This window comes from Burkholderia aenigmatica, from assembly GCF_902499175.1.
GTDB classification, from domain to species: Bacteria; Pseudomonadota; Gammaproteobacteria; order Burkholderiales; family Burkholderiaceae; genus Burkholderia; species Burkholderia aenigmatica.
The window spans coordinates 1-56,274 of record NZ_CABVQC010000026.1 but is presented as its reverse complement, the minus strand read 5'-3'; the positions used below and the strand labels follow the sequence as shown (position 1 = coordinate 56,274).

Genomic DNA, 56,274 nt, shown 5'->3' with positions numbered 1-56,274 from the left:
GAACTCTCCAAGCGCGCGAAGGACCTCGGCAGCGCCGCCGTGACGGTCGCGCTGTTCGCGTGCGTGACGACGTGGGGCTTCGTGCTCGGCCCGGTCGTCGCACGCTGGCTCGGCTTCTAGACGGCTGCCCTGCGGGCACCCGGCGCACCGCCCGCGTGCGGCGCTGCACCATGCGCCGCGCGGGGGCGATGAATACGAAATGCCCCGATGTGGCGAAACCCCGGTTTATAATCGTCCGCTAGACATAGAACAGCAACCCGCGCCGGACGAATCACGCAGCATCGATTGCAGCGCCCGCCAGTCCGGCACACACAGGGCCGGACGACATGGAAGCGAAACCTCCCCGCCGCACCCGCGAACGGATTCTCGAGTTGTCGTTGAAACTCTTCAACGAGATCGGCGAGCCGAACGTCACGACCACGACGATCGCCGAGGAAATGGAAATCAGTCCAGGCAACCTGTACTACCATTTCCGCAACAAGGACGACATCATCAACAGCATCTTCGCGCAGTTCGAGCAGCAGATCGAACGGCGGCTGCGCTTTCCCGAAGATCATCGTCCGACCATCGACGAAACCTGGTCGTACCTGCAGTACATGGCCGATTTCATGTGGACCTACCGGTTCCTGTATCGCGACCTCAACGACCTGCTCGCCCGCAACCGCACGCTCGAGACACATTTCAAGCAGATCATCAGCCACAAGGTGCGCTTCGCGCACGACATGTGCGAGCTGCTCGTGTCCGACGCCGAGATGGTCGCGACGCCCACCGAGATCGAGGTCATCGCCACCAACATGGCCGTCATTTCGACGTACTGGCTGTCGTATCAGTACGTGATGCATCCGCGCAAGTACAACGACCAGGACGCGATCCGCGAGGAACTGCACCAGGTCAGCATGCACGTGATCTCCGTGATGGCGCCGTACCTGCGCGGCCGGTCGCGCCAGCTGTTCGACGACCTGGTCTCCGGCAAGCTGCCGAAGCGCCAGTTCACCGACTACCTGCCGCCGCGCGATGGTTCGCCTCGCGCCGCCGGCGGGCACACCCCCGCCAAGGATTCCAAGCAATGAAGGCAGTCTGCGTTTACTGCGGCTCGTCGTCCGGCGTGCGGCCCGTCTATGCCGACGCCGCGCGTGCCTTCGGTCGCGCGCTCGTCGACGCGGGCCTCACGCTCGTCTACGGCGGCGGCCGGGTCGGCCTGATGGGCGTGATCGCGGACGAAGTGATGGCGGCCGGCGGCCGTGCGGTCGGCGTGATCCCCGAACTGCTCGTCGACAAGGAAGTCGGCCATACGGGGCTGTCGGAACTGCACGTCGTGCCCGACATGCATCACCGCAAGAAAATGATGGCCGACCTTTCCGACGCGTTCGTCGCGATGCCCGGCGGCGCCGGCACGCTCGAGGAGCTCTTCGAGGTCTACACGTGGGCGCAGCTCGGCTATCACCGCAAGCCCGTCGCGCTCTACAACATCGATTCGTTCTACGATCCGCTGATCGCGCTGCTGCGCCATACGGTCGACGAGGGCTTCATGCGTCCGGCCTACTTCGACGCACTGTGCGTCGAGTCGGAACCCGTCGAGCTGATCGAGCGACTGCGTCGCTACCAGCCGCCCGCCCGCGACAAGTGGGCACCCGACGCAGCCAAGTAACCGTCACCGGAACCCGCAAACGATGACCGCACCGTCCGACCGCAAGGCCGTCCTCATCACCGGCGCAAGCCGTGGCATCGGCCGCGCGACCGCCGTGCTCGCAGCCGAGCGCGGCTGGGACGTCGGCATCAACTACGCGCGCGACGCCGCGGCGGCCGAGCTCACCGCGCAGGCCGTCCGCGACGCGGGCGGCCGTGCGTGCGTCGTCGCGGGCGACGTCGCGAACGAAGCCGACGTCGTTGCGATGTTCGACACCGTCACGTCCGCATTCGGACGCTTCGACGCGCTCGTCAACAACGCGGGCATCGTCGCGCCGTCGATGCCGCTCGCCGACATGCCGGCCGACCGGCTGCGGCGGATGTTCGACACCAACGTGCTCGGCGCGTACCTGTGCGCACGCGAAGCCGCGCGCCGGCTGTCCACCGACCGTGGCGGCCGCGGGGGCGCGATCGTCAACGTATCGTCGATCGCCTCCCGGCTCGGATCGCCGAACGAATACGTCGACTATGCGGGGTCGAAAGGCGCGGTCGACTCGCTAACGATCGGTCTGGCGAAGGAACTCGGCCCGCACGGCGTGCGCGTCAACGCGGTACGCCCCGGCCTGATCGAGACCGAAATCCACGCGAGCGGCGGCCAGCCGGGCCGAGCGGCCCGCCTCGGGGCAAGCACGCCGCTCGGCCGCGCGGGCGAAGCACAGGAGATCGCCGAAGCGATCGTCTGGCTGCTTGGCGACGCGGCGTCTTACACGACGGGCGCCCTGCTCGACGTCGGCGGCGGCCGGTAATTCCGCACGGCGGGGCATCAAAAGCCGCCACCCGAAACGATCCGTCGTCACGACACCACAAATCTCCACAATTCCGTGACACGATCGGTAAACCACCGTAACAATTCCGTGGTCTACTAGCGGACATTCAGACCGGTGTCATCAACACCTGTCCGTTACCCCTTGATGTGGCCCTAATCGGTCCAGCCCATGTCGCCGGACCGGCTCGACTCGACCCGAGATTCCTTCCATGCCTGGAACCGCAGCGCCCAGCCGGCGACGCACGTCCGTGCCCGCTCCGGCCCCGCACACCCGCTCGCCCGCCGACGCCGATCACACTGCAACGCTCGACGCCGCCGGCACGCCGATCGCCGCCTCGACCGCTGCAACCAGCGCCACGCGCGAACGCTCGCTCCTGCTCGGCTGGCGCGCGTGGCTGCTCGTCGCCGCCCTGATCTGCGCGTATACGCTGCCGGGCGTGCTCGGTCACGATCCGTGGAAGCAGGACGAAACCTACACGTTCGGCATCATCCAGCACATGCTCGAGACCGGCGACTTCGTCGTGCCGACCAATGCCGGCCTGCCGTTCATGGAAAAGCCGCCGATTTACGCGTGGGTCGCGACCAGCCTCGCCTGGCTGCTGCAGCGCGTGATGCCGCTGCACGACGCGGCGCGACTCGCGAGCGCACTGTTCGCCGCCCTCGCATTCGGCTTCATCGCGCGCGCGGCGCGCGTCGCCAGCCGCGCGGACTCCTGGTTCGACCCGCGCGTGATCGGCCCCGCCGTGTTGAGCGCGGGCACGCTCGTCGTCATCAAGCACGTGCACGACATGATGACCGACACCGCGCTGTTCGCCGGTACCGCAATCGGCTTCTGCGGGCTGCTCGAACTCGTGATGCAGCATGTCGCGCGCGCGCAGCAGATGCGGCACGGGCTGCCGGCGCGGCCGTCGGGCCGCTGGGCCGCGCCGCTCTTCGGCGCGGGCGTCGGCATCGCCTTCATGGCGAAGGGTCTGTTCGTGCCGCTCGTATTCGCAGCCACGCTCACGGCCGCACTCGTGATCTACCCGGCCTGCCGCACCCGCTCGTTCGCACGCGCGCTCGGCGTTGCCGCGCTCGTATTCGCGCCGTTCGCGCTGGTCTGGCCGACCGCACTGTTCCTGCGCTCCGAGACGCTGTTCATGACGTGGTTCTGGGACAACAACGTCGGTCGGTTCTTCGGCTTCTCGGTGCCCGAGCTCGGCGCGGAAAACGACAAGCCGCTCTTCATCGTCCGCTCGTTCCTGACCGTCGGCTTCCCGGTCGCGCCGCTCGCGATCGTCGCGCTCGCACGCGGTGCCTGGCGCGACTGGCGCACGCCGGCGATCGCGCTGCCGGTGCTGTTCGCCAGCGTCGGGCTCGCGGTGCTGCAAGTGTCCGCGACGTCGCGCCAGCTCTACATCCTGCCGTTCTTCGCGCCGCTCGCGCTGGTCGCCGCGCAGGCGATCGAACGCCTGCCGAGCCGGCTGCATTTCGCATGGGATTACCTGAGCCGCGCCCTGTTCGGCACGGTCACCGTGCTCGCCTGGGCGATCTGGGCGGTGATGGCCGATCCGGCTGCATCGCACGCCTATCTCGCGCCGCTCGGCCGCTGGCTGCCGCTCGACTGGACGATGCCGATCGAACCCCCGCTCGTGATCGGTGCGCTCGTGCTGACGGTCGGCTGGTTGACGCTGTTGCCGAAGCTGCGCACGACCGGCCTGTGGCGCGGCGCGCTGTCGTGGGGGGCCGGCGCACTCGTCGCGTGGGGGCTCATCTATACGCTGCTGCTGCCGTGGCTTGACGTCGCGAAGAGCTACCGCTCGGTGTTCGACGACCTGAACGCGCATCTCGCGCTCGAATGGAACGACGGCGACTGCATGGCAAGCGTCGGTCTCGGCGAGTCGGAAGCGCCGATGCTGTACTACTTCTCCGGGATCCAGCACACGCCGATCGACGATGCGCAGGCTGCCCGCTGCACGTGGATGATCGTCCAGGGCAAGCAGACCATCGGTCCGGCGCCCGGCAGCGAGTGGAAACCGTTCTGGTCCGGCGCCCGCCCGGGCGACTCCGCGGAACTGCTGCGCGTCTACGTGCGCACGCCCGAACTGCACCTGCAGTGAAGCACGACGGCGCAACGCGCCGTCTCGTGCTGGCCTGGATACCTGGCGAAGGTTGAGCACAGCTGCCTGAACCCGGTGCGCGCCCTCCGCCAGCCGGTTTCCAAGGCACCCGTGAATCCGCGGGTTCGCGCCCTCCCCCGCGTCACGCCGCCAGCCCGGATCGTCAGAACGAGGAACCGGGCTCGCGAAGAAACGCCGTCTCCTCGTCGCTCGACGCACGACCGAGAATCACGTTCCGGTGCGGAAAGCGGCCGAAGCGCTCGACGACGGCCGCGTGCAGCAACGCGAAGCGGTGATAGCTCTCGCACCCTGCCTCGTCGCGGATGCCCGCGCACAGGCGCACGGCCTCGCGCTGGCTGTCGACCGACTCGTCGTGCTCGAACGGCAGATACGCAAACGCGCGGTGATGTCCGCTCGGCAATTGTGCGTCCCAGCCGGCCGCAACCATGCGGCGCGCGAGCGCGAGCGCCTTCGGATCGGCGGCAAACGCGCGAGGCGTGCCGCGATGAATATTGCGCGAGAACTGGTCGAGCACGACGATCAACGCAAGCGCCCCCGACGGCGAGCTTGCCCAGCGATCGCATGCGCCGTCGCACGCGGCGTCGAGCAAGGCGCCGTAGCGCGTGCGCAGCACGTCGTCGAACGCCGCGCCGCCGTTGAACCAGACCTTGCGGGCCTGCCCGAATTCGGCCGAGCCTGGCTCGCCGAACCAGAAATCCAGAATCTCCCGCGCTTGCGGATCAAGCGCCGCCGCGCCCGCTTGGGTGGTGTCAATCGTCATGCAAACTCCAGTACGAGGCGCCGGGTGCGCGCGCTCTTCTTTTCCAGTTTCGCGACCCGCAGCGCGCCGATTTCGGACGTGTTGCGCACATGCGTGCCACCGCACGGCTGCAGGTCGACCTGCTCGATGCGCAGCAGCCGCACGCGGCCGAGGCCCATCGGCGGCTTCACGCTCATCGTGCGCACGAGTTCCGGCCGCTCGGCCATCTCGTCGTCGGTGATCCATTCGGTCGTGACCGGGTGCGCGCCGACCACCAAGCCGGCAAGGCGTCGCTCGACGTCGTCGCGGTCGATCGCGTCGGATGTCGCGAAATCGAGCCGCACGTAGTCGGCCGTCACGCTGCAGCCGTCCACCGCGTACGGCAGCACCGCGCACATCAGGTGCGCGGCCGTATGCAGGCGCATGTGGCGGTAGCGGCGCAGCCAGTCGATCTCCGCGACCACGCGGGTGCCGGGCACGAGCGCCGCGACGCGCGCCTCCTGCCCCGATGCGGGCACGTGCATGGCGTCGTCGGGCGTCGCGCCGTCGAACTTCGCCTTGCGCGTATCGGCAATCGCGATCGTGCCGCCGTCGGGCAGCGTCAGCGTGCCGGTGTCGCCGGCCTGGCCACCGCCGAGCGGATAGAACACGGTGCGGTCGAGCCGGATGCCGTCGTCGCCGACGGCCAGAACGACCGCGTCGCATTGCGTGAGGTACGCGTCTTCGCGAAACAGCGCTTGTGTCGTCATCGGGCGAGCCTCGTATCGATTGGGGGAAGCGGCCAGTGTCGCGCCGCGCGGCGCGCGCGCCCAGACGCAGATCGTCCCGCGCGCAGACGGCGGCGTACCGGTCGATCAACCGGGCCGGTTGCGCATCCAGTCGGCCGTGTCGTAGAACGAGTGCATGAGCCGCTCGCGCAGCGGCTCGGGCAGTCCGATGTCGTCCATCGCCCACGCCATGCAGCGCAGCCACTGGTCGCGCTCGACCGACGCGATCGGGAACGGCAGGTGCCGCGCGCGCAGCCGCGGGTGGCCGAACTGGCTGATGTAGTGGTCGGGGCCACCCATCCAGCCGCACAGGAACCAGAACAGCTTGTCGCGCGAACCGTCGAGCGACGCCGGGTGCAGCGCGCGAATCTGCGCGAACTCGGGCTCGAGGTCCATCAGGTCGTAAAAGCGGTCCACCATTTCGCGCACGCGGGCTTCGCCGCCCACGAGCTCGAATGCCGTCGGCTGCGACGGCGCATCGTCATTCACATCGGTCATACGGATAGTCGGAAAACGGGATATTCAAGGCCGCCGGCAATGCTCAGGCATCGCGCAGCGACTGCAGCGCGGGGCGCCGCAACACATTATGCAGGCTCAGCCAGCCGGCCGCACCGGCGCACGCGACGCCGGCCGCGATGCCGGCCGGCACGAGCCACGGATCGACGGCAAGCTGGAAGTCGAACACGCGCGACGCGAGCACCCAGCCGACCGCGATCGCGCCCGCCGATGCCAGCGCGCCGGCCAGCGCGCCGACCACGACGAATTCCGCGCGCTGCACCGCGTTGACCTGCGCGCGCGACGCGCCGAGCGCACGCAGCAGCGCCGCCTCGCGCACGCGCTCGTCGCGCGTGCCGGCAAGCGCGGTGTACAGCACGAGCACGCCGGCCGCGAGCGTGAACACGAACAGGAACTGCACCGCACCGACCACCTGCAGCATCATCCGCTGCAACTGCGCGAGGATCGGCGCGACGTCGATCGCGGTCAGGTTCGGGTAGCGCGCGATCAGCGGATCGAGCAGCGCGGCGTCCGAGGCCGGCAAATGGAAGCTCGTCAGGTACACGGCCGGGAAATCCTTCAGCGCCGGCGGCGGCATCAGCACGAAGAAATTGACGCGGAACGAGCCCCAGTCGAGCTTGCGCACGCTCGTGATCGGCGCGTCGACCGTGAGCCCCGTCACGTCGAAGCGCAGCACGTCGCCCGGCTTCACGTTCAAGGTCTTCGCGAGGCCGGCCTCGATCGAGATCTGCGGCGTGGCCGCGGTGCCGAACCAGTCGCCTTCGACGATCCGGTTGTCGGACGGCAGCTCGGTCGTATAAGACAGGTTGAACTCGCGGTCGACGAGCCGGCGCGCCTCGTCGGACGGGTACGCGTCCGGATTCACCGGCTTGCCGTTGATCGCGACGAGGCGGCCGCGCACCATCGGCGCGGGCACCGCGTCACGCACGCCGTGCGCGGCCAGATAGGCCGCGACGTCGGCGCGCTGGTCGGGCTGGATGTCGATCAGGAACTGGTTCGGCGCATCGGGCGGCGTCGACTGCCGCCAGCCCGCGACGAGATCGTTGCGCGTGATCGCGATCAGCAGCAGGCACATCAGGCCGAGCGCAAGCGCGGTGATCTGCAGTGCGCTGGCCGTGCCGCGCCGGTGCAGCGACGCGAGCGCGTAGCGCCAGCCGACGCCCGCGGCCACGCGCGCGTTGCGCACCGCACGCGCGGCGGCGAACAGCACGAGCCGCGCGATCAGCGCGAAGCCGACCAGCGCGCCGGCGAAACCGCCCGCGACGATCAGCCCGAGCTTCAGGTTGCCGGCGGCCACGATCAGCAGCCCCGCGAACAGCACGACGCCGATCGCATACGCGGCCCACGCGGTGCGCGACGCGTCGCCCCACTCGCGTCGCAGCACGCGCACCGGCGGCACGCGCGTGAGCGGCACGAGCGGCGGCAGCGCAAAGCCGAGCAGCAGCACGAGCGCGGCGCCCATGCCGATCAGCGCCGGCCACAGCGTGGGCGGCGGCAACGCGACATCGATCAGGCTGCCGAGCGCGGCCAGCAACGCCCAGTGGCCGCCGTAGCCGAGCACCGCGCCGGCGGCGCCGGACACGATTCCGATACCGGCGAATTCGAGCGCGAACAGCGCACCGAGCGTGCGGCGGCTCACACCGAGGCAGCGCATCGTCGCGCAGCCGTCGAGGTGGCGCCGCATGTAGCGCTGCGCGGCCATCGCGATCGCGACCGCCGCGAGCAGCGCGGTGAGCAGCGCGACGAGCGTCAGGAAGTGGCGTGCGCGATCCAGCGTCTGCCGCACCTGCGGCTGGCCTTCCTGCAACGATTCGAGACCGGCGCCGCGCAGCTTCCCGCCGTCGACGCGCGCGTGCGCATACGCTTCGAAGCGCGCGACGGCCGGCCGCTCGCCGGCGACCAGCAGCCGGTACGTGACGCGGCTGCCGTAACCCGTGAGTCCCGTCGCGGCGAGCTCGTCCGCGCGCATCATCAGCCGCGGCGAAAAATTGACGAACGAAAAACCGCGATCGAGTTCGCGGGAGATCGATGCGGCGACCTTGAACGTGCGCAGCCCGACGCGCACCGTATCGCCGGCCTTCAGGTGCAGCGCGTCGAGCAACGCCGGATCGGCCCACACGGTGCCGGGCGCGGGAATCTCGGCGGCCTTCTGCGCGGTGGCGGCACCGGCCGGCAGGATCTCGACGGCGCCGCGCAGCGGATAACCGGGAGACACCGCCTTCACGGCCGCGAGGCGCGATGGCGCCGCGTCGGTCGCCTGTCCGCCCGTGGCGGACGCGATCATGCTCGGGAAGATGGCAGTCGTCGCGGTACGCAGGCCGAGCGCGCGGGCCTGCCGGTCGAACGACGGATCGACGGGGCGATCCGCCCGCACGACGAAATCGGCACCGAGCATCTGGCGCGCGTCGCGCTCGAGCCCCTGGCGCAGCCGATCAGCGAGGAAGCCGACGCTCGTCAGCGCCGCGACCGCGAGCACCAAGGCGAGGACGAGCAGCGTCAGCTCGCCCGCGCGCCAGTCGCGCGCGGTCATGCGCGCGGCCTGGCGAATCAGGTCGCGCAGGCCGAAGCGGCCGGCATGCGCGGACACGTCATGGCCGGGTTGCCCGGCGGGCGGCTGCGCCGCGTGTTGCCGCCCCTTCAATCGTGTTTTCCCCCGATCGAGTTGAGCCGCGACACCATGTGGTTCGCCATGCCGCGAAAGCCGCCCGAGACGCCGCGCCACAGGCGCGGGAGCGCCCATGCCGACGCCGCGATGAACGCAGCGAGCAGCACGAGGAACGCGAGCGGAACGAAGAACGCGAGCGCGAGCCCGCCGACCACGAGACCGTCCTCGGTCGACGATGCGATCCAGTTAGAAATCGGTTCGGGAGACAGGTTGATCATCGCGCGCGTGCCGGCCTTCGCCACGTGCGCGGCGCCAGCCAGCGAGCCGCCGGCGAGCCCCGCGACCGCGAGCACGGTCGGATCGGCATGGCCGAGCGCGCCGGCTGCGAGCACGGCACCGGCCGGGATGCGGATGAAGGTATGCACGGCATCCCACAGCGAGTCGAACGCGGGGATCTTGTCGGCAAGGAATTCGGTGACGGTGAGTACGGCCGCGGCGCCGATGACCCACGGCGACATCAGGACGGCCAGCGTGTCGGGCAAGTGAAGCCAGCCGAACCGCGCCAGCACGCCGGCGATCAGCACCGTCAGGTACAGGCGCAGGCCGCTCGCCCACGCGAGCCCCGCGCCGAGCGAAATGGCTTCGATCATGGCCCTCTCCTTGCACTTTCCGTGCGCTTTGCCGATTGATCGGATCGGGTCGGACAGACTGGCCGCGCGGCGCGTGGCGACCGGCTCCGCGTGCCGCGAGAAGCACGACGGAATTCAGGCCCGAATGCGTTCCATTATAGACAGGCTATCCGGGTGACCGGCGCAATTCCGCGGTGCGGCACGCGGGGCGTGTGCGCACCCGGATGCCGTCGTCAGGCGGCCGACGACAGCTTGAGGCCGATCAACCCCGCGACGATCAGCGCCGCGCTCGCGACGCGCGCGATGGTCAGCGCCTCGCCCATCATCACGATGCCGAACACGAACGCACCGACCGCGCCGATGCCCGTCCACACCGCGTACGCGGTGCCGAGCGGCAACTGGCGCATCGCGACCGCGAGCAGCCCGAAGCTGGCCAGCGCCGTCACGATCGTAAACGCCGACGGACCGAGCTTCGTGAAGCCGTCCGACGATTTCATGCCGGCCGCCCAGGCCACTTCCAGCAATCCGGCAATGAACAACAATCCCCACGCCATCTCGACGCACTCCGTATCGGATGGGGCCGTCCCCGTTGAATCGAATGACCCGGGGTCGTCCCCGGGCGGCGCCGAGTATAACAAGATGCTTACGGACGCGGCGCGTCGCCGGCGGACGATCGGGGGCCCGGTCGGCCGGGCCCGGTCAGTTCGATACGCGCTTCGGCGTCACGCCGCCGACGCAGCGATCATCGCGGTACAGCGCCCACTCCTCGCACACGCGGCCATCCTTGAACACGCACATGCCGACCTGCCCGCTCGACAGGTTGCGGATCGTGTGGCGGCCGCCGAGCTTGGCGCAATTGACCGACGCAGGATTGGCCATCGCCTGCTGGGACGACGACGGTTGCTGCCCGGGCGGCAGCGGTTGGGCGAACGCGCCAGACGCAGCAAGCGCCAGCGCACAGATGACGACCAGACGGACGGACATTGCACGCTCCTCGTTTTCGTTCGCGGAACGGTCAGGATAACGGGGAATGAGCGCCGGGTGTGCAACGCGCGCGTCGGCCGCGAGACTGTCGCGCTGGCGCAACCGTGCCGGTGCGCGACGTCACGCGCACGGGCGCCGCTGCGGCCCGGCGAGACCCGTCATGCGGCCCCGACGAGCCGGTAGCCGACGCCCGTCTCGGTGACGATGTACTCGGGCTGCGCCGGGTCGCGCTCGAGCTTCTGGCGCAGGTGCGCCATGTAGATGCGCAGGTAGTGGTGGCTTTCGACGTGCGACGGCCCCCACACGTCACGCAGCAGCTGCCGGTGCGTGAGCACGCGTCCCGCGTGCCGCACGAGCGTGGCGAGCAGCCGGTACTCGAGCGGCGTCAGGTGCACGATCTCGTTGTCGCGCCACACCTGGCGCAGCGCGAGATCGACGGTCACGGTGCCGAAGTTCACCTTCGGCGACTCGTTCGCGCCGCCCTGGTTGCGCCGGCGCAGTTGCGCGCGGATCCGCGCACGCAGCTCGGACACACCGAACGGCTTGGTCAGGTAATCGTCGGCGCCCGCGTCGAGCGCCGCGACCTTCTCCTCTTCCTGCGTGCGCGCGGACAGCACGATCACCGGCACCTCGGACCAGCCGCGCAGTTCGCGGATCACGTCGAGGCCGTCGGTATCGGGCAGGCCGAGGTCGACGATCACGAGATCGGGCTTGCGCGTCGCCGCGTCGATCAGCCCCTGCTTGCCCGTCTCGGCCTCGAACACCGCGATGTCCTCCTCCTCGAGCGCGGCGCGCACGAAACGGCGGATCTGCTTTTCGTCCTCGATCAGGACGACGGTCAGGCTGGGTTCACTCATGGTCTGGCAATGATTCGGATGGGGACGACGCGCCCGGCACATCGGGTTCGTCGTCGAGTACGGCAGGCGCGGCCGGCGGTGTCTCGACCGGCAGCGTGAACCAGAAGCGCGCGCCCGTCACGTGGCCGTCGGGCGCCGTGCGGTTGAGTGCGCCGATTTTACCGCCGTGCGCTTCGACGATCGCGCGGCAGATCGCGAGGCCGAGCCCGATGCCGGGCGTCGCCGATTCCTTCTCGCCGCGCGTGAACTTGTCGAAGATCCGCGTTTCCATCCCGGCCGGCAGGCCGGGACCATAATCGTCGACGAGCACGCGCACGAATGGCAGCCCGTCGTCGGTCATGCGCTCCGCGCCAATCTCGATCGGCGTATCGGCCGGCGTGTACTTGGCCGCGTTCTCGAACAGGTTGGTGAACAGGCGCTCCATCAGCACCGCGTCCATCTGCAGGAGCGGCAAATCGGCCGGCAGCACGACGCGCGCGGGATGGCGCGCAAGCACGCGCCTGCATGCGGCGAGTGCGGCGCCGACGGTTTCCTCGAGCAGCGACCACTGGCGCTTCAACTGCAGGCTGCCGGCCTGCAGCCGCGCCATGTCGAGCAGGTTCGTGACGATGCCCGTCATCCGCAGCGCCTCGTCGTGGATCGCGTCGACGAGTTCGCCCTCGCGCTGCGCGAAACGCTCAGCCGCCGCCACGTCGCCGCCCTGCGCGGCCGCCCGCCCGTTTGCGAGCATCGACGAGAAGCCGACGATCGTCGTGAGCGGCGTGCGCAGGTCGTGCGAGATCGCCGACAGCAGCGAGTTGCGCAGCCGCTCGGATTCCATGCTCACCAGCGCGTCGCGCGCGATCTCGACGTAGTGCACGCGTTCGAGCGCGAGCGCGATCTGCGCGGCGAATGCGTCGAGCATCCGCTGCTGTTCCGGCACCTCGAGTTCGCGCGGCTCGCGCGACGCGACCGCAAGCACGCCGCGCGTGCGCATCGGCGCCTTCAGCGGCAGGTACAGTGCAACTGTCGCCGGTAACGTGTCGGTGCCGCGGCCAGCCGGCTTCTGCTGGTCATAGACCCACTGGCCGACGTCGCTGTCCAGATCGGCACCCGTCAGCGTGACGGCTGCATCGGGCTCCTCGATCTTCTGCCGCACCTTGTCCGCGCTGTCGGGCAGCAGGAACGCGACGCGCGCGCGGAACACCTCGCCCACATGGCGGCTGCCGATCTCGACGATCTGCTCGGTCGTCAGCGCCGCGCCCAGCTCGCGCGCCATCGCGTAGATGGCGCCGGTGCGCCGCTCGCGGCGCTGCGCGACGCTCGCCTGGCGCGTCAGCGTCGACGTCAGGTGGCTGATCACGAGCGACGTCAGCAGCATCCCGAAGAAGGTCAGCAGGTATTGCGTGTCGCTGACCGAGAACGACATGCGCGGCGGCACGAAGAAGTAATCGAACGCGGCCACCGACAGGAACGACTGCAGCACGCCCGGGCCGCGCCCGAGCCGGACGGCCGAGAACACGACGCCAAGCAGGTACAGCATCACGAGGTTCGTGAGGTCGAGCCGCTCGGACACGAGGCTCGCGACGACCGTGATCGCCGCGCAGATCGCGGCCGCGTACGCGTAATGTCGCGGCGGCGAGCGATGCGTGCCGAACTGCGCGAACGCATCGCGCCAGTCGCGCGCACGCGCGTCGAGCGGCGCGGCACGCGCCTCGTCGCTCGCGGACGCACGGATCAGCATCAGGTCGACGTCGCCCGCGCGTTCGGCGAGCTGTTCGCCGAACGGGCGCGCGAGGCGGCGCACGAGCCCGACCTTCGGCGAGCCGCCCGCGACGACCTTCGACACGTTGCGCACCTTCGCATAGCCGATCAGCGCGGCAACCGCGTCGGCGCCGGCGAGCGTGGCCGTTTCCGCGCCAAGCTCGGCCGCGAGCTTCAGCGCGTCGAGCGTGCGCTGCCGCTGCGCATCGGGCAGCCGCTGCAGGCGCGGCGTCTCCACATAGACGGCGATCCAGTCGGCCTTCAGGCTCGCGGCGAGCCGCGCGGCCGCGCGCACCAGCGTCGGCGCCTCGGGGCCGGGCCCGACGCACACGAGCAGCCGCTCGCGCGCCTGCCAGATGCGCTGGATCGAGCGGTCGGCACGGTATTCGCGCATCTGCGCGTCGACGCGATCGGCCGTGCGCCGCAGCGCCAGTTCGCGCAGCGCGATCAGGTTGCCCTTGCGGAAGAAGTTGCGCACCGCACGCTCGGCCTGCTGCGCGAGATAAACCTTGCCGTCGCGCATCCGCTCGAGCAGTTCCTCGGCCGGCAGGTCGACGAGCGTGACTTCATCGGCTGCGTCGAACACGCGGTCGGGCACCGTCTCCCACACGCGGATGCCGGTGATCGCGCCGACCACGTCGTTCAGGCTTTCGAGATGCTGGACGTTGACGGTCGTATACACGTCGATGCCCGCGTCGAGCAGCTCGTACACGTCCTGCCAACGCTTCAGGTGCCGTGCGCCCTGCACGTTCGAGTGCGCAAGCTCGTCGACGAGGATCAGTTGCGGCTGGCGCGCGAGCGCGCCGTCGAGATCGAATTCGGCCAGCGTGCGGCCGCGATAGTCGATGCGCGCGAGCGGCAGCACGTCGAGGCCGTCGAGCAGCGCGGCGGTTTCGCTGCGCCCGTGGGTCTCGACGATGCCGACGACGACGTCGACGCCTTCCTGCAGGCGCTGACGCGCGGCCTGCAGCATCGCGTAGGTCTTGCCGACACCGGCCGATGCGCCGAAGAAGATCTTGAGCTGGCCGCGCCGCTGCTTTTCTTCGTCACGCTGCAGCTTGTCGAGGAGTTGGTCTGGGTCGGGACGATTCATGCGTCAGATAGGCGGAGCGCCCGGATGCGCGCGAGTACGAGCATTGTTGTTCCAAATCGCCGCAAAAGGCAAAGACGGCGCATGCGCCGTCGGGAATAGTCGCATCCGGCGCGGATCGGGCCGCGCCGGACGCCGGTTGCCTTACGTTCGCTCAGTGCGCGGCCTGCGCCGCGTCGAGCGCGAGGTTCAGCTTCAGCACGTTCACGCGCGGTTCGCCGAGCACGCCGAACTGGCGGCCCTTCGTGTTCGCGGCGACGAGCTGCGCGACCGCGTCGGGTGCCAGGTTGCGCGCCTTCGCGACGCGCTCGACCTGGTACGCGGCGGCGGCCGGCGTGATCTCCGGATCGAGGCCGCTGGCCGACGCCGTCACGAGGTCGACCGGCACGGGCTTCGACATGTCGGTGCCCGCGTCGCGCAGCGCGGCGATGCGCCCCTTCACCTGGTCGGCGAGCGACGGGTTCAGCGGGCCGAGGTTCGAGCCGCCGGAGCCGGTCGCGTTGTACGGCATCGGCATCGTGGCCGACAGCCGGCCCCAGAAGTACTTCGGCGCATCGAACTGCTGGCCGATCAGCGCGGAGCCGACCGCCTTGCCGTCCTTCTCGATCAGGCTGCCGTTCGCCTGCGACGGGAACACGGCCTGGCCGAACACGGTCATCACGGCCGGGTAGGCGAGCCCCGTCACCGCGGTCAGCACGGTAAAGATCACGACGAGCGGACGAATCAACGTTTTCATGATGTTTCCTTCAAGTACGGCCGGCTCAGGCCCAGCCGAGTGCAGCGAGCGTCATGTCGATCAGCTTGATGAACGGGAACGGCAGCAGCACGCCGCCGAGGCCGTACACCAGCAGGTTGCGGCGCAGGAGCGACGCGGCGCCGAGCGGCCGGTACGTGACGCCCTTCAGCGCCAGCGGGATCAGCGCGACGATGATCAGCGCGTTGAAGATCACCGCCGACAGGATCGCGGACGCCGGCGATGTCAGATGCATGATGTCGAGCACGCGCAGCTGCGGGTACGTCGTCACGAACGCGGCCGGGATGATCGCGAAATACTTCGCGATGTCGTTCGCGATCGAGAACGTCGTCAGCGAACCGCGCGTCATCAGCATCTGCTTGCCGATCTCGACGATCTCGATCAGCTTCGTCGGGTTCGAGTCGAGGTCGACCATGTTGCCGGCTTCCTTCGCCGCCTGCGTACCGGTGTTCATCGCCACGGCGACGTCGGCCTGCGCGAGCGCCGGCGCGTCGTTGGTGCCGTCGCCCGTCATCGCGACGAGGCGCCCTGCCGCCTGGTGCTCGCGGATCGTCGCGAGCTTGGTTTCCGGCGTCGCTTCCGCGAGGAAATCGTCGACCCCCGCTTCCGCCGCGATCGCCGCGGCCGTCAGCCGGTTGTCGCCCGTCACCATCACGGTCTTGATGCCCATCTTGCGCAGTTCCGCGAAGCGCTCCTTGATGCCGCCCTTCACGATGTCCTTCAGCTCGATCACGCCGAGCACGCGCGCCGCGCCTTCATGCAGGTCGGCCACGACGAGCGGCGTGCTGCCGCGGCGCGCGACTTCATCGACCGCGCGGCGCACTTCTTCCGGGAAGCGGCTGCCGTGCGTCTCGACGTAGTTGCGGATCGCGTCGGCCGCGCCCTTGCGGATCTCGCGGCCCGGCGCCCCGGAGGAAGTCCCCTTGGGGGACAGGTCGACGCCGCTCATCCGCGTCTGTGCGGAGAACCCAATGAACGTCGCATGCAGTTGCCCCATGTCGCGCTGGCGAATGTTGAAGCGCTCCTTCGCGAGCACGACGATACTGCGGCCTTCCGGCGTTTCGTCGGCGAGCGACGACAGTTGCGCGGCATCGGCCAGCGCTTCCTCGGTCACGCCCGGCGCCGGCACGAACGTCGATGCCTGACGGTTGCCCAGCGTGATCGTGCCGGTCTTGTCGAGCAGCAGCACATCGACGTCGCCAGCGGCTTCCACCGCACGGCCCGACGTCGCGATCACGTTCGCCTGCATCATCCGGCTCATCCCGGCCACGCCGATCGCGGACAGCAACCCGCCGATCGTCGTCGGAATCAGGCACACGAGCAGCGCGACGAGCGCGGTGATCGTCACCACGTGGCCGGCCTTCATCGCCTCGACCGAGAACATCGAGAACGGCAGCAGCGTTGCGGTGGCCAGCAGCATCACGATCGTCAGCGCGACGAGCAGGATCGTCAGCGCGATCTCGTTCGGCGTCTTCTTGCGCTTTGCGCCTTCGACCATCGCGATCATCCGGTCGAGGAACGCCTCGCCGGGGTTCGCGGTGACCTTGACGACGATCCAGTCGGACAGCACGCGCGTGCCGCCCGTCACCGACGAGAAGTCGCCGCCCGATTCGCGGATCACCGGCGCGGATTCGCCGGTGATCGCCGATTCGTCGACCGACGCGACGCCATCGACCACCTCGCCGTCGGCCGGGATCACGTCACCCGCTTCGACGAGCACGACGTCGCCCTTGCGCAGTTCGGTCGCGGTGGTGATGCGGATCGGCGACTTCGGATGCGGCTCGTTGAGCTTCTTCGCCATCACGTCTTTCTTCGCGCTGCGCAGCGACGCGGCCTGCGCCTTCGAGCGCCCTTCGGCGAGCGCTTCGGCGAAGTTCGCGAACAGCACGGTGAACCAGAGCCACAGCGCGATCGCGAGGATGAAGCCCGCGGGCGCCTCGGCCTGGCCGGCAAGCGCCGCGATCCACAGGATCGTGGTCAGGATGCTGCCGACGTACACGCAGAACATCACCGGATTGCGGAACTGCGTGCGCGGCGTAAGTTTCTTGAACGAGTCCACGATCGCCGGGCGCAGCAGCGCCGGATCGAACATGGACCGTGTTGCGGAATGTTGAGTCATTGCGATCTCTTCAATCTCTTCAGTCTTTTCAATGTGTCGCCATACGGGCGCGCGTTACGCGCCCAGCCACATCATCAGGTGCTCGACGCCCGGGCCGAGCGCAAGCGCCGGCACGTAGGTCAGCGCGCCCACCAGCAGCACGGTGCCGAGCAGCAGCACGACGAACAGCGGACCGTGCGTCGGCAGCGTGCCGCTCGTCACCGCGATGCGCTTCTTCGCGGCCAGCGAGCCGGCGATCGCCAGCACCGGCACGATCGTGCCGAAGCGGCCGAACCACATCGCGATCGCGGTCATCCAGTTGTAGAACGGCGTGCCGACCGTCAGGCCCGCGAACGCGCTGCCGTTGTTGTTGGCGGCCGAGCTGAACGCGTACAGGATTTCCGAGAAGCCATGCGGGCCCGGGTTCGCGATGCCGGCCTTGCCCGCATCGGCGAGCACGGCGATCGACGTGCCGACCAGCACCAGCAGCGGCGTGAGCAGCACGACGATCGACACCATCTTCATCTCGTACGACTCGATCTTCTTGCCGACGTATTCCGGCGTGCGGCCGATCATCAGGCCGGCGACGAACACCGCGAGCAGCGCGAACACGAGCATCCCGTAGAGACCCGAGCCGACCCCGCCGTAGATCACTTCGCCGAGCTGCATCAGCAGCATCGGCACGAGACCGCCGAGCGGCGTCAGCGAATCGTGCATCGTGTCGACCGCGCCGCACGACGCGGCCGTCGTCGCGACCGTGAAGATGCCGGTCTGCGCGATGCCGAAGCGCGTTTCCTTGCCTTCCATGTTGCCGCCCGGCTGCAGCGCGCTCGTCGACTGGTCGACGTGCAGCGCGGCGAGCGTCGGGTTGCCGCCCTGCTCGGCGCTCACCTCGACGCCGATCGCGATCACGAACGCGACCGTCATCGCCGCGAGCACCGCGATGCCCTGCCGGCGGTCGCCGATCACGCGGCCGAACACGAGACACAGCGCGGCCGGGATGATCAGGATCGGGAAGATCTGGATGAAGTTCGCGAACGGCGTCGGGTTCTCGTACGGGTGCGCGGAGTTCGCGTTGAAGAAGCCGCCACCGTTGGTGCCGAGCATCTTGATCGCTTCCTGCGACGCGACCGGGCCCATCGCGAGCGTCTGCTTCGTCAGCTGGGTCGGCACCGTCACCGGGTTGCCCTTGTCGTCCTTCACCGGATTGCCCTGCGCGTCGAGCTTCGGCGCCGCGTAGGTGCTCGTCTGCAGCACCGGCACGTCCTCGTACGCCTTCATGTTCTGGATCACGCCCTGGCTCATCAGCAGCGCGGCGATGACCACCGACATCGGCACGAGCACGTACATCGTCACGCGCGTGAGGTCGACCCAGAAGTTGCCGATCGTCTGCGCGGTATGACGTGCGAAGCCGCGGATCAACGCGATCACGACGACGATGCCGGTTGCGGCCGACAGGAAGTTCTGCACGGTCAGGCCGAGCATCTGCGTCAGGTAGCTGACGGTCTGCTCGGGCGTGTAGTCCTGCCAGTTCGTGTTGGTGACGAAGCTGACGGCCGTGTTGAACGCGCCGTCGACCGTCATCGCGCCGAACTGCTGCGGGTTGCCGGGCAGGAAGCCCTGCAGGCGCAGCAGGCCGTAGAGGAACAGCGCGCCGAGCGCGTTGAACGCGATCGTGGCAACCGCGTACTGCTTCCAGTTCATCTCGCTGCCGGCGTCGACGCCGGCGACACGGTACAGCGCGCGCTCGAGTGGCCCGAACACGCGCACGACACGCGAGCTGCCGTCCATCACCGCGGACAGGTAGCGTGCGACCGGAACGGCCGCCGCCAGCAGCACGACGATGAAGAGCACCGTTTGAAAGAGATTGTTCGCGTTCATTCAATGTCCTCCGCGCGCAGCAGCGCAAAGACGAGATACGCGAACAGCAGGGCCGTCGAGGCGCCCGCCAGCCAAAGCATCCAGGTCATGCCCGCCCCCCGCGACCGTATTGCACGAGCTTGTCGCAACCGGCAATCAAACCGAGGATCAGCGCGGTGAAGAGCACCAGTGCGCCGATGAAAACCCCATCCATTTTTCTGTTCTCCATCGTCGAAATCAGACGACTAGAACCTTATGGGAACGCACGTAAAGGACGGGTCAAAGGTATCGGGGCGGGTATAAAAAACGCGTAAACGTGGAATTCGGGGAAGGACGGCGGGAACCGGAAGGCAGGACGGACGGCGCGGCGGCGCCGCCCGGAAAGGCGCGTGCCGGCGTGGCGCCGGCACGAGGGGACGGGTCAGGGAACGAGGATCGTCGAGCCGGTGGTCTTGCGCGCTTCGAGATCTTCATGCGCGCGGGCAACTTCCGCGAGCGGATAGCGCTGGTTGATGCTCGTCTTCACCTTGCCCGACAGCAGCACGTCGAACAGCTCGGCGGCAGCGGATTCGAGATCGGCGCGCTTCGCGATGTACGAGAACAGCGTCGGGCGCGTAAAGAACAGCGAGCCGCGCGACGAGAATTCCTTCGAGTCGATCGGCGGCAGCGGGCCCGACGCATTGCCGAAGCTGACGAACAGCCCGAGCGGCGCGAGGCTGTCGAGCGAGCCGATGTAGGTGTCCTTGCCGATCGAGTCGTAGACGACCGGCACGCCCGCGCCGTTCGTGATCTCCTTCACGCGCTGCGTGAAGTTCTCGCGCGTGTAGACGATCGGATGGTCGCAACCGTGCGCCTTCGCGAGCGCGGCTTTCTCGTCGGAGCCGACCGTCCCGATCACGGTCGCGCCGAGCGCCTTCGCCCACTGGCATACGAGCAGGCCGACGCCGCCGGCTGCCGCGTGGATCAGGATCGTGTCGCCGGCCTTCACCGGATACGTGCGGCGCAGCAGGTAGTGCGCGGTCAGGCCCTGCAGCATCACCGACGCCGCGTCGTCGTAGCTGATGCCGTCCGGCAGCTTCACGAGCCGCTCGGCCGGCATCACGCGCTCCTGCGCGTACGCGCCCGGCGGCTGCCCGACGTACGCGACGCGGTCGCCCGCCTTGAGCGCCGTCACGCCTTCGCCGACGGCCGTCACCTCGCCCGCCGCCTCCATCCCGAGACCGCCGGGCAGCGATTGCGGGTAAAGGCCGGTGCGGAAATAGACGTCGATGTAGTTGAGGCCGACCGCATGCTGCCGGATGCGGACTTCACCCGCCTTCGGTTCGCCGACCTCGACATCGACCCACTTCATCACGTCCGGGCCGCCCGGCTGGTCGTATCGGATTGCTTTCGGCATCGTTTCGCTCCTCGTTTCTGATTCGGTCAGGGAAAAATCCGGGTCGCCGATACGCGAACCGGCCGATTCAGGCGGGAACCGGGCGGCAGGCGCGCGTCGCGACGCACGATTCTCGCCCGACGCCGCCAACCGTGCATGGCCCTGCCGCCAGCAGGGGCAATCGGGCGCGAACCGCGCCTAGCACACGTCCTGCATGTTGCGCGCCAGATCGTCGAGCAGCATCCGCGCGGTGGCGACGTTCGTCGCGACCGGCACGTCGTGCACGTCGCACGCGCGCACGAGCGCGGTGATGTCGGGGTCGTGCGGCTGCGCGGTCATCGGGTCGCGCAGGAACACGACAATGTCGATGCGGCCGTCGGCCAGTTCCGCACCGATCTGCAGATCGCCGCCGAGCGGCCCCGACAGCTTGCGCTCGACCTCGAGCCCGTGCGCGTCCGCGATGCGGCCGCCCGTCGTGCCGGTCGCCACCAGCCGGCATTGCGCGAGCGTCGTGCGGAATTCGCCCGCGAGCGCGACGATCTCGTCTTTCTTCGCGTCGTGCGCAATCAATGCGATGCGGGGTTTGCTCATCTCCAGATCCTTCGTTTGAGGTTGTCGTCGTGAAAGGCGGTGCGCTCGTCAGAACGTGCCCGGATACGCGCCGCCGTCGAGCAGCCAGTTCTGCCCGGTGATGTAGCCGGCATGCACGCTGCACAGGAACGCGCACGCCGCGCCGAATTCCGCACGTGTGCCGAGACGGCCGGCCGGAATGTCCTTCGTGCGCCGCGCGCGCAGCTCGTCGACCGTCACCCCCTGCGCCTTCGCCGACGCGGCGAGCGTGGTCGCGATCCGGTCGGTGTCGAACAGGCCCGGCAGCAGGTTGTTGATCGTCACGCCCTGCCCCGCGACCTTGCGCGACAGCCCCGCGACGAAGCCGGTCAGCCCCGAGCGTGCGCCGTTCGACAGCGCGAGCACGTCGATCGGTGCCTTCACGGCCGAGCTCGTGATGTTGACGATCCGGCCGAAGCCGCGCGCGATCATCCCGTCGAGGGTCGCGCGGATCAGCTCGATCGGCGTCAGCATGTTCGATTCGAGCGCGCGGATCCAGTCGTCGTGCGAGAAGTCGCGGAAGTCGCCGGGCGGCGGCCCGCCGGCATTCGTCACGAGAATGTCCGGCTGCGGGCAGGCGGCGAGCGCGGCCGCGCGCCCGTCCGGCGTCGTGATGTCGCAGGCGACCGAAGTCACCGACACGTTCGCGCCGGCGCGGATCTCCTCCGCGGTTTCCTCCAGCGTGTCGCGCGTGCGCGCGACGATCACGAGGTTCACGCCCTCGGCGGCCAGCGCTTCCGCGCAGCCGCGTCCGAGCCCCTTGCTGGCCGCGCACACGAGCGCGGTCTTTCCTGCGATGCCGAGATCCATCATCGATTCCTTGGTGGCGACACGCGCCGGCGCGGCCCCGGCGTGCCGGCGCCTGGACCCCGGGCGGGTCAGGCGGGCAATCGGGCGGGCGCAGGCGCGCGGATTGTCGTGAGACGTCGATATTATCCGGATCATGCGGCGCGCCTTGGTAAAATTGCGGACATAAGCGCGCGGCCGGCTTGCGCCCGCCGCCGCCCCCGATCCTCTTTTGCCGCCAAGGCGCCCCCGTCATGAAACAGGACAGCCGTTTCCCGAATCTCTTCATCACCGATCACCCGCTGATCCAGCACAAGCTCACGCACATGCGCGACAAGGACACGTCCACGCGCACGTTCCGCGAGCTGCTGCGCGAAATCACGCTGCTGATGGGTTACGAGATCACCCGCAACCTGCCGATCACGACCAAGCGGGTCGAAACCCCGCTCGTCGAGGTCGACGCGCCGGTGATCGCGGGCAAGAAGCTGGCGATCGTGCCGGTGCTGCGCGCCGGCATCGGGATGTCGGACGGCCTGCTCGACCTGGTTCCGTCCGCACGCGTCGGCCACATCGGCGTGTACCGCGCCGAGGATCACCGCCCGGTCGAGTACCTGGTGCGCCTGCCGGATCTGGAAGACCGCATCTTCATCCTGTGCGACCCGATGGTCGCGACCGGCTACTCGGCCGTGCACGCGGTCGACGTGCTGAAGCGCCGCAACGTGCCGGCCGCGAACATCATGTTCGTCGCGCTGGTCGCCGCGCCCGAAGGCGTGCAGGTGTTCCAGGACGCGCACCCGGACGTGAAGCTGTTCGTCGCGTCGCTCGATTCGCACCTGAACGAGCACGCGTACATCGTGCCGGGCCTCGGCGACGCGGGCGACCGCCTGTTCGGCACCAAGAACTGACGCACCGGCACGGCCGCGCGGCGCGCGGCACGGCACGCGACGGCCTGCCCGGCCGTTCGGCCATGCGCGGCGCCCCCGATCCGGCGGTCGCCGCGTGATAAAATCTCGATCCACTCGACACGCGCGGCCCCGCGGCTTCATGCCCGCCGAAACGGCCGCCGATTCAACGACACATTGAAACAATCGCCCGCGCTGCGCGCCCGGGCACGGAGAAAGGTATGGCTGGTCATTCGAAATGGGCCAACATCAAGCATAAGAAGGCAGCGGCCGACGCGAAGCGCGGCAAGATCTGGACCCGCCTGATCAAGGAAATCCAGGTCGCGGCGCGCCTCGGCGGCGGCGACGTCAACTCGAACCCGCGCCTGCGTCTCGCGGTCGACAAGGCGGCCGACGCGAACATGCCGAAGGACAACGTCAAGCGCGCGATCGATCGCGGCGTCGGCGGCGCGGATGGCGCGAACTACGAGGAAATCCGTTACGAAGGCTACGGCATCAGCGGCGCGGCGATCATCGTCGACACGCTGACCGACAACCGCACCCGCACGGTCGCGGAAGTCCGTCACGCGTTCTCGAAGTTCGGCGGCAACATGGGCACCGACGGCTCGGTCGCGTTCATGTTCGATCACGTCGGCCAGTTCCTGTTCGCACCGGGCACGTCGGAAGACGCGCTGATGGAAGCCGCGCTCGAAGCCGGCGCGAACGACGTGAACACGAACGACGACGGTTCGATCGAAGTGCTGTGCGACTGGCAGGCATTCTCGGCGGTGAAGGACGCGCTCGAAGCCGGCGGCTTCAAGGCCGAACTCGCCGAAGTGACGATGAAGCCGCAGAACGAAGTCGAATTCACCGGCGACGACGCGGCGAAGATGCAGAAGCTCCTGGACGCGCTCGAGAACCTCGACGACGTGCAGGACGTGTATACGAACGCCGTCATCGTCGAGGAATGATGTGCCGGCCGCCGTGCTCCTGTCGCGGCGGCGGCCCGACCGAATCCGCGGCCGGCGCGCCTGAGCGTGCCGGCCGCCCTGTTTTCTAGTCTGCGGGGAATCCCATGAAACTACTCGTCGTCGGTTCCGGCGGCCGCGAACATGCGCTGGCGTGGAAGCTCGCGCAGTCGCCGCGCGTCCAGATGGTCTACGTCGCGCCCGGCAATGGCGGCACGGCGCAGGACGAGCGTCTGAAGAACGTCGACATCACGGCGCTCGACGAACTCGCCGATTTCGCGGAACGCGAAGGCGTCGCGTTCACGCTCGTCGGGCCGGAAGCGCCGCTCGCGGCCGGCATCGTCAACCTGTTCCGCGCACGCGGCCTGAAGGTCTTCGGCCCGACCCGCGAAGCCGCGCAGCTCGAGAGCTCGAAGGATTTCGCAAAGGCGTTCATGAAGCGCCACGGCATCCCGACCGCCGAGTACGAGACGTTCTCCGACGTGGCCGCCGCGCACGCGTACATCGACGCGAAGGGTGCGCCGATCGTCGTGAAGGCCGACGGCCTCGCGGCCGGCAAGGGCGTCGTCGTCGCGATGACGCTGGAAGAAGCACACGAAGCCGTCGACATGATGCTGTCGGGCAACAAGCTCGGCGACGCCGGCGCGCGCGTCGTGATCGAGGAATTCCTCGATGGCGAGGAAGCGAGCTTCATCGTGATGGTCGACGGCAAGCACGCGCTGGCACTGGCATCCAGCCAGGACCACAAGCGCCTGCTGGATGAAGACCGCGGCCCGAACACCGGCGGCATGGGTGCGTACTCCCCTGCCCCGATCGTCACGCCGCAGATGCACGCACGCGTGATGCGCGAGATCATCATGCCGACCGTGCGCGGGATGGAGAAGGACGGCATCCGCTTCACCGGCTTCCTGTATGCGGGCCTGATGATCGACAAGGAAGGCAATCCGCGCACGCTGGAATTCAACTGCCGCATGGGCGACCCGGAAACGCAGCCGATCATGGCGCGCCTGAAGAGCGATTTCTCGAAGGTCGTCGAGCAGGCGATCGCGGGCACGCTCGACACGGTCGAGCTCGACTGGGACCGCCGCACCGCGCTTGGCGTCGTGCTGGCCGCGCACGGTTATCCGGACGCGCCGCGCAAGGGCGACCGCATCAACGGAATCCCGGCCGAAACCGAGCAGGCGGTTACGTTCCACGCGGGCACGACGCTCGACGGCGACAAGCTGACGACGGCCGGCGGCCGCGTGCTGTGCGTGGTCGGCCTCGCCGATTCGGTACGTGAAGCGCAGCAGCATGCGTACGAGACGATCAACCAGATCAATTTCGAAGGCATGCAGTACCGCCGCGACATCGGCTTCCGCGCGCTCAACCGCAAGAGCGCTTAAGTCGCAATCGCCGCCCCGCCCTCGCGCGGCGGCGGCCCCTCTGCCGGGGTTCGATAGAATGCCCGGCAGAAGCTTTTTTTACGGCCCCCGCTTCGGGCGGGGGCACCCAGTCCAGACATGACCGATTCGACCTACGACGTAGCGCGCGTGCGCACGTACCTCCAGGGCCTGCAGACACGCATCGCCGACGCGCTCGGCGCGCTCGACGGCACGCCGCTCGCGACCGACGCATGGCAGCGCGGGCCGGACGAACGCCTGCGCGGCGGCGGCTGCACGCGGATTCTCGAAGGCGGCCGCGTGTTCGAACGCGCGGGGATCGGCTTTTCCGACGTCGCGGGCGATGCGCTGCCGCCGTCGGCGAGCGCGGCGCGCCCGCAGCTCGCGGGCCGCGGTTTCGAGGCGCTCGGCGTGTCGCTGGTGCTGCACCCGCGCAATCCGTACTGCCCGACCGTGCACATGAACGTGCGGATGCTGATCGCGACGAAGCCGGGCGAAGAGCCCGTATTCTGGTTCGGCGGCGGCATGGATCTGACACCGGTTTACGGTTTCGAGGACGACGCCCGGCATTTCCACCAGACCTGCAAGGATGCGCTCGATCCGTTCGGCGTCGAGCTCTACCCGCGCTTCAAGAAATGGTGCGACGAGTATTTCTTCCTGAAGCACCGCAACGAGATGCGCGGCATCGGCGGGATCTTCTTCGACGATTTCTCGGAGCCCGGTTTCGAACGCTCGTTTGACATGATGCAAAGCGTCGGCGACGCGTTCCTGCAGGCCTACCTGCCGATCGTCGAGCGCCGCGCGGAGCTGCCGTACGGCGAGCGCGAGCGCGACTTCCAGGCGTACCGCCGCGGCCGCTACGTCGAATTCAACCTCGTGTTCGACCGCGGCACGTTGTTCGGCCTGCAAAGCGGCGGCCGGACCGAGTCGATCCTGATGTCGATGCCGCCGGTCGCGAACTGGCGCTACAACTGGCAACCCGAACCGGGTTCGCCGGAAGCGCGCCTGTACAGCGACTTCATCGTGCCGCGCGACTGGGTCTGACCCCTGCTTCAAGAGAAAGGACGCGTTTCTGGACACCACCGCCCGCCCCGCCCCGCTGCCGCGTCGTATCGGCCTGCTGGGCGGCACTTTCGACCCGATCCACGACGGCCATCTCGCGCTCGCCCGCCGGTTCGCCGAGCTGCTCGGCCTGACCGAACTCGTGCTGCTGCCCGCCGGGCAGCCGTACCAGAAGCACGACGTGTCGGCCGCCGAGCATCGGCTCGCGATGACGCGCGCGGCCGCCGGCTCGCTGTCCGTGCCGGGCGTGACCGTGACCGTCGCCACCGACGAGATCGACCACACCGGCCCGACCTACACGGTCGAGACGCTCGCGCGCTGGCGCGAGCGGATCGGCCCTGACGCGTCGCTGTCGATGCTGATCGGCGCCGATCAGCTCGTGCGCCTCGACACGTGGCGCGACTGGCGCAAACTGTTCGATTACGCGCACATCTGCGTGTCGACGCGCCCGGGCTTCGACCTCGGCGCGGCGCCGCCGGACGTCGCGCAGGAAATCGCCGCGCGGCAGGCCGGCGCCGACGTGCTGAAGGCCACGCCGGCAGGCCACCTGCTGATCGATACGACCCTTTCGTTCGACATTGCCGCGACCGACATCCGCGCCCACCTGCGCGAATGCATCGCGCGCCATGCGCAAATGCCCGACGCGTCGGCCGAGCATGTGCCGGCCGCCGTATGGGCCTATATTCTTCAACATCGCCTCTACCATTCCTGAATCCATGGATATTCGCAAACTGCAGCGCGTGATCGTCGACGCCCTCGAAGACGTCAAGGCGCAAGACATCAAGGTGTTCAACACCAGCCACCTGACCGAACTGTTCGACCGCGTGGTCGTCGCTTCGGGCACCTCCAACCGCCAGACCAAGGCCCTCGCGTCGAGCGTGCGTGACAAGGTCAAGGAAGCCGGCGGCGACATCGTCAGCTCCGAGGGCGAAGACACCGGCGAATGGGTGCTCGTCGACTGCGGCGACGCGGTCGTGCACATTCTGCAACCGGCCCTGCGCCAGTACTACAACCTCGAGGAAATCTGGGGCGACAAGCCCGTGCGGATGAAGCTCGGCGGCGGCAAGGGGAACGGCTTCGCCACGGCCAGCGAAAGCGACGAGGACGAAGAGGAAGCCGCGCCCGCACGCCCGGCGCGCAAGACGGCCGCCCGCCGCCGTTGAGCCCCGAGTCGTTACGCATCTCCCGATGAAGCTTTTCATCCTTGCGGTCGGCCACAAGATGCCGGGCTGGATCGCATCCGGCTTCGACGAATACACGAAGCGGATGCCGCCCGAGCTGCGCATCGAGTTGCGCGAGATCAAGCCCGAACTGCGTTCGGGCGGCCGCAGCGCCGAAAGCGTGATGGCGGCCGAGCGCCAGAAGATCGAGGCCGCGCTGCCGAAAGGCGCGCGCCTCGTCGCGCTCGACGAGCGCGGCCGCGACTGGACCACGATGCAGCTCGCGCAGGCACTGCCCGGCTGGCAGCAGGACGGCCGCGACGTCGCCTTCGTGATCGGCGGTGCCGACGGGCTCGATCCGGAACTGAAAGCCCGCGCCGACACGCTGCTGCGCATCTCGAGCATGACGCTGCCGCACGGGATGGTGCGGGTGCTGCTCGCCGAACAGCTTTACCGGGCGTGGAGCATCACGCAGAATCACCCCTACCACCGCGCATGACGTGTCGTCCTCGAGACGCGCGACACGCGCGCTCACCGAGATAACGACACCATGCCGTCCAGCACGTCCCCCGCGCTTTTCCCGACTCTTTACCTCGCTTCGCAAAGTCCGCGCCGCCAGGAGCTGCTGCAGCAGATCGGCGTGCGCTTCGAGCTGCTGCTGCCGCGCCCCGACGAGGACGCCGAGGCGCTCGAGGCCGAGCTGCCCGGCGAAGCCGCCGATGCCTACGTGCGGCGCGTGACCATCGCGAAGGCCGAGGCTGCGCGTGCGCGCCTCGTCGCGAGCGGCAAGCCCGCCTCGCCGGTGCTGGTCGCCGATACGACCGTCACGATCGACGGCGCGATCCTCGGCAAGCCGGCCGACGCCGACGACGCGCTGGCGATGCTGACGCGCCTCGCGGGCCGCGAACACGCGGTGCTGACCGCCGTCGCGGTGATCGATGCGGACGGCGAACTGCTGCCGCCCGCGCTGTCGCGCTCGTCGGTGCGCTTCGCAACCGCATCGCGCGACGCGTATGCACGCTACGTCGAATCGGGCGAGCCGTTCGGCAAGGCCGGCGCGTATGCGATCCAGGGACGCGCGGCCGAATTCATCGAGCGAATCGACGGTTCCCATTCAGGTATCATGGGTCTGCCCCTTTTTGAGACTGCCGCGCTGCTCCGCACCGCGCGCGTCGCCTTCTGAACCCACCATGAACGAAGAAATCCTGATCAACCTCACGCCGCAGGAAACGCGGGTCGCACTCGTCCAGCAAGGCGCGGTGCAGGAGCTTCACGTCGAGCGCACGCTGTCGCGCGGGCGGGTCGGCAACATCTATCTCGGCAAGGTCGTACGCGTGCTGCCCGGCATGCAGTCGGCGTTCATCGACATCGGCCTCGAACGTGCGGCGTTCCTGCACGTCGCCGACATCTGGCATCCGCGCCTCGCGGGCGAGCCGCAGTCGGGCGCGCCGCACCAGCCGATCGAGAAGATCGTGTTCGAGGGCCAGACACTGATGGTCCAGGTGATCAAGGATCCGATCGGCACGAAGGGCGCGCGGCTGTCGACCCAGGTCAGCATCGCGGGCCGCACGCTCGTCTATCTGCCGCAGGAGCCGCATATCGGCATCTCGCAGAAGATCGAGAGCGAGGCCGAGCGCGAGGCCGTGCGTGCGCGTCTGACGGCCGTGATTCCGGCGGACGAGAAAGGCGGCTACATCGTGCGCACGATCGCCGAGGATGCCACCTCCGACGAGCTCGCGGGCGACGTCACATACCTGCGCAAGACGTGGGCGACGATCGTCGCGCAGGCGCAGCGGCTGCCGGCGACGAGCCTGCTGTACCAGGATCTCGATCTCGCGCAACGCGTGCTGCGCGATTTCGCGAACGACGACACGACGCGCATCCAGGTCGATTCGCGCGAGACCTACCAGCGCCTCTCGGAATTCGCGGGCGAATTCACGCCGGCCGTGAGCCCGAAGCTGCACCACTACACCGGCGAGCGGCCGCTGTTCGACCTGTACAACATCGAGACGGAGATCCAGCGCGCGCTGTCGCGCCGCGTCGACCTGAAGTCGGGCGGCTACCTGATGATCGACCAGACCGAGGCGATGACGACGATCGACGTGAACACCGGCGGCTACGTCGGTGCGCGCAACTTCGACGACACGATCTTCAAGACCAACCTCGAGGCCGCGCACACGATCGCGCGGCAGCTGCGGCTGCGCAACCTGGGCGGGATCATCATCATCGACTTCATCGACATGGAGAACGCCGAGCATCGCGACGCGGTGTTGTCCGAGTTGAAGAAGGCGCTGTCGCGCGACCGCACGCGCGTGACGGTCAACGGCTTCTCGCAGCTCGGGCTCGTCGAGATGACGCGCAAGCGCACGCGCGAATCGCTCGCGCACGTGCTGTGCGAGCCGTGCCCGACCTGCCAGGGCAAGGGCCAGGTGAAGACGTCGCGCACCGTGTGCTACGACATCCTGCGCGAGATCCTGCGCGAGTCGCGGCAGTTCAACCCGCGCGAATTCCGCGTGATCGCCGCGCAACAGGTGATCGACCTGTTCCTCGACGAGGAATCGCAGCATCTCGCGATGCTGATCGACTTCATCGGCAAGCCGGTGTCGCTGCAGGTCGAGTCGAACCTGAGCCAGGAGCAGTACGATATCGTGCTGATGTAACGTTCCGTCCATCCGCCGCCGGCATCGCCGCGCGGCGCTTCGATGCGGCACCCGGGTCGCCCGCGCATGTCGCGCCGGCACCCGCCGCCGCCCTTTCACCCTCCCCTTTTCGCATTCACCACACACCATGAGCCAAGGCCACAACCGCCGCCAGCGCAAGAAACTCCACATCGGCGAATTCCAGGAACTCGCGTTCAACGCCACCGCGCATTACCGCAACGAAATGACCGACCTCGAACGCGGCGAACTGATCGACGCGTTCATCGACTTCGTCGAAGCGAACGGGCTGCTGACCGTCGCGTCGGCGGACGAAGGCATCGGCGCTTACGTGATTTCCGGCGCGCCGCGCGGCACGACGACCGACGCCGATCGCGAGCTCGTGCGCGGCTGGCTGGCCGCACGGCCGGAACTGTCCGACGTCAAGGTCAGCGAATTCAGCGACGCGTGGTATCCGGAAGCCTGAGTTTCCGGTTTCATCGCCCCTCCCGCAGCGCCCACGCCTGCCCCCCGCCACGGCGGGCCAGGCCGGCGCGGCGCCTCCCTCCGCCTCCCTTCGCCAACGCGCGACACCGCGCCAGCGGCACCCACTCACACGATTCGCGCCGCGTCGACGGTGATTACCCCGATTTCCGCAGTGAATCGGACGCTTACTTCAATTTAACGATCATTAAAAGACGGCTCGCATCGGCGGATCTACTCTGATCGCCAGGAATCCGGTGTTTTCCGGCGCGATCGGCAAGCAAGACGAAAGAATGCAAACCGCCCGCCCGACAGGTGTTCCGGATTCCGATACAGGCGAAAACGCGACACGGCGACAGGTCAATCAGGGAGACAACCAACAATGCGCCAGCCGCTTCCCCATCGCAGCGACGACACATCGGCGCACGCGAAGGCCGCCTGACCCCACTCTCCAATGAATACGAGGAAGACATGGATACGCCGATCACCCATCAGGCAGGACTCCGAATGATTATGATCGCGGCTGGCGTCGCAGCGCTGATGTCGCTGTCCGCGTGCGGCGGCTCCGGCTCGCTGAGCCAGGGCACCGGCGGCGCAGGATCGGGTTCGGGCGACACGACGGCCACGACCGGCGGCACGAGCAACGGCTCGGGCAGCGGTTCCGGCAGCGGCTCGACCGTCGGCAGCACGGGCAGCGGCAGCGGTTCGGGCACCGGCTCGGCGGGCAGCGGCGCATCCGCCAACGCGCTCGGCCAGACGATCGACTCGTCGAGCAACATCGTGACGGCCGCGGGCGGCGCGGTATCGGGCGTCGGCACGACGATCGCCGGCCAGTCGCTGCCCGGCACCAATGCGTCGACCACGCAAGGTCTCGGCACGGTCGTGCAGGATGCCGGCGCGGCCGTCACGACGCTCGGCACCGGCCTCGGCTCGGGGCTCGGCCAGCTCGGCGCGTCGTCGAACCCGGTCGGCACGACGGTCGCGAGCACCGGCGGCGTGGTCACCAACCTCGGCAACGCGGTAGCCGCGACCGGCGGCGTCGTGTCGAGTCTCGGCGCCAGCGGTTCGGCGCTGGCACCGCTCGCACCCGTCACGTCGCCGGTCGGCGGCGCGATCACGACGCTGGGCAACACGCTCGCCGGCGGCGGCGCGACGCTCGGCACTCAGCTGTCCACGGGCCCGGTCGCGCAGATCACGGGCGCCGCCAGCTCGGCGATCACGCCGATCACGTCGACGGTCGGCTCGGTCACGCAGACCGTCGCGTCGAGCACCCCGCTCGGCGCGCCGCTCACGAACCTCGTGACGACGGTCGGCAACGGCGTCGCGAACGCCGGCACGACGATCGCGAAAACCGGCGGGAATCCGGTGACGAACGGCGTCGGCAACGTCGTGACTGCGACCGGCAACACGGTGGCCACCGCCGGCACGACGCTGCTGGGCGGCGGTGGCGCCGCGACGAGTCCGCTCGCGCCGGTCACGGGGCTTTTGTCGACGGGCGCACTCGGCGGCGCGACGGGCGGCAGCAACCCGGCCGGTGCGCTTACGTCGGCGGTCGGCACCGTGACGGGAGCGGTGTCGGGCGCGGCCGGCGGCTCGCCCGTCGCGGGGCTGACGGCCGGAAGCGGCAGCGGCGCGCTCTCGAAGACCGGCGGCGGCGTGCTCGCGCCCGTAACGACGACGCTCGGCGCGCTGGTCAAATAAGCGGCCGGCAGGTACGGCGCCCGCATCGTCGACGATGATCGGGCGCCGTGCCTCTGCCTCTGCCTCTGCCTCTGCCTCTGCCTCTGCCTCTGCCTCTGCCTCTGCCTCTGCCTCTGCGGAAGCCTCAACCTCGACCCGCATCTGCCCGCTTCCCCCACCCCGCGATCCCTACCTTTTCCCGACAGTTCGCCTCCAGCAAGCCGTCGAAATCGGTCCTGAAAGCAAGACACGTTAAAATCTCACCTCGCGTGGTGCGCCGCCCGCACCCGCCATCCATCGCCAGCCGCGTGCCCTCGGGCCGCCCCCGACCCATGGAGTGAGTGTCAATGAGCGGCGGACTTCCGTTTCCCGCATCCCGCAAGTCGTTTCCGTCCTCGACGGTCTTCCTGATTCTCGCCGCCGCCGCGCTGCTGTCCGGCTGCGGGCTGCTGCCGGTCCAGAATCCGCCGGCGCCGATCAGCGAGGCGCTCGTCGAGCCCGTCGAGGAAACCGCCGGCGAACCGCTGACGATGCCGCCCGTGCCGGCCCCGACGCGCCCGGAGGAACCGGAAGCGCCGAAGAAGCCGCACCACGAAGTCACGCGGCCGAAGCCCGTGCAGCGGCCCGAATCGCCGACACCGCCGCCGCCTCCGCCCGCGCCGATCGTCGCGACGCGCCCGCTCGATCGCACCCAGATCCATGCGCTGCTCGACAGCGAAGTGGCGCGACGCAACGGCAAAGTGATCGGCCGCGCGGTCGACATGGTGACCGACGCGAGCGGCAAGCCGCGCGAGATGATCGTCAACCTGCAGGGCTTCATGGGCGTCGGCGACCGCAAGGTCATCTTCCCGTGGAACGTGTTCCGCTTCACCCCGGGCGGCAAACAGGAGCCGATCGTGCTCGACGTGCCGTCGGGCGACCTGCCGCCGGCCGCACGGCCCAAGGCCGTGCCGCTGTCGGGTTCGGCTGCGGCCTCGCCCGCAACGAGACTCGCGCTGCTCGACAGCGACGTCGAGCGCCCGAACGGCACGAAAATCGGCCGCGTCGTCGACGTGCTGATCGATCGCGCCGCGCAGCCGCAGGCTGTCGTGCTCGACCTCGGCGGCCTCGTCAACACCGACCGCCGTTCGATCGCCGCGAGCTGGGGCGCGCTGCGCTTCGTCACGCGCGACAAGGCGCTGCGCCCGCAGCTCGACCTGAACGACGCACAGATCAAGGCGTCGCCGCCCTACGCGGCCGACAAGCCGATCGTCGCGGTCTACCCGCCCGTTACCCCGGCACCGATGCCGGCTTCGTCTGCGAGTGCGACCCGATGACGATCAAGCATTCCGTCAGCGTACGCAGTCTCCGGTCCCTCGACTGGCTCAACTTCTTCGTTGCAAACGTTCAAACAGGGTTCGGTCCGTTCATCGCGTCCTACCTCGCGTCGCACAAGTGGACGCAGGGCGAGATCGGCATGGTGCTGTCGATCGGCACGATCAGCGCGATGGTCAGCCAGGTGCCGGGCGGCGCGGCCGTCGACGCGCTGAAGAACAAGAAAGGCGCGGCCGCGTGGGCCATCGCGGCGATCATCCTGTCGGCGGTGCTGCTCGCGTCGAGCCCGACGATCGTGCCGGTGATCGCCGCCGAGGTGTTCCACGGTTTCGCAAGCTGCATGCTCGTGCCGGCCATGGCCGCGATCTCGTTCTCGCTCGTCGGCCGCGCCGACCTCGGCGACCGGCTCGGCCGCAACGCACGCTGGGCGTCGATCGGCAGCGCAGTCGCGGCGGGCCTGATGGGACTCACCGGCGAATACTTCTCCGCGCGAGCGGTGTTCTGGCTGACCGCCGTGCTGGCGCTGCCCGCGCTGTTCGCGCTCGCGATGATCCAGCCGACGCACGAGGTGATTCCGCAGTCGTCGAAGCCCGACGAGCACGACAACCACGACGAACCCGGCGAACGCGAAACGCTGCTCGAACTGCTGCGCGACCGCCGGATGCTGATCTTCGCGGCGTGCGTGGTGCTGTTCCACCTGTCGAACGCGGCGATGCTGAACCTCGCGGCCGGCGAAGTCACGGCCGGGATGGGCGAGAACGTGCAGCTCGTGATCGCCGCGTGCATCATCGTGCCGCAGGCGATCGTCGCGATGCTGTCGCCGTGGGTCGGCCGCTCCGCGCAACGCTGGGGGCGCCGGCCAATCCTGCTGCTCGGCTTCTCGGCACTGCCGGTGCGCGCGCTGCTGTTCGCCGGCGTGAGCAGCCCGTACCTGCTGGTGCCCGTGCAGATGCTCGACGGCATCAGCGCGGCGGTGTTCGGCGTGATGCTGCCGCTGATCGCGGCCGACGTCGCGGGCGGCAAGGGTCGCTACAACCTGTGCATCGGGCTGTTCGGGCTCGCGGCCGGGATTGGCGCGACACTCAGCACGGCCGCGGCCGGCTACGTCGCCGATCACTTCGGCAACGCGGTCAGCTTCTTCGGGCTTGCCGCCGCGGGCGCGCTCGCGGTATTGCTGGTCTGGCTCGTGATGCCGGAAACACGCGTCGAGAACGGCGACGCGGCCGCCGACGAACCGGCCGCCGCCTCGCCCGAACAGGCGCACTGAGGCCCGCGCGCCACCGTTACCCGCTTCTTGGCCAACGCATGATGGATACGATCAGGACACTCAACGAAGCCCGCCAGCAGATCCAGCAGTCGATCTTCGATCTGTTCAAGGGGCTGTCATTCAGCGAGCGGCTCGCGCAAGGCGGGCTGATGGCGCTGCAGGCCGTGTGCGGCGCGTGCCTCGCGTATGTGATCGGCCGCGCACTGCACACTGAGCAGGCCGTATGGGCGGCGATCACCGCGATCGCCGTGACGCAGCACAACTACTCGGACACGATGTCGCTGTCGCGCGACCAGTTCATCGGTGCGATGGTCGGCGGCGTGCTCGGCTTCGCCGGCGCGGCGCTCGGCGGCGACCGCCTGGTCGCGTATGCGATCACCGTCGCGGTCGTGATCGTCTGCTGCTGGTGTCTGAACGTGGGCAGCGCGGCACGGCTCGGCGGCGTGACCGCGACGATCGTGCTGCTGTTTCCGGGCAACGGCCCGCTGTGGGACATTCCGCTGATGCGGCTCGGCGAAGTGACGCTCGGCACCGTGTGCGCGCTGGGCGTGTGCTGGATGATGGCGCAGATCGAGCGCCGCTGGTTTCGCCGCGCAGCGGCAAAGTAACGCGGCTGCCCGGCACGCATCGCGGCATCGCGATACGTACCGGGTGATCGGCAGGATCAGTCGCCGATTCTCAGCACGATGCCGGAGCCGATCTGCACCAGCAGGTGATCGCCGCCGACGCCGACCCATTGATAGCCGCGCGGCGGCTGGCTCAGGTGATAGCCGCGCCAGTCGTCGATCACGTACTGGCGATCACGGAATTCGGGGGGCAGCCGGTCGCCCTTGTGCCACTCGCGGCGCGGCTGGTCGGCCCAGCGCGGCGGTACGTCTTCAACGCGGCCGGGCCCTTTGCGCATGTCGTGCTTGTCATGACCGTACGCATGGCCATTGCCATGATCGCGCCCCTGGTCGTCCTGTTGTGCATTGGCTAACGTCGGCGCCGCCAACGCGGCGGCCACGAACAAAACGGCAAGAATCGGGTGCTTTGTTACCATCATCCACCTCCCGTCGAACCGTCGGCGCCGGGATGACGCCGCGGCCGTACAAGGCTAGCACACCTCGCCAGGCCCGCCAGTCGCGCGGCTTCACGCACGAGGCAGCGGGTATACTCTCGCTCACCTTCGATCCGTACGATTTTTCATGGCTGAACCTACGCTCGGCGTCGCCATCATCGCCCACAACGCGGCCCGCCGGCTCGCACAGTGCCTCGACGCACTCGCCTTCGCGGACGACATCGTCGTCGTCGACGGCGGCAGCACCGACGACACCGTCGAGATCGCCCGCGCGCACGGCGCTCGGGTGATCTTCGCCGCCGACTGGCCGGGCTTCGGCCCGCAGAAGAATCGCGCACTCGCGGCACTGTCGACCGACTGGGTGCTGTCGATCGACACCGACGAAGTCGTGTCGGACGAACTGGCCGCATCGATCCGCGCGGCGCTGCGCGCGCCGCAGGCCGACATCTATGCCATCGACCGGCTGTCGGCCTTCTGCGGGCGCTGGGTACACCATAGCGGCTGGTACCCGGACTGGATTCCGCGCCTGTTCCGGCGCAGCGCGGCGCGCTTCTCCGACGACCTCGTCCACGAGCGCCTCGTGTACGACGGCCCTGCCGCACGACTCGACGGCAAGCTGCTCCACTATTCGTACGACGACATCGAATCGGTATTGCGAAAGCTCGACGCGTACTCGAGCGCCGGCGCACGCCAGCGGCGCGCGGCCGGCGAACGCGCCGGCATCGGCAAGGCCATCCGGCGGGGCTTGTGGGCATTCGTCCGCACCTACTTGCTGCGGCGCGGGTTCCTCGACGGCCGGGCGGGATTCATGATCGCGGTATTCAACGCGGAAACGGTCTACTACCGCTTCCTGAAGCTGGCGCACGACAGTACGCCGCCGTCCGGCCGCTGAAGCCGGACGCCTCGCGATCCTTCAGCGGTCGCGCGTCAGCGACGATGTGTCGATGACCGACGTACGCGGCGCCTCGACGGCCGGCCGGCCATCGACGAGCGCCGCCGCGACCTCGATCACACGCTGCGACGAGAGCTCCGTCAGGCAGCGGCTCCAGCTTTCCAGGTGGCGATCGCACCCTTCGAGCTTGCACGGCACGCAGTCGCCCTCGCCCTGCATCAGGTACACGTTGCCGCGCTGACCGGACCCGCGCAGCGGCCACGGCTCGTCGTGCGCCGGCCAGTTCGCCGGCCACGGACCCCAGCGCACCGGATTGGAAGGTCCGAACAGCGCGAGGGTCGGCGTGCCGCATGCCGCGGCGACGTGGGTTGCGCCGGTATCGGGCCCGACGAACAGGCGCGCGCGACGAATCAGTTCCGCCGTTTCGCCGAACGTCAGGCGTCCGACAAAGTTGGCGACCGGCTCCTGCGCCGCGTCGACGATGCGGCGCGCATAGTCTGCCTCCACAGGCGCCGGGCCGCCGGTCAGAGCGACGTCGAAGCCGCGCCCGCGTGCCCAGCGGATCAGGTCGACCCAGCCGTCCTCATGCCATTGCTTGTAGCGGAACATCGGCGACGGATGCAGCACGATAAACGGCCGCTCGCCGGACAACCCGCCCGGAGCGTGCAGCATCGCGTCGAACCGGGCCACGCGCGCGGGATCGGCGCCGATACCCGGTGCGACGACCTCCGCGCAGGGTGTCACGCCGAGCGCCTCGGCGATCGCAAGACTGCTCGTCACGGTATGCACGTCGCCGTGGCGATCAAGTGCGATGCCGTCGAGCATGAAGCGGATCAGCCTCGTCACGCGCGCGGGATCGACGAGCCCGACGCGCCGGCGGCCGCCGAACCACGCATAGAAGCGCGCCCGGTCGGAGCCGATCGCCGCACAGGCGAGATCGTAGCGACGCCAGACACGCAGCGCGTCGGCGAGGCGCTCGCGCGGCTTCGCGCGCTGCGCGACGACGATCACGCGACGGATGTCGGGGTTGTGCTCGAGCACGCCCTCGGTCCCCTTGAACACGATCATGTCGATCTGCGCATCGGGCCAGCGGCGTTTCAGCGAGCGGACGAGCGGCGTGGCCAGCAATACGTCGCCGATCCGGCGCGTACAGGAAACGAGAATGCTGCGTGGCGGCGTAGCGAGCCTGAGGGGAACGGTCACGGTAGGAACGGTCTGGGAACAGCTTGTCATTCTAGCGAAATCGCTGCAAAACGAAGCACGCGGCGCATCTCAGCGCGGCGCGCACAGCGCCTCGGCGAGCGCCGCCATGCGCCCGCTCGCCGCCGGCACGTCGAAGCCGGCGATCTTGTCGGACGCGCGCTGCACCAGCGCGGCGCGCAGCGTCGCGTCGGTCGACACGCGCTCGAGCGCGGCCGACATCGCGTCGACGTCCCCGACCGGCACGAGCAACCCCGCGTCGCCCCCGTCCAGCAGATCATGCGGCCCGGTCGGGCAATCCGTCGAAACGACCGGCGTGCCGAGCGCCATCGCCTCGCCCAGCACCATGCCGAATCCTTCGTAGCGACTGCTCAGCACCAGCGCATCGGCCGCCCGCACGTACGGGAACGGATTCGCACAATAGCCGACGAAATGGACGGCGTCGCGAACGCCCAGCTCGACCGCGAGCCGTTCGAGCATCGCGCGATCCGGGCCGTCTCCGACCAGCACCAGCGCTGCGGCATCGGGCCGGCGCGCACGCCATTGCGCATACGCACGCAGCAGCGTGCGGTGATCCTTCTGCCCTTCGTCGAGCCGGGCAACCGACACGACGAACCGGCCGGCCGGCCGCTCGAATTCGGCATCGGCGTGGCGACGGATCGCGTTCACGTCGATCACGTTCGGCAGATCGGCGATCCGCACACCCGACCCCGCGAAGATCTCCTCAGCCTCGCGCCGCATCGCGGGCGTGAGCATCGCGATCGCCGCATAGCGCGAATACTGTCGCGTGCGCCGCGCCATGTACGCGCGGCTCTTGTTGCCGAAGCGCGCGACGAAGCTGTAATGGCTCACGCCGAACCAGGGCGCAGCGCCGCGACCGGCGATCCGCCGCAGCGAGAAGTCGAAATCGCAGACGACGTCGAAGTCGGCCGCCAAACGCAGGAAGCGACGCGCGACGAGCGAGCGGATCGCCGCGTGCGTCATCAGCTTGTGCATCAGCTTCTCGCCGAAGCGCAACCGGCGGCGGCGCTCGACCTGATGCAGGACATGCGACCAGCGCGCGTGCGCCAGCACGTGGACCGGCACGTCGGCGGGAATCGCGCCGCTGCGTCGCAGCGCATCGAGATCGTCGGTCGGAAAGGCAACCGACAACGCGGGCGCGAACTGGCGGCGATCCAGCGCGTTCAGCCATGAAACCAGCGCGGTTTCGGTGCCGCCCCGCCCGAAGTCGTCGATATGGAACAGCAACCGCACCGGCTTGCCGTCCGCGCTCGGCGTGGCCGCTTGCGCGCGGCTCCGCACGGTGCTCACGAGCCGCTCCCCGGCTGCGCCCGGCGCACGCCGGCGCGTCGCTCGCCATACCCGAGCAGCAGCCCGGCAAATGCCCAGAATGCGAGGATCGTCGTCTGCCACATGAAATCGTCCACCAGGTTCTTCGTGACCATGCCGGCGACGAGCGCGATGCCGCCCGCCGCGATCGACGGTTCAACGTGCCTCAAGCGCCAGAATGCGACGACGAGCGTCGCCAGCAACAGCACCTGCAGCGCCAGGCCGATGCGCCCGGCCTGCAGCCACGTGTTCAGGAAAAGATTGTGTGCGTGCGTGAGCGCCTGCGGTTCGAGTGCCAGCAACTCCGGCGGCATCTCGCTGCGGTAAGCCATGCCCGGCAGCGGTTTGCCGAAACCGATGCCGATCCATTCGTGGCGGCTGCCCTGCTCTTCGTAGAACTTCCACAGCTTCGGCCGCGTGTCCGACGACAACGTGTCGCCGACCCCGGTCATGCCCGGCGGCACATAGAGCCGTACACCGGCAATCGAGATGTCGCGCGACGCGGCCAGCGGCGGCGGCGCATCGTGATAGCGCAGTCGTGCGCTGATTTCGAGGGTACCGACTGCCCCGACACCGACGACGGCCACGGCCAGCACCGCCAGCAGCAGATGGTGCCGGTACAGCGGAAACAGGCCGATCAGCAACGTGACTGCGGCGGCCGGCCAGAAGAAGCGGTTGAGGGTGGCAAGCCCGACCATCACGCACAGCACGATGCCCGTCACGCCGGCCCAGCGCCAGCCGCGTTTCGACACGAAGAACGCACAGAACAGCGCCATCGCAAACGCGGCGAGCGTACTCGTATGGCCGACTCGCGCGTAAAAGCGCATCGGGATGGTCAAGGGGGTCGGCGGCTGCAGCTTGCCCCAGTAGATCACGCTGATCGCGGCGAGCAGCGCACACGCAAGCCACACGGCCAGGGTGACGCGTTCCGCGCGTTCGACCCGCGTGCCGAACAACCAGAAGCCCCAGAACGACAGCAGCGGATACACGACCTCATCGAACCACGCGTGCCTGCTGACGTCCGGAAACATCGACCAGCGCACGGCGGCAAAACTCCACGCCGCCCAGGCGACGATCGGGACGAACAACGGCCACCGGAACAATGCCGGCCGCCCGCGCGCGCAGGCGGCCGCGACCAGCGCGATACCGATCAGCGCCATGCTGCTGTTCACGAACGCCGCCAGGTGCCCGAACATGACCGCGAACATCAGGACGGGGCAGCCAATCCATAAAAGACGCTCGATACGCGCCGTAGTAACAGTCATCGAACTTGCACCAGAACTTGTTGCAGCGCATTGCGCACCGCGTCTACCGACAGCCCGCTCATACACGCCGCGCAGCCGTCATGCCACGCGACGCACGTCGTGGCGTCGCGGTCACATCGCCGGACCCACCGAACGTGGCGCCGGAAAATATAGGGTTGATCGCGGCACGGCATGTCCGCAATCGTCACGGCGACGAACGGAACGTCGCGCCAATAGCGCCCGGCACCGTGGACAACCGCGCTGCCGGGCCCGAACAGCGCGACGGTCGGCACGCCGATCAATCGCGCGAGATGCGCGACGCCCGTATCGGGGCAGACGACCGCGCGTGCGGCCGCATACAGGTGCCAGAGATCCGCGAGGCCGAGTTTCCCGGCAAAGTTCGACTGCCCGGCGTGCGGCCCGATCTCGTCGATCAGTTCGGCTTCGCTCTTGCCGCCGCTCCACACCACCCGATGGCCGGCCGCCTCGATGTCGGCCGCCAGTGCGCGCCAGCGCTCGACCGGCCAGCGCTTGACCAGCGTGCTCGCGCCCGGATGCAGCACCACGTACGGCCGCTCGCGAAGCACTGCGGGCAGCTCGGTGCTCGCGACCGGCGCCGGCCAGTCACCCGGCCGGTACGCGCGCGGCGACGGACCGTCGATCAGGTCGGCGGTCAGATCCCCCCATGCGGCGGGCTCGTCGGGATAGGGGCGGCACTCGTCGACCGGCCAGTTCTTCCAGGCCGGAGAATCGCCGTCATGCGCGACGATCCAGCGGCACCCCGCGCCGAGCGCGAGCCAGCTGTGGCGGTTGTCCGCCGCAACGATGCCGAGATCGTAAGGCCCCGACGCCAGCAGCCGGCGCACCGACACGGGATCGCGCGGATCGAAGGCCAATGCCTCTACGCCAAACGGTTCGCCGGTGTACAGCGGTGCAACCGCCTTCGGGCATGCGAGCACGATGCGCGCGGCGGGATGCTGTTCGCGCAACTTCGCCAGCAACGGTGTCAGCAACAGCGTATCGCCGAGCAGCAGGTGATGCGCGACGAAAATGCTCGCCGGCTGCAAGGGCCTGCGCCGCAGCGGCTTGAACAGCAATCTCGGCAGAGCCCGCGCGAAGATGTGGATACGTCCGGGAAAACGGCTCATCGGTTTACGGCGGGCGTCTCGATGGCAGGACTCGCAGTGAGCATCAGCCTGACGAACGGCCAATTCGTCACACGAATCGTCATGATCATTGTGGATTGAGTAAGTGCTTGCGCGGGGCAAATCGCGCCGCCGGGCAACCCGTTCGGCGCACCGGAGCGGAAATCGCGAGCCGGGCCGCCAAACACCGGCCTCCAGCCGGTAAACAGGCCGCCAGAGTATACCATCGCCCCCTCGCACTTCCGAACTGAAAGCCAGCCGACAGGCTGGCCATCGCGTGGCCAGGATGCCGCTACGCCGACGTACTCCCGCGGGCCGTGCGAGCCAGCGCGAGCAACTGCTCGACATGATGGCGCACGCCCGGGTCGTAGCCCACCGCATCGTGTGCGACGGCCGCCCGGTCGACGGCTTGCGCCCCGCTCGCCGCCGTCGCCAGCACCGCGCGCAGCGCATCGACATCGTCCGCCGCGAACGTGAGCTTCGCATGCTCCGCGATCACATCGTGGCAGCCCAGCGTCGGTGGCAGGATCACCGGCGTGCCGCACATGACCGACTCGATGCCGACCAGCCCGAACGGCTCGTATTTCGATGCAAGAATCGTGTAATCCGCTGCCCGGTAGCCGTCCTCGATGTCCTTCACGTAGCCGATGTAACGCAGTTGCGCCGAGGTCCGCTCGGGTGGCCGGCCGGCCACCGCGACGACGATCGACGCGTCCGTGCCATTCAGCGCGGCCTCGATCAGCGGCAGGCCCTTGCGCACGTGACTGCTCGATGGAAACAGCAGGACGACGTCGCGCTCGTCGAACCCGAAGCGGCGCCGCAACGCCGCCCGGTCGCTGTCGCCGATCGGTGTGAAGCGCTGCGCGTCGACCGGCGGATACAACATGCGGATCTTCGCATCGTCAACGCCGTACAGCGTGCGCAACTCGTCGCGCATCATCTGCGAATGGGCGACGACGTAGCGCGCGGCCGCATATTGCCGACTCTCGAGCGCGATCTGGCGCCGGTCGAAATAGCCCGGCGCCCGGCCGATCGCGCGCAGGAAGCCGCGATGCGTGCCACCGCAAATCGCGATCTCGGCGCCAACGACCCGGTTGCAGCCGATCAGGACATCGACGTTCGCGGCGCGCCGCGCACTGCGCAGCCGCCACGAAAACCATTCGTCGCGCAGCTTGCCGGGCAGGAACGACACGTCGATCCGATGCGGCTCGACGAGCCGCGCCTCGGGAATCGACGCATCGATCGACCGCGCGAAGAACGCCGGCGTCACCCCCGCCGCCACCATTCCTCGTGCGATATCGATCGCGTAACGCTCGAGGCCGCCGCCGTGTTTCAACGCATTGGCCGACAGGCCGATCTTCATCGCGGCGCTCCCGCGATACGAACCGGCGCGACGCTCACCCGGCCTCCTGCTGGAACTGGATCCGGTGCAGGTGCGCATACAGGCCGCCGGATTCGAGCAGCTCCGCGTGGTTGCCGCTCTCGACGATGCGGCCGCCGTCCATCACGAGAATCCGGTCCGCGCGCTCGATCGTCGACAGCCGGTGCGCGATCACCAGCGTCGTACGGCCCTTCATCAGCGTCTCGAGCGCCGCCTGCACATGGCGCTCGGATTCGGAATCGAGCGCCGACGTCGCTTCGTCGAGAATCAGGATCGGCGCATCCTTGTAGATCGCGCGGGCGATCGCGAGGCGCTGGCGTTGGCCACCGGACAGGCGCATGCCATTGTCGCCGACGAGCGTGTCGAGCCCGTCGGGCATCGCCTCGACCGTGCTGAGCAGGTTCGCCGCGCGCAGCGCCGCGATCACGCGCTCGCGGTCGGGCGTCTGCCCGTACGCGACGTTGCTCGCGATCGTGTCGTTGAACAGCACGACATCCTGGCTCACCATCGCGATCTGGCCGCGCAAGTCGCGCAGCTGGTACTCGGGCAACGCAACGCCGTCGACGAGGATCTCGCCGGAGGTCGGATCGAAGAAGCGCGGCAACAGGTTGACGAGCGTCGTCTTGCCGCTGCCCGACGGGCCCGCGAGCGCGATCATCTCGCCGGGCGCGACGTCGAACGACACGCGATCGAGCGTCGGCTTGCCGGTACCTGCGCCGTACGCGAACGACACGTCGCGGAACCGGATCCGGCCCGTCGCCTTCTCGAGCGGCTTGCCGCCGCCTTCGGGCTCGCGCGGCTCGTCGATCAGGCCGAAGATCAGCTCGGCCGCCGTCATCCCGCGCTGCAGCGGCTGGTTCACGTCCATCAGGTGCTTGAGCGGCGAAATGATCAGCAGCATCGCGGTGACGAACGCGACGAAACCGCCGACCGTCGTCTGGTCGTTGGACGACTGCACGACCGCGATCGTCAGCACGACCGCCAGTGCGATCGACGCAAGAAACTGCGTGAGCGGCTGCGCGAGCCCGCCCGACACGATCATCCGCATCGAATAGCCGCGCAGGCGCCGGCTCAGCTCGTTGAAGCGGCCGATTTCGTACTGCTCGCCGTTGTGGATCTTGACGACCTTGTAGCCGCCCACGGTTTCCTCGACGATGTACGCGAGCTGGTTCGTCAGCATCTGGTGCTCGCGGTTCAGCCGGCGCAGGCGCCGGTTGATCTTGCCGACGAGCCAGCCGATGCACGGCAGCAGCACCGCGACGATCAGCGTGAGGCGCCAGTTCAGGTAGAACAGGTAGCCGAGCAGAAAGAGCACCGTCAACGAATCGCGCACGAGCGTGATCAGCACGCCCAGCAGGACGTTCAGGACCTGGTTGACCTCGAAGACGACCGCGTTGATCACCGTGCTCGCGGTCTCGCGCTGGAAAAACGACACGCCGGTGTGGATCATCCGGTCGAACATCTGGATCCGCAAATCGAGCAGGATCCGGTTCGATACGTATTGCAGCAGGTAGTTGGACGCGTACTGCGCGGCGGCCCGCACGAGCGCGAGACCGACGACCGCGATCGGCACGTAGAGCTTCGCGCTCACGTCGCCCTTGGTGCCGAAGCCGCGATCGAGCAGCGGCTTGAGCAGCGCCGGGATCCCGGCTTCGGTTGCCGCGACCACGGCCATCGCGAGGACGCCGGCCACCATCACCCACAGGAGCGGCTTCAGGTAAGGCCACAAACGGCGTGCGACGACCACGGGCGACGACGCGTCTTCGCCGCCCAGGGGTTTGCTAAGAGTAGGCTTGACGCTCAAGATGCCCTCAAGGAATTCGAACCGGATAACATTCAGTAGACAATTTCGGCCGAGCTGCCGTCGAACGCCGCGCGCAGTTCCGCGAGCAGCACGTCGCTCGGCTTCACGCGCCACGCGTCGCCGAGACGCATTTCGCCCTGTGCCCGCGCGTTGCTGTAGTGGACCTGCACCGCGAGCCCGTTCGGCAGCGGCGCCTGCGGGCGGCGACCGCCATCGCGCCCGCCGCCGCGCGGCGCAGGCGCTTCAACCGCGGGCGCGGCGGCCGGGTCGTCCTTCGATACGTGCGGCTCGAGCACGCGGCGCAGCGCGACTGCGTCGGCGTTGCCGTTCATCGTCAGCCGCACGGCCTGTGCATAGCGGCTGCGTGCCCGCTCGAGATCCATCACCGTATCGGCCGTGAAGCGGATGCCGCCGGTAAACGCATCGTTGCGCGCCTGCCCCTGCACGATCAACAGCTCGTCTTCCTTGAACAGCGCCTTGTTCGCCTCGAACTGCTCGTTGAAGATCGTGATCTCGCACTGGCCCGAACCGTCGTCGAGCAGCGCGATCAGCATCTTGCCGCGCTGGGTCATCTGCGTGCGCAGCGACGCGATGATGCCGGCCACGATCTTGTCGCGCCCTTCCTTCAGGTCGCCGACCTTCTGCCGGACGAAGCGGCGCACCTCGTCGCGATACGCGTCGAACAGGTGGCCGGACAGGTAGAAGCCGAGCGCGCCCTTCTCTTCCTGCAGGCGGCGCTTGTCGTCCCATGCGGGCTCGTCGACGAGCGCATGCGCGTGCGGCGACTCGGCCCCCATGTCGAACAGGCCGGCCTGCATCGCGTTCGCCTCGGCCTGATCGGCCGCTTCCATCGCCAGCGGCACCGACGCGATCAACTGCGCACGGTTCGTATTCAGCGAATCGAATGCGCCGGCGCGGATCAGCGCCTCGACCGTGCGGCGGTTGACGACGCGCCGGTCGATCCGCTCGCAGAAATCGAACAGGTCGGTGAACGCCTTTTCCTCGCGGGCGCGCAGGATTTCCTCGATCGCGTTCTGGCCGCTGCCCTTCACCGCGCCGAGGCCGTAGCGGATCGTGCGCGAGCGCTTGCCGTCGGCTTCGGCGACCGGCTCGAAGCGGTAATGCGACTGGTTGATGTCGGGCGGCAGCACGGCGAGGTTGTTCACGACGCAATCGTCGAACAGGATCTTCACCTTGTCGGTGTCGTCCATCGCGAGCGTCATGTTGGCCGCCATGAATTCGGCCGGATGGTGCGCCTTCAGCCACGCGGTGAAGTACGCGAGCAGCGCATAGGCGGCCGCGTGCGACTTGTTGAAGCCGTAGCCCGCGAACTTCTCCATCAAGTCGAAGATTTCGTCGGACTTCTCGCGCGTGAGGCCGTTCTTCGCCGCACCCGCCGCGAAGATCTCGCGGTGCTCGGCCATCTCCTCGGCCTTCTTCTTGCCCATCGCGCGGCGCAGCAAGTCCGCGCCGCCGAGCGAGTAGCCGCCGATGATCTGCGCCATCTGCATCACCTGCTCCTGATAGACCATGATGCCGTAGGTCTCTTTCAGGACGGGTTCGACGCGCGGATCGGGATACTCGACCTTCTCGCGGCCGTGCTTCCGTGCGCAGAAGCTCGGGATCAGGTCCATCGGGCCCGGACGGTACAACGACACGAGCGCGATGATGTCCTCGAAGCGGTCGGGCTGCGCATCCTTCAGCATGCCCTGCATCCCGCGGCTTTCCAGCTGGAACACTGCGACCGTGTTGGCCTTCTTCAGGATCTGGAACGAGGCGGGATCGTCGAGCGGCACCTGCGCGAGCGACCAGTCGGCCTTCGACGGATCGAGGCGGCGAATGTAGCGCTCGGCCCAATCGAGGATCGTCAGCGTCGTGAGACCCAGAAAGTCGAACTTCACGAGGCCGACGGCTTCGACGTCGTCCTTGTCGTACTGGCTGACGACACCGCCTTCGTCGCCCTGCGTGTACAGCGGGCAGAAATCGGTCAGCTTGCCGGGCGCGATCAGCACGCCGCCCGCGTGCATCCCGACGTTACGCGTGAGCCCTTCGACGCGCTGTGCGAGGTCGAGCAGCTGGTGCACTTCGTCCTCGTGGTCGTAGCGCTCCTGCAGCTGCGGCTCTTCCTTCATCGCGTCGGCGATCGTCACGTGCTTGCCCGGCTTGAACGGGATCAGCTTCGCAATGCCGTCGGTGAACATGTAGCCGAGGTCGAGCACACGGCCGATGTCGCGCACGGCCGCCTTCGCGGCCATCGTGCCGAAGGTGGCGATCTGGGACACGGCGTCCGCGCCGTACTTCTCCTTCACGTACTGGATCACGCGGTCGCGGCCGTGCTGGCAGAAGTCGATGTCGAAGTCGGGCATCGACACGCGTTCCGGATTCAGGAATCGCTCGAACAGCAGGTTGTAGCGCAGCGGGTCGAGGTCGGTAATGCCGAGCGCGTACGCAACCAGCGAACCGGCGCCCGAGCCACGGCCCGGGCCGACCGGCACGCCGTTGTTCTTCGCCCAGTTGATGAAGTCCGCAACGATCAGGAAGTAGCCCGGGAAGCCCATCTTCGTGATGGTCCCGCACTCGAACTCGAGGCGCTTGTAGTACGTGTCGCGCTGCGCGTCGCGCTCGGCTTCGGCCGGATACAACTGCGCGAGGCGGGTCTCGAGCCCTTCCTTCGACAGCTGGACCAGGTAGTCGTCGAGCGACATGCCGTCCGGTGTCGGGAACAGCGGCAGTTTCGGCTTGCCGAGCTCGAGCTTCAGGTTGCAGCGTTTCGCGACTTCGACCGTGTTCGCGATCGCCGACGGCAGGTCGGCGAACAGCGTGGCCATGTCGTCCTGCGTGCGGAAATACTGGTCGGTCGTGAAACGCTTCTGGCGCCGCGGGTTCGCGAGGATGTCGCCTTCCGAGATACACACGCGCGCCTCGTGCGCGGTGAAATCGTCGTCGGTCATGAACTGCGTCGGGTGCGTCGCGACGACCGGCAGCTGCAGCGCCGCGGCGAGCGTCGCGGCCTGCTGGATGTACGCCTCGGCGCCCGGCTGGCCATAACGCTGCAGTTCGATGTAGAAACCGCCCGGGAACACCTTCGCCCAGCGCTCGGCGTGACGGCGCGCGGCTTCTTCGTTGCCCGCGGCAAGCGCGAGCCCGATATCGCCCTGTTGCGCGCCCGACAGCGCGAGCAGCCCCTGCGCGAGCTCGCCGTCGAGCCAGCTCGCGTCGAGTTCCGCACGGCCGCGGTACTGGTTCGTGAGCCACGCCTTCGACAGCAGCTCGCAGAGATTCAGGTAGCCGACCTTGTCCTTGACGAGCAGCAGCAGCCGCGACGGCTTGTCGCGGTCGTCCGGATTGGCGATCCAGACGTCGCAGCCGGCGATCGGCTTGATGCCCTTGCCGCGGGCTTCCTTGTAAAAACGGACGAGGCCGAATGCGTTGCCGAGATCGGTGAGCGCGAGCGCGCCCTGACCGTCTGCGGCCGCCGCCTTGACGATGTCGTCAATGCGCACGATGCCGTCGGCAATCGAGAATTCGGAGTGAACGCGAAGATGGACGAAGCGGGGATCTGACATGGGCGCTATTGTAGCCGCCCCGCCACGCGGGCTGCCCAAAAATCCCCGTACCAGCCGTTCGGCCGATGCGCGCGACCACACGCCGCGCAGTTGGTCAAACGGCCGGATGCCGGCCTGAGCGCGGTTTGCGGGATAATACGGTTTTTCGAATCAGCGCCCCGGCTTCGCACCCTTTTTTGCGGGCCGCCGTGCGGCCGTTTTCCCGTCGGACCATCATGACCATCGTCAACCTCGCCGCCTACCACTTCGTGTCGCTCGACGCGAACGAGCAATGGCGCCCGCTCGTCACCGCCCGCTGCAACGAACTCGGCCTGCGCGGCACGATCCTGCTCGCACCGGAAGGCATCAACCTGTTCATCGCCGGCACGCGCGAAGCCGCCGACGCGTTCATCGCGTATCTCCGCCACGATCCGCTGTTCGAAGGCAAGTTCGCGTCGCTGCAGTTCAAGGAAAGCCTGTCCGACTCGCAGCCGTTCCGCCGCATGCTCGTGCGCCTGAAGCGCGAGATCATCACGATGAAGAAGCCGGCGATCAAGCCGGAACTCGGCCGCGCGCCGTTCGTCGACGCGCGCACGCTGAAGACGTGGCTCGACCGCGGCCACGACGACACGGGCCGCCCGGTCGTGATGCTCGACACGCGCAACGCGTTCGAAGTCGACGTCGGCACGTTCGACGATGCGCTCGACTACCGGATCGACAAGTTCAGCGAATTCCCGGAAGTCATCGACGCGAACCGCGCCGACCTCGAAGGCAAGACGGTCGTGTCGTTCTGCACGGGCGGCATCCGCTGCGAGAAAGCCGCGATCCACATGAAGGAAATCGGCATCGAGAACGTGTACCAGCTCGAAGGCGGGATCCTGAAGTACTTCGAGGAAGTCGGCGGCGCGCACTATCACGGCGACTGCTTCGTGTTCGACTACCGCACCGCGCTGAACCCGCAACTCCAGCCCACCGAGAACGTCACGTGCTTCGCGTGCCGCGCGGTCGTCACGCCGGAAGCGCAACAGTCGCCGAGCTACGTGCCCGGCAAGTCGTGCCCGGCCTGCGCACCGGCAGCGAGCGCCGCGTAAGCGCGCGTTGCCCCGCGCCCCGATGACTGCCTATCGCGGCCGCTTCGCGCCGTCGCCCACCGGCCCGCTGCACTTCGGCTCGCTGGTCGGCGCGCTCGCGAGCTGGCTCGACGCACGCGCGCACGGCGGCGCATGGCTCGTGCGCATCGAGGATCTCGACGGCCCGCGCACGGTACCCGGCGCGGCCGACGACATCCTCGCGACGCTCGCGCATTTCGGCATGACGCCCGACGAACCGCCCGTCTGGCAAAGCACACGCGATGCCGCCTATACGGTCGCACTCGAACGCCTCGTCGCGGCCGGGCTCGTTTATCCGTGCGGCTGCACGCGCAAGGAAATCGCCGATTCGCTGCGCGCCGCGCACGAGCGCCACACGACGCTCGCCTACCCGGGCACCTGCCGCACCGGCCTGCACGGCAAGCCCGCGCGCGCGTGGCGGCTGCGCGTGCCGGACGGCGACGATGCGGTCGTCACGTTCGACGATCGCTGGCAGCACACGCAATCGCAGAACCTCGCGACCGAAGTCGGCGATTTCGTGCTGAAGCGCGCGGACGGGCAATGGGCCTATCAGCTCGCGGTCGTTGTCGACGATGCCGATGCGCACATCACGCACGTCGTGCGCGGCGCCGACCTGCTCGACTCGACCGCGCGCCAGATCCACCTGCAGCACTGCCTCGGCGTGCCGACACCGCGATACCTGCATGTGCCCGTCGTCGTCGATGCGAACGGCGAAAAGCTCAGCAAGCAGACAGGCGCGACCGCGCTCGAACGCGACGATCCGCTGCCGGCGCTGCAAGCCGCAGCCGCGCACCTGGGCCTCGCTCCCGGCGGCGCGCTCGCAGGCACGACGCTCGACGCGTTCTACGCGGCGGCAACGGCCGCGTGGGCGACGCGCTTCGGGCCGCAAGCCGGCTAAACGCGCGGCAGCGCGCCGGTTTCGCGGCGATCGGGCGTCGGCCGGGTGCCGACTGCATCGCTCGCCGCCAGCGCCCAACACGTCCCCCATCGAACCACGGCTCCAATGAAAAACGGGCACATGCTCATCGCATGCACCCGCTTCTCCCGCAGCGCTCGCGCGCCGCACCGTCACATCCGCCGGGCTTACGCCGACGGCTTGCGCGGCATCCCGAACCCGCCGAGCAGCGCGGCGACCTGACGCTTCGGCCCCTTCTTCTCGGGCTGCTGCGCAGGCTGCGCGTCTTCCTGCTGCTTCGCCGGCGCCGACGGCTCGTACGGCTTCAGGAAGAAATCGTCGACCGGCGCTTCGTGGCGACGGTGATGGCCGCGCTCGGAACCGCCCGGCCGGCGACCCGATGCGCCACGATGCTCTTCGCGTTCGCGACGGCCGCCGCGTTCACCGCCTCGTTCGCTGTTGCGATCGCCGCCGCGGTCGTTGCCGCGCTCGTCGTGACGGTGGCGCGCCGGCTTGTCGAGCGCGAGCGTCTGCATTTCGAGCGGACGCTTGATCAGCTTCTCGATATCGGCGAGCTGCTTGCGCTCGTTCGGGCTGCACAGCGACAGCGCGTCGCCCGTCGCACCCGCACGGCCGGTACGGCCGATCCGGTGCACGTAGTCTTCCGCGCTGAACGGCAGGTCGAAGTTGATCACGGCCGGCAGCTCGGCGATGTCGAGACCGCGCGCGGCCACGTCGGTCGCGACCAGCGCTTCGATCTCGCCGCGCTTGAACGCGTCGAGCGCCTGCATCCGCTCGATCTGCGTCTTGTCGCCGTGGATCGCCGACGCGACCACGCCGTCGCGCTCGAGATTGCGCGCAAGCCGGCTCGCGCCGATCTTGCTGTTGCAGAACACGATCACCTGCTTGAGCCCGCGATCGCGCAGCAACTGCACGACGGCTGCCTGCTTGTCGCCTTCGGCGACGTCGTAGACGATCTGCGTGACGTTCGCGTTCGTCGAGTTGCTGCGCGCGACCTCGATCGTCTGCGGGTTGCGCAGGTAGGTCGACGCGAGCTTCTTGATTTCGCCCGAGAAGGTGGCCGAGAACAGCAGCGTCTGGCGCTCCTTCGGCAGCAGGTTCAGGATGCGCTGCAGGTCGGGCAGGAAGCCCATGTCGAGCATCCGGTCGGCTTCGTCGAGCACCAGGATCTGCACCTGGCCGAGGTTCGCCGTCTTCTGCTGCACGTGGTCGAGCAGGCGGCCCGGCGTCGCGATCAGGATCTCGACGCCGCGGCGCAGTTCGGCCATCTGCGGGTTCATGTCGACGCCGCCGAACACGACCGCGCTGCGCAGCGGCGTGTGCTTCGCATACGCGTGCACGTTCGCGGCGACCTGGTCGGCGAGTTCGCGGGTCGGCGTGAGGATCAGCGCACGCACCGGGTGGCGCGCCGGTGACGCGCTCGTATTGGCCTGCGGCAGCAGCCGCTGGATGATCGGCAGCGAGAAGCTCGCGGTCTTGCCGGTACCCGTTTGCGCGGCGCCCATGACGTCGCGGCCGGCGAGCACGACCGGAATGGCCTGCGCCTGGATCGGCGTCGGCGTCGTATAGCCCTGCTCCGCAATGGCTTTCAGGATATCGGCGGCAAGGCCGAATTGATCGAAGGTTGCGTCGACGGGCTTGGCGACAGAATCGGACATGGTGGCGTTTCGCTCAAAAGGCGCGGCGGGGACATCGTGCGTCAGGCCAGCCGGGCCTGCGCTCATCACAATTCGGAAATAGACGGAGCCGCGGCGCGCCGCGCGGCGCCGCTCTGGCGCATGGGACCGGTTCAATACGAACGCTGGACGCCAGGCCGTGCGGACTCCGTTCGGCGCGAATGCCGGCGGAAAGGGGCGTATTGTAGCACTGCGCGGCCATCTGTCCGTGACAACGCCGCGAACGGCCGCAATGGCGGTTCGCGCAATGGGCCCGGGCAGGCCCTCGTGGTCGACGGATGGCCCGATCGGGCTGTCCCGATCGGCTGGTGGGAAATTTCAAGGGTCCGATCCCGGATCGTCTTGCCCGGCCGCCCGCTGCCAGCCCGCCTGCCGGGCCGTCACGCACGGGAGCCGGCCGCCGACAGGCACCGGCAGCGCACGATCCGCGTTCGCCCAGGCGCTCAGCCCTTCTTCTTTTTCTTCTCGACCTGTACGCAATCGCCCAGCAGCGGCGGCGAATTCTGGTCGGCGATCTCGTCGCGCAGCGCCGCTTCCTTGCCCTTCGTCCACCACGTGTAGCGGCCGGCCTGGTAGCGCGCGCCCGACGCCGACACGGTGTCGACGAACAGCATCTGCTTCCCGTTGACCGGCACGAGCGCGAAGCTCTGGCCGTTGCCCGCGAGCCAGTACGACACGCGCACCGGCTGCTTCTGGTTCGCACATTGGTAGACGGCCTGCTGGCGCGAATCGGCGTCGATCTCTTCGACGGTCAGCTGTGCGGCATGCGCGACGGAAACGGCGGTGCCGGCAAGCGCGAGCGCGGCGAGGGTTTGGCGAATCATGCAGGTCCTCTCACGAGACGGGTGGAAACGCGCCCTCGCGGGGCGCGCGATTATTGTTGGCGATCGGGTGGCGATCGGTTGGCGATCGCGCCGGGTATCGCGATCAGGGATCGATGACGTCGGCACACGCGTCGGTCGGCGCGGCCGCGACGTGGCCGACGAGCGGCACGATCTTGAGCCCGGCCGAGGCCACCCGGCACGGTGCGGCCGCGAGGCCGCAACCCGCGAGACTCGCGGCAAGCGCCAGCGCGGCGGCCAGCTTTCCGATACGCAACCACTTCGACGTCATCGTCCTCTCCTGGTTACGTCAGCGCGCCGACACGGGCCGGACGGCCGCCGCGGCACGCTTCGCGCGTTCGCGGGCTTCGTCGACGGTCGCGCCGGTCGCCAGCGCGACGCCCATGCGCCGCTTCGCAAAACTTTCCGGTTTGCCGAACAGGCGCAGGTCGGCGCCCGGCACCGCCAGCGCGTCGCGCACGCCTTCGAACGCGATGCCGCGCTCGTCGAGCCCGCCGTAGATCACGGCCGATGCCGCCGGCGTGCCGAGTGCCGGATCGACCGGCAGCCCGAGAATCGCGCGCGCGTGCAACTCGAACTCCGACTGGCGCTGCGATGCGAGCGTGACGAGGCCCGTATCGTGCGGCCGCGGGCTCACCTCGGAGAACCACACGTCGTCTCCGCGCACGAACAGCTCGACGCCGAACATCCCGCGACCGCCGAGCGCCTCGGTGACCTTGTGCGCGATCTCGCGCGACTTCTCGAGCGCCACCGCGCTCATCGGCTGCGGCTGCCACGACTCGACGTAGTCGCCCGCGACCTGCACGTGGCCGACCGGCTCGCAGAAGTAGGTGCGCGTGGCGTTCGTCGCCGGATCGATCGCGCGCACGGTGAGCTGCGTGATCTCGTAGTCGAAGTCGACAAAGCCTTCGACGATCACGCGGCCGTGATTCACGCGGCCGCCCGCCATCGCGTAGTCCCACGCCGGCTTCACGTCGGCTTCCGTCTTCACGACCGACTGCCCCTTGCCCGACGACGACATCACGGGCTTCACGACGCACGGCATGCCGATCTTCGCGATCGCCGCGCTGAACGCTTCGAACGAATCCGCGAACGCATACGGCGACGTCGGCAGGCCGAGCTCCTCGGCCGCAAGCCGGCGAATCCCTTCGCGGTTCATCGTGAGCTGCGTCGCGCGCGCGGTCGGGATCACTTCGGCGAGACCGGCCGCCTCGATCGCCGCGAGTGCGTCGGTGGCGATCGCCTCGATCTCGGGCACGATCAGGTGCGGGCGTTCGGCCTCGACGATCGCCCGCAGCGCGGCGGCGTCCGTCATGTCGATCACGTGCGCGCGATGCGCGACCTGATGGCCCGGCGCGTCCGGATAGCGGTCGACCGCGACGACTTCGACGCCGAGCCGCTGCAACGCGATGATGACTTCCTTGCCGAGTTCGCCGGCGCCGAGCAGCATGACGCGCGTGGCCGAGGGTGAGAGCGGCGTACCGAGCCGCTGACCGATCTGCATGTGATTACCCGCTTCTGGTGGAGGACGAAAACGGCTCCGATGTTAACACGCGCCACGACACCGGTTTGGTGCGTTTCGCCGGGCCGGCAACCGGCCGCGGGCCGCTCGCGAGCGGACTGCGAACGTTTTCACGCGCGAAGTGTCGGCTCGCCTGCCGCGGGGCGGGTGCGTTACTCTTACGCCTTGATCAGAATCCGATGAGGAACGAGGCTCATGTCCCACCTGTCCGCGGCCGCACGCGCACGCACCGGCCTGCTTCGCCCGTTGCGCGCGCCGCTCTGCGCGTTGACGCTTGCCACGCTTCTCGCCGCCTGCGCGATGCCGACCCACCCCGATTCCGCCGCCCCCGCACCCGACCCGTACAACCCGGCCGCCGTCCAGCTGCTCGACGACACGAGCTGGGAGCTCACCAGCTGGCTGAATGCCGACGGCACGCAGCGCGCGATCCCGCACGGCGACAACGGCGAGCCGATCAAGCTCGCGCTGTCGAGCGACTCGGGCATCCGGCGCGCCAGTGGGTTCTCGGGCTGCAACCGCTACATGGGTACCTACGCGATCAAGAACGGCCTGTTGAGCTTCGGGCCGCTCGCCGGCACGCGGATGGCCTGCCCGAATACGCTCGGCGGCCAGCTCGAAGCCGCTTACCTCGACGCACTCGCCCACATCGACAAGGCCGGCGTGCAGATGCGCGAGCCGCAGCAATTGCAGATCGTGACCGCTTCCGGCGCAACGCTGACCTTCACGCACCGGAGCCCCTGATGCACGGCGCGCGCGAAGGCCGACCGACCGCCTTCGCGTGGCGCGCCACGCGCGGGTGCCGCGCACCCGCGTCGCGCGGCGTGAATCGGATGCACGCCGCGTTAGAGTCTTGTCCGCCGGCCGGTTAAACTCGGCGGGTCGCGCCCCGCGCGCCCCTCCCCACTCCTGTTTCAAAGCATGCACACGGTTGTCTTCGGCTGGTTCGGCATCTCCGCCGTCTGGTTCCTCCTTCTCTTCTGGCGTCTCGTGCAGGCGATGCTGCCCGGCGGCGGCGGGCTCGCCGGCCGCGGCTCGATCCGCCTGTGGCTCGGCTTCGCCGCGGTATTCGTGGCGAGTTGCACGCTGACGAGCCCGCTGTCGGGCCCCGACACGGACGCGCTCGGCCACGCATTCTCGGCAGGCTTCGCCCACGTGCTCGGCCCGATCGGCACGCCGGTCGCGATGGTCGTGCTGTTCTTCGCCGGGCTGCCCTGGCTGACCGGCATCGGCTGGCGGCAGTTCGCCGCGTGGGTCGACACGTCGTTCGGCGTCAAGCTGTCGCGCGACGGCAGCGACGACGATGCGCGCAGCATCGCCGACCTGCCGCGCAGCGCGCTGCATCGCGACGACGACGTCGTTCAGCCGAGTACCGCACATACCGTCAACTCGATGGCGCCGCGCCAGAACGGCCGGTATTCGCGTCCGACGCTGTGGAAACCCGACCCGCAGGCGCGGCCGAAGCCGCGCAGCACCCCGCCCCCGCGCCCTCATGTGGAACCCGTTGCGCCGTCAGGCTGGTTGAAGCCGACCGCACCCCAGCGCACGCCGACGACGCCCGCGCCGATCCCCCCGGCCAGCGCGATGCCGCCGCCCACGACCGGCAGCACCGCCAGCCTCGCGCGCGCAGCGGCGAACTCGCAAGTCCCGCGCCCTGACCCGGCCCCGCTTCCGGTCGGATTCGAACCCGTCCGCCCGCGGCCGACTGCTGCGCGACCGACCACTGCCGCGTTGAAGCAGACCCCGCGGCGTACCACGGTCACGCCGCGGCCGGCCGCCGCGCAGCCGCAGCGCC

At 68.7% G+C, this 56,274-nt stretch carries 52 protein-coding genes and 1 pseudogene (1 of these 53 only partly in view); 24 read left to right on the top strand and 29 right to left on the bottom strand.

Features of this window, described 5'->3' with window-relative positions; genetic code table 11:
* The 5 genes from BDO18943_RS19795 to BDO18943_RS19775 form a co-directional block, all read left to right on the top strand.
* A protein-coding gene (locus BDO18943_RS19795; RefSeq protein WP_043188884.1) for a diacylglycerol kinase crosses the window boundary here: on the top strand, positions 1 to 120 show its 3' end. It extends 417 nt beyond the left edge of the window; the window shows 120 of its 537 coding nt (coding positions 418-537); its start codon lies beyond the left edge, outside the window; its stop codon occupies positions 118 to 120.
* A gap of 206 nt (positions 121 to 326) precedes the next feature.
* Positions 327 to 1,070 (top strand): TetR/AcrR family transcriptional regulator, encoded by a 744-nt coding sequence (locus BDO18943_RS19790; protein ID WP_043188886.1) that lies wholly within the window; start codon positions 327 to 329, stop codon positions 1,068 to 1,070.
* Positions 1,067 to 1,648, top strand: coding sequence for an LOG family protein (locus BDO18943_RS19785; RefSeq protein WP_043188888.1), 582 nt, complete (start codon positions 1,067 to 1,069; stop codon positions 1,646 to 1,648). Before BDO18943_RS19790 ends, BDO18943_RS19785 begins: the two co-directional genes overlap by 4 nt.
* Before the next feature lie 22 nt (positions 1,649 to 1,670).
* Positions 1,671 to 2,432, top strand: a complete 762-nt coding sequence (locus BDO18943_RS19780; RefSeq protein WP_175023700.1) for an SDR family oxidoreductase — start codon at positions 1,671 to 1,673, stop codon at positions 2,430 to 2,432.
* Between the two features lie 229 nt (positions 2,433 to 2,661).
* Positions 2,662 to 4,551 carry an ArnT family glycosyltransferase gene (locus BDO18943_RS19775; protein ID WP_175023699.1) on the top strand — a complete coding sequence of 630 codons (1,890 nt, stop codon included), beginning with the start codon at positions 2,662 to 2,664 and terminating at the stop codon, positions 4,549 to 4,551.
* A gap of 163 nt (positions 4,552 to 4,714) precedes the next feature.
* On the opposite strand, the gene BDO18943_RS19770 is transcribed toward BDO18943_RS19775, so the two are convergent.
* From BDO18943_RS19770 to BDO18943_RS19695, 17 genes are all read right to left on the bottom strand, one after another.
* Positions 4,715 to 5,332: a DUF924 family protein gene (locus BDO18943_RS19770; protein ID WP_043188894.1), complete on the bottom strand. Its 618-nt coding sequence runs from the start codon at positions 5,330 to 5,332 to the stop codon at positions 4,715 to 4,717.
* Positions 5,329 to 6,060: an alanyl-tRNA editing protein gene (locus BDO18943_RS19765; RefSeq protein ID WP_175023698.1), complete on the bottom strand. Its 732-nt coding sequence runs from the start codon at positions 6,058 to 6,060 to the stop codon at positions 5,329 to 5,331. Before BDO18943_RS19765 ends, BDO18943_RS19770 begins: the two co-directional genes overlap by 4 nt.
* A gap of 105 nt (positions 6,061 to 6,165) precedes the next feature.
* Positions 6,166 to 6,576: a group II truncated hemoglobin gene (locus tag BDO18943_RS19760; RefSeq protein WP_175023697.1), complete on the bottom strand. Its 411-nt coding sequence runs from the start codon at positions 6,574 to 6,576 to the stop codon at positions 6,166 to 6,168.
* A gap of 43 nt (positions 6,577 to 6,619) precedes the next feature.
* A complete protein-coding gene (locus tag BDO18943_RS19755) occupies positions 6,620 to 9,235 on the bottom strand; it encodes an ABC transporter permease (RefSeq protein WP_175023696.1) in 2,616 nt (871 codons plus the stop codon).
* Entirely contained in the window at positions 9,232 to 9,849 is a 618-nt protein-coding gene (locus BDO18943_RS19750) for a DUF4126 domain-containing protein (protein WP_043188903.1), read from the bottom strand. The genes BDO18943_RS19755 and BDO18943_RS19750 overlap by 4 nt, the downstream gene beginning before the upstream one ends.
* Before the next feature lie 212 nt (positions 9,850 to 10,061).
* Positions 10,062 to 10,382: a quaternary ammonium compound efflux SMR transporter SugE gene (sugE, locus tag BDO18943_RS19745; protein WP_175023695.1), complete on the bottom strand. Its 321-nt coding sequence runs from the start codon at positions 10,380 to 10,382 to the stop codon at positions 10,062 to 10,064.
* 145 nt (positions 10,383 to 10,527) lie between these two features.
* On the bottom strand, positions 10,528 to 10,812 hold the full coding sequence (locus BDO18943_RS19740; protein ID WP_043188908.1) for a putative hemolysin: 285 nt from the start codon (positions 10,810 to 10,812) through the stop codon (positions 10,528 to 10,530).
* A gap of 158 nt (positions 10,813 to 10,970) precedes the next feature.
* On the bottom strand, positions 10,971 to 11,669 hold the full coding sequence (kdpE, locus tag BDO18943_RS19735) for a two-component system response regulator KdpE (protein WP_043188911.1): 699 nt from the start codon (positions 11,667 to 11,669) through the stop codon (positions 10,971 to 10,973).
* Complete coding sequence (locus BDO18943_RS19730) at positions 11,662 to 14,505, bottom strand: DUF4118 domain-containing protein (protein WP_175023694.1); 2,844 nt, start codon at positions 14,503 to 14,505, stop codon at positions 11,662 to 11,664. The genes kdpE and BDO18943_RS19730 overlap by 8 nt, the downstream gene beginning before the upstream one ends.
* A 151-nt stretch (positions 14,506 to 14,656) precedes the next feature.
* Positions 14,657 to 15,238 carry a potassium-transporting ATPase subunit KdpC gene (kdpC, locus tag BDO18943_RS19725; RefSeq protein ID WP_175023693.1) on the bottom strand — a complete coding sequence of 194 codons (582 nt, stop codon included), beginning with the start codon at positions 15,236 to 15,238 and terminating at the stop codon, positions 14,657 to 14,659.
* Between the two features lie 25 nt (positions 15,239 to 15,263).
* Entirely contained in the window at positions 15,264 to 17,375 is a 2,112-nt protein-coding gene (gene kdpB, locus BDO18943_RS19720; RefSeq protein ID WP_175023692.1) for a potassium-transporting ATPase subunit KdpB, read from the bottom strand.
* 54 nt (positions 17,376 to 17,429) lie between these two features.
* Entirely contained in the window at positions 17,430 to 19,235 is a 1,806-nt protein-coding gene (gene kdpA / locus BDO18943_RS19715) for a potassium-transporting ATPase subunit KdpA (RefSeq protein ID WP_175023691.1), read from the bottom strand.
* A complete protein-coding gene (gene kdpF, locus BDO18943_RS19710) occupies positions 19,232 to 19,324 on the bottom strand; it encodes a K(+)-transporting ATPase subunit F (RefSeq protein WP_006752209.1) in 93 nt (30 codons plus the stop codon). The genes kdpA and kdpF overlap by 4 nt, the downstream gene beginning before the upstream one ends.
* Positions 19,321 to 19,443 carry a hypothetical protein gene (locus tag BDO18943_RS42980; RefSeq protein WP_256093628.1) on the bottom strand — a complete coding sequence of 41 codons (123 nt, stop codon included), beginning with the start codon at positions 19,441 to 19,443 and terminating at the stop codon, positions 19,321 to 19,323. The genes kdpF and BDO18943_RS42980 overlap by 4 nt, the downstream gene beginning before the upstream one ends.
* 192 nt (positions 19,444 to 19,635) lie before the next feature.
* Positions 19,636 to 20,610, bottom strand: a complete 975-nt coding sequence (locus BDO18943_RS19705; RefSeq protein ID WP_175023690.1) for a quinone oxidoreductase family protein — start codon at positions 20,608 to 20,610, stop codon at positions 19,636 to 19,638.
* Between the two features lie 177 nt (positions 20,611 to 20,787).
* Positions 20,788 to 21,180, bottom strand: a complete 393-nt coding sequence (locus BDO18943_RS19700) for a methylglyoxal synthase (protein WP_043188929.1) — start codon at positions 21,178 to 21,180, stop codon at positions 20,788 to 20,790.
* Between the two features lie 48 nt (positions 21,181 to 21,228).
* Complete coding sequence (locus tag BDO18943_RS19695; RefSeq protein ID WP_043188931.1) at positions 21,229 to 22,008, bottom strand: SDR family oxidoreductase; 780 nt, start codon at positions 22,006 to 22,008, stop codon at positions 21,229 to 21,231.
* 230 nt (positions 22,009 to 22,238) lie between these two features.
* On the opposite strand from BDO18943_RS19695, the gene upp reads away from it, so the two are divergent.
* From upp to BDO18943_RS19625, 14 genes are all read left to right on the top strand, one after another.
* Complete coding sequence (upp, locus tag BDO18943_RS19690) at positions 22,239 to 22,889, top strand: uracil phosphoribosyltransferase (protein ID WP_043188934.1); 651 nt, start codon at positions 22,239 to 22,241, stop codon at positions 22,887 to 22,889.
* A gap of 218 nt (positions 22,890 to 23,107) precedes the next feature.
* A complete protein-coding gene (locus BDO18943_RS19685; RefSeq protein WP_011352741.1) occupies positions 23,108 to 23,836 on the top strand; it encodes a YebC/PmpR family DNA-binding transcriptional regulator in 729 nt (242 codons plus the stop codon).
* A 104-nt stretch (positions 23,837 to 23,940) separates the two neighbouring features.
* Positions 23,941 to 25,218 (top strand): phosphoribosylamine--glycine ligase, encoded by a 1,278-nt coding sequence (purD, locus tag BDO18943_RS19680; RefSeq protein WP_175023689.1) that lies wholly within the window; start codon positions 23,941 to 23,943, stop codon positions 25,216 to 25,218.
* Between the two features lie 117 nt (positions 25,219 to 25,335).
* Positions 25,336 to 26,259 carry an oxygen-dependent coproporphyrinogen oxidase gene (hemF, locus tag BDO18943_RS19675; RefSeq protein WP_175023688.1) on the top strand — a complete coding sequence of 308 codons (924 nt, stop codon included), beginning with the start codon at positions 25,336 to 25,338 and terminating at the stop codon, positions 26,257 to 26,259.
* Positions 26,260 to 26,287: 28 nt separating this feature from the next.
* On the top strand, positions 26,288 to 26,989 hold the full coding sequence (locus BDO18943_RS19670) for a nicotinate-nucleotide adenylyltransferase (protein ID WP_175023720.1): 702 nt from the start codon (positions 26,288 to 26,290) through the stop codon (positions 26,987 to 26,989).
* A gap of 4 nt (positions 26,990 to 26,993) precedes the next feature.
* Complete coding sequence (gene rsfS, locus BDO18943_RS19665; protein WP_043188944.1) at positions 26,994 to 27,440, top strand: ribosome silencing factor; 447 nt, start codon at positions 26,994 to 26,996, stop codon at positions 27,438 to 27,440.
* 25 nt (positions 27,441 to 27,465) lie between these two features.
* Positions 27,466 to 27,936, top strand: a complete 471-nt coding sequence (gene rlmH / locus BDO18943_RS19660; RefSeq protein ID WP_011352746.1) for a 23S rRNA (pseudouridine(1915)-N(3))-methyltransferase RlmH — start codon at positions 27,466 to 27,468, stop codon at positions 27,934 to 27,936.
* A 51-nt stretch (positions 27,937 to 27,987) separates the two neighbouring features.
* Positions 27,988 to 28,620: a Maf family protein gene (locus BDO18943_RS19655; protein ID WP_043188946.1), complete on the top strand. Its 633-nt coding sequence runs from the start codon at positions 27,988 to 27,990 to the stop codon at positions 28,618 to 28,620.
* Positions 28,621 to 28,627: 7 nt separating this feature from the next.
* Positions 28,628 to 30,097: a ribonuclease G gene (rng, locus tag BDO18943_RS19650; protein WP_043188949.1), complete on the top strand. Its 1,470-nt coding sequence runs from the start codon at positions 28,628 to 28,630 to the stop codon at positions 30,095 to 30,097.
* 127 nt (positions 30,098 to 30,224) lie between these two features.
* A complete protein-coding gene (locus BDO18943_RS19645; RefSeq protein WP_043188955.1) occupies positions 30,225 to 30,560 on the top strand; it encodes a YggL 50S ribosome-binding family protein in 336 nt (111 codons plus the stop codon).
* A 467-nt stretch (positions 30,561 to 31,027) separates the two neighbouring features.
* Positions 31,028 to 32,257 carry a collagen-like triple helix repeat-containing protein gene (locus BDO18943_RS19640; protein ID WP_175023687.1) on the top strand — a complete coding sequence of 410 codons (1,230 nt, stop codon included), beginning with the start codon at positions 31,028 to 31,030 and terminating at the stop codon, positions 32,255 to 32,257.
* Between the two features lie 326 nt (positions 32,258 to 32,583).
* Positions 32,584 to 33,552: a PRC-barrel domain containing protein gene (locus BDO18943_RS19635; protein ID WP_175023686.1), complete on the top strand. Its 969-nt coding sequence runs from the start codon at positions 32,584 to 32,586 to the stop codon at positions 33,550 to 33,552.
* A complete protein-coding gene (locus BDO18943_RS19630; RefSeq protein WP_175023685.1) occupies positions 33,549 to 34,817 on the top strand; it encodes an MFS transporter in 1,269 nt (422 codons plus the stop codon). Before BDO18943_RS19635 ends, BDO18943_RS19630 begins: the two co-directional genes overlap by 4 nt.
* Positions 34,818 to 34,858: 41 nt before the next feature.
* Positions 34,859 to 35,425, top strand: coding sequence for an FUSC family protein (locus BDO18943_RS19625; protein WP_043188968.1), 567 nt, complete (start codon positions 34,859 to 34,861; stop codon positions 35,423 to 35,425).
* Between the two features lie 56 nt (positions 35,426 to 35,481).
* On the opposite strand, the gene BDO18943_RS19620 is transcribed toward BDO18943_RS19625, so the two are convergent.
* A complete protein-coding gene (locus tag BDO18943_RS19620; RefSeq protein WP_407649838.1) occupies positions 35,482 to 35,859 on the bottom strand; it encodes an RcnB family protein in 378 nt (125 codons plus the stop codon).
* 145 nt (positions 35,860 to 36,004) lie between these two features.
* Between BDO18943_RS19620 and BDO18943_RS19615 the strand changes: the two genes are divergently transcribed.
* The gene (locus BDO18943_RS19615; RefSeq protein WP_175023683.1) at positions 36,005 to 36,769 is read left to right on the top strand and encodes a glycosyltransferase family 2 protein; all 765 of its coding nucleotides are present in this window, start codon (positions 36,005 to 36,007) and stop codon (positions 36,767 to 36,769) included.
* A 21-nt stretch (positions 36,770 to 36,790) separates the two neighbouring features.
* On the opposite strand, the gene BDO18943_RS19610 is transcribed toward BDO18943_RS19615, so the two are convergent.
* The 7 genes from BDO18943_RS19610 to dnaE all read right to left on the bottom strand — a co-directional run bounded on the left by BDO18943_RS19610 (position 36,791) and on the right by dnaE (position 48,438).
* A complete protein-coding gene (locus BDO18943_RS19610) occupies positions 36,791 to 38,002 on the bottom strand; it encodes a glycosyltransferase family 9 protein (protein WP_175023682.1) in 1,212 nt (403 codons plus the stop codon).
* A gap of 39 nt (positions 38,003 to 38,041) precedes the next feature.
* Complete coding sequence (locus BDO18943_RS19605) at positions 38,042 to 39,280, bottom strand: glycosyltransferase (protein ID WP_175023681.1); 1,239 nt, start codon at positions 39,278 to 39,280, stop codon at positions 38,042 to 38,044.
* Positions 39,277 to 40,506 carry an O-antigen ligase family protein gene (locus BDO18943_RS19600; protein WP_175023719.1) on the bottom strand — a complete coding sequence of 410 codons (1,230 nt, stop codon included), beginning with the start codon at positions 40,504 to 40,506 and terminating at the stop codon, positions 39,277 to 39,279. The genes BDO18943_RS19605 and BDO18943_RS19600 overlap by 4 nt, the downstream gene beginning before the upstream one ends.
* 53 nt (positions 40,507 to 40,559) lie before the next feature.
* Complete coding sequence (locus BDO18943_RS19595; protein ID WP_175023718.1) at positions 40,560 to 41,690, bottom strand: glycosyltransferase family 9 protein; 1,131 nt, start codon at positions 41,688 to 41,690, stop codon at positions 40,560 to 40,562.
* 289 nt (positions 41,691 to 41,979) lie between these two features.
* Complete coding sequence (locus BDO18943_RS19590; protein WP_175023680.1) at positions 41,980 to 43,050, bottom strand: glycosyltransferase family 4 protein; 1,071 nt, start codon at positions 43,048 to 43,050, stop codon at positions 41,980 to 41,982.
* Positions 43,051 to 43,084: 34 nt separating this feature from the next.
* Entirely contained in the window at positions 43,085 to 44,872 is a 1,788-nt protein-coding gene (gene msbA / locus BDO18943_RS19585; protein WP_043188991.1) for a lipid A export permease/ATP-binding protein MsbA, read from the bottom strand.
* A 32-nt stretch (positions 44,873 to 44,904) separates the two neighbouring features.
* On the bottom strand, positions 44,905 to 48,438 hold the full coding sequence (gene dnaE, locus BDO18943_RS19580; protein WP_175023679.1) for a DNA polymerase III subunit alpha: 3,534 nt from the start codon (positions 48,436 to 48,438) through the stop codon (positions 44,905 to 44,907).
* A gap of 215 nt (positions 48,439 to 48,653) precedes the next feature.
* Between dnaE and BDO18943_RS19575 the strand changes: the two genes are divergently transcribed.
* On the top strand, positions 48,654 to 49,508 hold the full coding sequence (locus BDO18943_RS19575; protein WP_175023678.1) for a sulfurtransferase: 855 nt from the start codon (positions 48,654 to 48,656) through the stop codon (positions 49,506 to 49,508).
* 22 nt (positions 49,509 to 49,530) lie between these two features.
* Complete coding sequence (gene gluQRS, locus BDO18943_RS19570; RefSeq protein ID WP_175023677.1) at positions 49,531 to 50,424, top strand: tRNA glutamyl-Q(34) synthetase GluQRS; 894 nt, start codon at positions 49,531 to 49,533, stop codon at positions 50,422 to 50,424.
* 185 nt (positions 50,425 to 50,609) lie between these two features.
* On the opposite strand, the gene BDO18943_RS19565 is transcribed toward gluQRS, so the two are convergent.
* The 4 genes from BDO18943_RS19565 to purT all read right to left on the bottom strand — a co-directional run bounded on the left by BDO18943_RS19565 (position 50,610) and on the right by purT (position 54,464).
* On the bottom strand, positions 50,610 to 52,166 hold the full coding sequence (locus BDO18943_RS19565) for a DEAD/DEAH box helicase (protein ID WP_175023676.1): 1,557 nt from the start codon (positions 52,164 to 52,166) through the stop codon (positions 50,610 to 50,612).
* A gap of 395 nt (positions 52,167 to 52,561) precedes the next feature.
* Positions 52,562 to 52,942 carry an MliC family protein gene (locus BDO18943_RS19560; protein WP_175023675.1) on the bottom strand — a complete coding sequence of 127 codons (381 nt, stop codon included), beginning with the start codon at positions 52,940 to 52,942 and terminating at the stop codon, positions 52,562 to 52,564.
* 103 nt (positions 52,943 to 53,045) lie between these two features.
* Positions 53,046 to 53,231: a DUF6726 family protein gene (locus tag BDO18943_RS19555; protein ID WP_175023674.1), complete on the bottom strand. Its 186-nt coding sequence runs from the start codon at positions 53,229 to 53,231 to the stop codon at positions 53,046 to 53,048.
* 18 nt (positions 53,232 to 53,249) lie between these two features.
* Positions 53,250 to 54,464: a formate-dependent phosphoribosylglycinamide formyltransferase gene (purT, locus tag BDO18943_RS19550; RefSeq protein WP_043189007.1), complete on the bottom strand. Its 1,215-nt coding sequence runs from the start codon at positions 54,462 to 54,464 to the stop codon at positions 53,250 to 53,252.
* Between the two features lie 213 nt (positions 54,465 to 54,677).
* On the opposite strand from purT, the gene BDO18943_RS19545 reads away from it, so the two are divergent.
* Complete coding sequence (locus BDO18943_RS19545; protein WP_043189010.1) at positions 54,678 to 55,223, top strand: META domain-containing protein; 546 nt, start codon at positions 54,678 to 54,680, stop codon at positions 55,221 to 55,223.
* Positions 55,224 to 55,400: 177 nt separating this feature from the next.
* Positions 55,401 to 56,274, top strand: a pseudogene (locus BDO18943_RS19540) (DNA translocase FtsK); the annotation flags it as partial.

What these genes read in the sequence shown, in the direction of transcription:
- BDO18943_RS19790 (WP_043188886.1), top strand. Translation starts at nt 327, where the DNA reads ATGGAAGCGAAACCTCCCCGCCGCACCCGCGAACGGATTCTCGAGTTG.
- BDO18943_RS19785 (WP_043188888.1), top strand. Translation starts at nt 1,067, where the DNA reads ATGAAGGCAGTCTGCGTTTACTGCGGCTCGTCGTCCGGCGTGCGGCCC.
- BDO18943_RS19780 (WP_175023700.1), top strand. Translation starts at nt 1,671, where the DNA reads ATGACCGCACCGTCCGACCGCAAGGCCGTCCTCATCACCGGCGCAAGC.
- BDO18943_RS19775 (WP_175023699.1), top strand. Translation starts at nt 2,662, where the DNA reads ATGCCTGGAACCGCAGCGCCCAGCCGGCGACGCACGTCCGTGCCCGCT.
- BDO18943_RS19770 (WP_043188894.1), bottom strand. Translation starts at nt 5,332, where the DNA reads ATGACGATTGACACCACCCAAGCGGGCGCGGCGGCGCTTGATCCGCAA.
- BDO18943_RS19765 (WP_175023698.1), bottom strand. Translation starts at nt 6,060, where the DNA reads ATGACGACACAAGCGCTGTTTCGCGAAGACGCGTACCTCACGCAATGC.
- BDO18943_RS19760 (WP_175023697.1), bottom strand. Translation starts at nt 6,576, where the DNA reads ATGACCGATGTGAATGACGATGCGCCGTCGCAGCCGACGGCATTCGAG.
- BDO18943_RS19750 (WP_043188903.1), bottom strand. Translation starts at nt 9,849, where the DNA reads ATGATCGAAGCCATTTCGCTCGGCGCGGGGCTCGCGTGGGCGAGCGGC.
- sugE (WP_175023695.1), bottom strand. Translation starts at nt 10,382, where the DNA reads ATGGCGTGGGGATTGTTGTTCATTGCCGGATTGCTGGAAGTGGCCTGG.
- BDO18943_RS19740 (WP_043188908.1), bottom strand. Translation starts at nt 10,812, where the DNA reads ATGTCCGTCCGTCTGGTCGTCATCTGTGCGCTGGCGCTTGCTGCGTCT.
- kdpE (WP_043188911.1), bottom strand. Translation starts at nt 11,669, where the DNA reads ATGAGTGAACCCAGCCTGACCGTCGTCCTGATCGAGGACGAAAAGCAG.
- BDO18943_RS19730 (WP_175023694.1), bottom strand. Translation starts at nt 14,505, where the DNA reads ATGAATCGTCCCGACCCAGACCAACTCCTCGACAAGCTGCAGCGTGAC.
- kdpC (WP_175023693.1), bottom strand. Translation starts at nt 15,238, where the DNA reads ATGAAAACGTTGATTCGTCCGCTCGTCGTGATCTTTACCGTGCTGACC.
- kdpB (WP_175023692.1), bottom strand. Translation starts at nt 17,375, where the DNA reads ATGACTCAACATTCCGCAACACGGTCCATGTTCGATCCGGCGCTGCTG.
- kdpA (WP_175023691.1), bottom strand. Translation starts at nt 19,235, where the DNA reads ATGAACGCGAACAATCTCTTTCAAACGGTGCTCTTCATCGTCGTGCTG.
- kdpF (WP_006752209.1), bottom strand. Translation starts at nt 19,324, where the DNA reads ATGACCTGGATGCTTTGGCTGGCGGGCGCCTCGACGGCCCTGCTGTTC.
- BDO18943_RS42980 (WP_256093628.1), bottom strand. Translation starts at nt 19,443, where the DNA reads ATGGAGAACAGAAAAATGGATGGGGTTTTCATCGGCGCACTGGTGCTC.
- BDO18943_RS19705 (WP_175023690.1), bottom strand. Translation starts at nt 20,610, where the DNA reads ATGCCGAAAGCAATCCGATACGACCAGCCGGGCGGCCCGGACGTGATG.
- BDO18943_RS19700 (WP_043188929.1), bottom strand. Translation starts at nt 21,180, where the DNA reads ATGAGCAAACCCCGCATCGCATTGATTGCGCACGACGCGAAGAAAGAC.
- BDO18943_RS19695 (WP_043188931.1), bottom strand. Translation starts at nt 22,008, where the DNA reads ATGGATCTCGGCATCGCAGGAAAGACCGCGCTCGTGTGCGCGGCCAGC.
- upp (WP_043188934.1), top strand. Translation starts at nt 22,239, where the DNA reads ATGAAACAGGACAGCCGTTTCCCGAATCTCTTCATCACCGATCACCCG.
- BDO18943_RS19685 (WP_011352741.1), top strand. Translation starts at nt 23,108, where the DNA reads ATGGCTGGTCATTCGAAATGGGCCAACATCAAGCATAAGAAGGCAGCG.
- purD (WP_175023689.1), top strand. Translation starts at nt 23,941, where the DNA reads ATGAAACTACTCGTCGTCGGTTCCGGCGGCCGCGAACATGCGCTGGCG.
- hemF (WP_175023688.1), top strand. Translation starts at nt 25,336, where the DNA reads ATGACCGATTCGACCTACGACGTAGCGCGCGTGCGCACGTACCTCCAG.
- rsfS (WP_043188944.1), top strand. Translation starts at nt 26,994, where the DNA reads ATGGATATTCGCAAACTGCAGCGCGTGATCGTCGACGCCCTCGAAGAC.
- rlmH (WP_011352746.1), top strand. Translation starts at nt 27,466, where the DNA reads ATGAAGCTTTTCATCCTTGCGGTCGGCCACAAGATGCCGGGCTGGATC.
- BDO18943_RS19655 (WP_043188946.1), top strand. Translation starts at nt 27,988, where the DNA reads ATGCCGTCCAGCACGTCCCCCGCGCTTTTCCCGACTCTTTACCTCGCT.
- rng (WP_043188949.1), top strand. Translation starts at nt 28,628, where the DNA reads ATGAACGAAGAAATCCTGATCAACCTCACGCCGCAGGAAACGCGGGTC.
- BDO18943_RS19645 (WP_043188955.1), top strand. Translation starts at nt 30,225, where the DNA reads ATGAGCCAAGGCCACAACCGCCGCCAGCGCAAGAAACTCCACATCGGC.
- BDO18943_RS19640 (WP_175023687.1), top strand. Translation starts at nt 31,028, where the DNA reads ATGGATACGCCGATCACCCATCAGGCAGGACTCCGAATGATTATGATC.
- BDO18943_RS19635 (WP_175023686.1), top strand. Translation starts at nt 32,584, where the DNA reads ATGAGCGGCGGACTTCCGTTTCCCGCATCCCGCAAGTCGTTTCCGTCC.
- BDO18943_RS19630 (WP_175023685.1), top strand. Translation starts at nt 33,549, where the DNA reads ATGACGATCAAGCATTCCGTCAGCGTACGCAGTCTCCGGTCCCTCGAC.
- BDO18943_RS19625 (WP_043188968.1), top strand. Translation starts at nt 34,859, where the DNA reads ATGGATACGATCAGGACACTCAACGAAGCCCGCCAGCAGATCCAGCAG.
- BDO18943_RS19620 (WP_407649838.1), bottom strand. Translation starts at nt 35,859, where the DNA reads ATGGTAACAAAGCACCCGATTCTTGCCGTTTTGTTCGTGGCCGCCGCG.
- BDO18943_RS19615 (WP_175023683.1), top strand. Translation starts at nt 36,005, where the DNA reads ATGGCTGAACCTACGCTCGGCGTCGCCATCATCGCCCACAACGCGGCC.
- BDO18943_RS19610 (WP_175023682.1), bottom strand. Translation starts at nt 38,002, where the DNA reads ATGACAAGCTGTTCCCAGACCGTTCCTACCGTGACCGTTCCCCTCAGG.
- BDO18943_RS19600 (WP_175023719.1), bottom strand. Translation starts at nt 40,506, where the DNA reads ATGTTCGCGGTCATGTTCGGGCACCTGGCGGCGTTCGTGAACAGCAGC.
- BDO18943_RS19595 (WP_175023718.1), bottom strand. Translation starts at nt 41,690, where the DNA reads ATGAGCCGTTTTCCCGGACGTATCCACATCTTCGCGCGGGCTCTGCCG.
- BDO18943_RS19590 (WP_175023680.1), bottom strand. Translation starts at nt 43,050, where the DNA reads ATGAAGATCGGCCTGTCGGCCAATGCGTTGAAACACGGCGGCGGCCTC.
- dnaE (WP_175023679.1), bottom strand. Translation starts at nt 48,438, where the DNA reads ATGTCAGATCCCCGCTTCGTCCATCTTCGCGTTCACTCCGAATTCTCG.
- BDO18943_RS19575 (WP_175023678.1), top strand. Translation starts at nt 48,654, where the DNA reads ATGACCATCGTCAACCTCGCCGCCTACCACTTCGTGTCGCTCGACGCG.
- gluQRS (WP_175023677.1), top strand. Translation starts at nt 49,531, where the DNA reads ATGACTGCCTATCGCGGCCGCTTCGCGCCGTCGCCCACCGGCCCGCTG.
- BDO18943_RS19565 (WP_175023676.1), bottom strand. Translation starts at nt 52,166, where the DNA reads ATGAGCGCAGGCCCGGCTGGCCTGACGCACGATGTCCCCGCCGCGCCT.
- BDO18943_RS19560 (WP_175023675.1), bottom strand. Translation starts at nt 52,942, where the DNA reads ATGATTCGCCAAACCCTCGCCGCGCTCGCGCTTGCCGGCACCGCCGTT.
- BDO18943_RS19555 (WP_175023674.1), bottom strand. Translation starts at nt 53,231, where the DNA reads ATGACGTCGAAGTGGTTGCGTATCGGAAAGCTGGCCGCCGCGCTGGCG.
- purT (WP_043189007.1), bottom strand. Translation starts at nt 54,464, where the DNA reads ATGCAGATCGGTCAGCGGCTCGGTACGCCGCTCTCACCCTCGGCCACG.
- BDO18943_RS19545 (WP_043189010.1), top strand. Translation starts at nt 54,678, where the DNA reads ATGTCCCACCTGTCCGCGGCCGCACGCGCACGCACCGGCCTGCTTCGC.